The following is a 42,445-nucleotide window of genomic DNA, read 5'->3' on the forward strand; positions in this document are numbered from 1 at the left end:
GATAATGATGCGGGTTTCACGGCCAAGCTCGCGCAGACGCAGGAAACTTGCGATGGTGCTCTTTAGGAACACGTCATACCAGCCGCCAACCAGGTGAGCATCCACCTGCATGGATTCATAGTGCGGGTGGATAGAGATGGAGCGCCAAGCGTCGGTATAGCGGTCTTCGAGCATCTGATCGAAGAACTCTGGCAGCACATCGGCGCGTTTCATGGGTGTGAAGTCTTTCAGCGGAAGTTCAAAGTATCCTTGATGTGACAAGTGGTCTACGTCGTAGACCAGCCGTCCGAACTGCATCGGGAACTCCGGACTTTGACTTCTTGAGCGCAACAGTTCAGGGAGGGCCATTCCACCCGTGTACCACGACGCTGCCATACCCCACTCATAAGCGCCGTTCCTGTACCCGACTCCTTGCCAGCCATCGTCAAACGCGACCATTGGCATCACAGCCTTCAGCGCAGGATGCCCGCCTGCTGCAGCTGCCCACTGCGTATAGGCAAAGTAGGATGCGCCGTACATGCCGATCGATCCGTTAGAACCAGGCATTTTTGAGGCCCAATCCACAGTGTCGTAGCCATCGTCGAACTCCTGTATGAACCCTCGAAACTCTCCGCCGGATGCGAATCTGCCGCGGCAGTCTTGAATGACGAGAATGTAGCCCGCCTCAGCGAGCCGTACTGGATCGAGAATCGCGTACGCAAAACCGGTGTCTTTGCCATAGGGCAGACGCGTTACAATGACAGGGTACTCACCATTTTCCAGAGGACGAAATACATTGGCGCGCAGAATGACACCATCCCGCATCGGTACCGCTACATTCCGCTCAAAGACTACGCGCATTCGACAGTCACCCCTAAATTTACAGTATGATCCATTTTAACATACATGATAGAATAGACAGGTGGATTTTGTCGTCTTATGTTGAAATAATTCGTCGCATTAGGTATTTCGTGTTATTGAATATTTATGATAGATGCTGGCAGATGCAAGACCGGACGATGGTGTGAAATGAAAGAGGGATGACGGGGACATGCGGAAGATAAAAAAAGCACTGGGAACTACAGGGGATTCGGGTTTCAACCGGCCTTGGAAGCAGCAGCGGAGACGATACGCGGCGGTGGCCGCTGTCGGGCTGATGGCGATTGTTGGAGTTGCAGGTTGCGGGGCGGTCACGTCAAACGGGACAGCAGTCAGGAACGGCACAGCGACTTCAAAGGGGCAGAACCCGAACCCGCCGTTTGCCAATCGGTTGAAAGAGGAGCCGGCTACACCGGATCCAAAGTTCGATCCGACGCAAGGTCAAGCCAACGTCTACGATAATGTCACGGTGTACACGGCTGACGGAACGAAGGTGGTCCTGAACGCGAGTCAGATACCGATTTTGTTTGAAGCCTACTGGTGCCCGCATTGCCAACGCACGCTTGTTCTGTTGCATCACAATCGGAGTAAGCTCAAACAGTTTCCCGTGCTGGTCAGCATGGGCTTTGCACAAGGGACAAGCCTTGCCGAAGCTGTGAAGATCACACAGCAGGAGGATCAGTACTTTCACTTGACGAACGTCAAACAGTATTACTACCTCGGCAACAACTCTCAGAACCTCGTTCCCGAAGGGTTCCCGACAATGGCTTTTCCAGGCCAAGGCGCCGTCCTCACGATGGCTGGGGAGCATACACTTGGTGCCTGGACACAGGCGCTTTCTAGTCAGTAACAGATAAGATGAACCTGTTTCGCGGCCCAGGACCTGGTGCTGTTCTCAGACCCCCCGCAATAAGTCCGCAAGAGCCACTTGTGGATCCTGAAACTGAAACTCGTAGCCTGAATGCTGTACGACCTCAGGCAAGACTCGCTGGCCCTCGAGGATAATCTCGGACATGCTGCCAAACAGCAGCCGCATCATCAAGGCAGGAACCGGGAACCAATGAGGGCGATGCAGCACAGCGCCTATCAAGCGCCCGAACTCATCCATTCTCACAGGGTTCGGAGCGGTGACGTTGACAGGACCGGAAATTTGCCTGTTTGCGATGCAAAATTGAATGATACCGACCACGTCAGCGATGTGGATCCAAGATACCCACTGCCGCCCGGATCCGACTCGACCGCCTGCAAACAGACGGTAGGGTGTGACCATCGGCGGCAGGGCGCCACCGTGAAGGCTTAGGACAACCCCCGTTCGAAGCAGCACGACGCGCGTCTGCTTGGCAGCGTTCTCTGCAGCCTGCTCCCAGCCCATGGTTACTTCGGGGAGAAAACCGGTTCCGGGAGCACTATCTTCAACAAATGTTGCAGTTTCCGAAGAACCGTAGTATCCAACCGCCGATCCGCTGACAAACACCTCAGGCATACGGTCGAGAGACGCGATAGCACCAGAGAGCGCACGCGTCAGTTCAATCCGACTTTGACGAATGCTCCTGCGTCGATTTTGAGTCCAGCGTCCACCGGAGATAGATTCACCAGCAAGATTGACAATCGCGTAAGGCCCTGTGACGGGGAGTGCTTCAATATCTTTGCGAAGGGTGCCGAGAGAGTATGTATGCACAGTCCCATACTCGACCGGGCCGGAATTTCTGGACATCACCCACGCGTGGTGACCTGATTTTTCAACAGCCGCCGCAAGGGATTGACCAATCAGACCACTACCGCCAAAAATACACATGTCCATTTGCAGGCCCCCCGCAATTTGCATGATTCGGGCCTAGCATACCACGACGAATATGTTCTCGGTAGTCAATTTCTTTCCGGAACAGCTGGTCAACCTCACGCGAATTCGGCACAATGGAAAAGTAGAACTAACGAGAGGAAGGTGAAACCGATGTTAGTTGTCACTACGGAAGGCGTCCCAGGTTATGAGGTCACGGAGGTGCTCGGACAAGTGTTTGGTGTCGTTGTCCGCAGCCGCGGCATTGGCGGAAATCTTGTTGCGGGGCTGCGCAGCATCGTCGGCGGAGAGATTAAGGAGTACACAGAGTTGCTCGAAGATGCCCGCAAAAGTGCCGTGGACAGATTGGTGAAAAATGCCCATGCAATGGGGGCAAACGGAATTGTTATGATGCGGTTTGACTCCAGCGAAATTGGACAGACGATGTCAGAGATTGTGGCCTATGGCACTGCCGTCGTCTTGAGAAAGGTTTCGGCGTGAAGGTCATAGGTGCCTATTTTCTGTTGGACCTGCTGGTTGGAGTGTTGATAATCGTCATTGCGTTCCAAGCCACGAATCGCTACAGGCATCGCAGAGGCAGAGAGATTGACTCTATCCCGCCTGGGTTTCAGCGTACCGAAGAAGTAACGATAGATCCGACAACAGGCGTCCGTATGGTCGTGTGGTATAACGAGGAAACCGGACAACGCATATACGTCCCGGAGACGAAAAAGAAGCCAAGCTGACACCCTGCAAACAGACAAGCCCAGCAGTTTATCACCGCTGGGCTTTTTGAATTCAGAGCCGTCTGTTTTGGCTGGGTTTGCTGTTCTAGCTGAGTTTTCTCATGTCTTGAGAGACACATGTTGTCACAGTTTTCGAAGATGTACCTCTTGCACGGCATGGTCTTGGCCCTTCGACAGGATGAGGTCGGCCCGGTACTTGGTTGGGGCGATGTTGTGATGTAAATTAACACCATTAATGCTCGTCCAGATGCCCAAGGCTACCTCATAAGCCTCCGTCGGGCTCAGGTCTTTATAACGGTGAAAATATGATGTTGGGTTCTGAAATGCAGTTTTCCGAAGGGCTTCAAACCTGTCGATGTACCATTGACGGATGTGACTCTCAGCAGCGTCAACGTAGATTGAGAAATCAAAGAAGTCAGAGACGAACAATTGGGCACGTGAATCCCCGGACTGCGTTTGTAATACATTCAATCCTTCAACAATCAGGATATCAGGTTGGTGAACAACCTGAACTTCATCTGGGAGTATATCGTACTCAAGGTGCGAGTACACCGGTACGGTGACCTCTGGTACACCTGATTTGACGTCACGTAAAAACTGTAACAGCTTCCGGACGTTGTAGCTCTCCGGGAAGCCCTTGCGTCCGAGTATGCCCCGATCTTCGAGAACCCGGTTTGGATAGAGAAACCCATCCGTCGTGACTAGCTCAACTTTGGGATGATTCGGCCAGCGTGCGAGCAAGGCTCGAACCAACCGTGCGGTCGTGCTTTTTCCAACCGCTACGCTCCCGGCGATCCCGATGATGTACGGCACTTTCGCGCTCTGGTTGCCGAGAAACAGTTTTTTCGCCTGATAGAGGTTTTGGGTAGCTCCTACATAGAGATTGAGCAGTCGGGAGAGAGGCAGGTAAATTACCTCGACTTCCTCAAGCGATATCTCTACGTTGAGACCCTTCAATTCCTCGAGTTCTGCCAGCGTAAGTGGCAGCGGTGTTGCCAAGCGCAACTTGCCCCAGGCAGCCCTGTCAAATGTCTCATATGGCGAAAGTCGCTGGCTGATGCGGGCTGACTGCGGCATCGTTGCCATCCCCCCACTCTTCATTGGAATGACCGATATTCAAACGAGCGTACGAGCGAATTCCGATTCGTCGCAGTCGACATCGTGTCATTCGTCTTCTCACCATTATACAGAACTTGCCCGCTTCGCCAATGGGGATATTTTAATCTCTGAATGATATTCACGTTTAACAAAGCGGTGCAGCAAGACGAGCCGTCCTATGCTTCAACTTAGCGATTGGCGAAGTACGCAGTTCATTTTCAAGCAGTCGCCGGGAGGCAACCAGGTCGTGTTCAAACTGTTGACGAAGATGGTGTGTCACGGCACTCCCGTACTGAACGAGGCAGACCTCATAATTCAGTCGAAAGCTCCTTAGGTCGTAGTTGGCAGCCCCAACAATCGCCACATCGCAGTCCACAGTCATGACCTTTGCGTGCAACACGCCAGGACGGTACAGGTATATCTCAACTCCCGCGTCAAGCAAGGCTGGAAAATAGGTCTGACAAGCCATCCCAATGATCCTGTGATCGACCTGCTCCGGCAGCAACAGGCGTACTTTTACGCCGCGTGAAACCGCCGTTGTGAGGGCCATGATGAGATCGGATTCTGGGAGAAAGTACGGTGTGATAATCTCGACTTGATGTTTCGCTTGTGTCAGGCAAAGGAAGTATAGTTGTCGAAGGTTTTGCTTCGTGTCAGGGCCACTTTGTACAAACTGAACCTCGCCGCGCAAAGTGCGTGCGTTGTTCGTCTTGCCTTTTGTCAGGATTTTGTTGTCTTCTTCTGCCCATGAAGACATGCTCATGTCGGATGGCACTGACGCGCTCCCTGCCGTTTTGAAGTCCTCACCTTTGCGCGTTTTCTCACCGGAAGCCGAGCGATGTTCACATTCTTCCTCAGCAACGCAAAAGTTAGCCTCAAACAGGTCCAATAACGGCAACCGGGTTTCCGATGCAATACGCACAGACGTATCGCGCCACAGACCATATTTGGGATCGCGGCCAGCGTATTCCCGGCCAACGTTCATTCCCCCGGTGTAACCAACCTTTTCGTCGATAATAACGATTTTGCAGTGGTCTCGGTGGTTTAAATGTCGACTCAGGAAGGGCGCACGCAAGGGAGAAAAGACACGGCATTCCACGCCGCTGTCTTGTAACTGTTGCACGACGGATTGTGGAAACTTGCGGCTGCCAAGGCCGTCCCGCAAAAAGCGAACCTTCAGGCCTCGTCTTGCCTGTTCTGAAAGCAACTGCACAATGGCACGTCCAACCTCATCGTCCCGAAAAATATAAAACTCGACATCGATGGAGTAGCTTGCCCGATTGATGTCCTGCAGCATGGCTTGATAAAACTTGTCGCCGGCGTGAAACGTCTGTATCTCAGCCTGAATACAGCGTGACGAAAAGTGGTGAATGGCAAATTGAATCACTCTGCGTGTCTGTGAGCCGCGCTTGGTATGCATATGCAGACTCTCATGCATCTGCTGACTTTCCGCTTGGTAGATATCGAGTTGTCCCATGAGACCGGCTTCCATCTTCCATGCGTTTCTTTGCCGGAGCTCGACCCCGTGATCGTGCTCTGATGAATTCTCGACGCCTGAAAATTGATGAGATGAGTGTTCCCACGGCAGGTGAAGACGCTTTGGTACGCGGGCAGTGAGGATGAAGTAGAGTGGAACGCCGAGAAGCGGAACGACAAGACAAATCATGACCCAAGTCAGGGTCTCTGCTGGTTTTTTCGATCCGGATACAGCCACGACCAGTAACCCAAGCCATTGGGCGAAGGATAGAACCACAATAGCTGCCCAGATTGGGCTCGGCATGCAAACAGCCCCCTGTCTCTTGTGGGTCTCTAATCCGCTTCATAGTCGTTATCATGAGCCCCGCGATCAAGGTCTATCCTGACAGTTTCAGGTAACGATAGCTTGCAGGTAACGACTTTGCCATCCGGCAGCATGTTTGCAGTGAAGGGAACATGGACGTAAGATTGCAGGTGATTTCATCGTACCGAAGCCCAAAATCAGCCGCATCGTCGGCGGGTGTCTTTCTCGTCTTTTGTATGCTACGCTCAACTCGTAGTTATCGCCGAAGCAGGGGAGAACGAAGCATTTGACGCACAGCGCTTGGGTCTTTACCGACTGCTTTGAGTCTTAACAGGCTGCTTTGGTTCTTGCAGGAAGGGAGCGGTGTTCATGAAAAATCAGGAGTACGTCCTGGCGAGTCGCCCGCAAGGGATGCCGATGCCAGAGAACTTTCGCTTAGCAGAGTCAGAGACATCGGCGCTTGAAGATGGTGAGCTGTTAGTACGGACGCTTTACGTTTCTGTCGATCCGTATATGAGAGGCCGTATGAATGATGCGAAGTCGTACGTCCCGCCATTCCAGTTGAATCAACCCATATCCGGCGGAGCAGTTGGACAGGTGGTGGAATCTCGAAACCCGTCCTTTGCAGCAGGCGATCTCGTTTCGGGTACCTTCAACTGGGCACGGTACACGGTTTCCAACGGGAGAGGAGTACATAAAGTCGATCCGAATCTGGCTCCTATCACAACGAGTCTGGGTGTGCTTGGGATGCCAGGGTTAACCGCGTACTTTGGTCTCCTGGACATCGGAAAGCCGCAACCGGGTGAGACTGTCGTTGTATCTGGAGCAGCCGGAGCCGTAGGGATGGCGGTCGGGCAGATTGCCAAGATTCACGGATGTCGTGTTGTCGGCATCGCCGGTTCGGATGAAAAGCTCCGCGTTTTGACGGAGGAGCTCGGCTTTGATGCAGGCATCAACTACAAGACCGCTCCATCATTGCGGCGAGCAGTTCGTGAGGCCTGTCCTGATGGCGTCGACGTCTACTTTGACAACGTTGGCGGTGACGTGACGGATGCCGTGATGGCGAATCTGAATGATAATGCACGGATTCCGCTGTGCGGTCAGATTGCCCTCTACAATATGGATAAACCGGACGTCGGACCTCGCAACTTCTCGTATCTCGTGATTCACCGCGGGCTCGTGAAAGGGTTTATCGTATCGGATTATGCAAAAAGCTTCAGCGAGGCGTTTGCCCAACTAGGCGCGTGGACGAGAGAAGGTAAGCTGCAATACCGCGAAACCATTGTTGAAGGGTTCGAGAATATCCCGGATGCCTTCCTTGGCCTCTTTAGAGGCGACAACATTGGCAAACAACTTGTGAAGGTTGCGGACATCAACTAGATGTTGGACGGCTCCGTGGGCCTGTCTGAATAGTGAAGAATAAGCCGCGGGATTCATCATGCACCCGCGGCTTGTTCGTGTTAAGATCAAACATAGGGGGTGACTCTGTGGGTGCACATATTTCTCTCTGGCTTGCTTTTGGGGCCGGGTTGTTGTCGTTTATTTCGCCTTGTACGCTGCCTCTGTTTCCGTCCTATATCGGTTACATATCTGGTGTATCGCTCACTGGTGGGAACAACGTGCATCAGCAGGGTGCTCGTCGGAGGGCTTTCGTGCATGCCCTTTGGTTTTGCGTGGGCCTCTCATTTTTATTTGTTACCCTGGGGTTTGGCGCCACTGCGCTGGGGACCGTGCTGCGGGAATATCGCGGTGAAGTGCGTCTCGTCGGCGGTGCGCTGGTCATTGTGCTCGGTCTGTTCATGGCAGGCGTACTGAAAAGTGGTTGGCTGATGCAAGAGCGCCGGATGCACCTTCCTGCGGTAAAACCGCTGGGTTACCTCGGTTCAGTCCTGGTCGGCGTCGCCTTCGGTGCAGGTTGGACACCGTGTATCGGACCTATTTTAGCTGCCGTTTTAACGATGGTCATCGCACATCCTGATGTGGGTAAATGGTATATGATTGCCTATGCGATAGGTTTTTCTATTCCGTTTCTGGTCCTCGCTGTGACCCTGTCCTCACTGCGTCCGGTGCTCAAGTATACAGAGGTCATTGCTAAGGTCGGAGGTTGGCTGTTAGTCCTCATGGGGGTGCTGTTGTTCACGAACAAAATGGCCGTGATTACCATCTGGATTCAACAGGTGACTGGTTTCAGTGGATTTTAGCGGGATCACAAAGAGTCGGAAGGGCTTCCCTTCTTTCCATGTGCGATAACGCAGCCAACGCTTCAGAGCCCGCTCAAACTCGTTTGCTGCAGCATCCGAACCACCCCATCGTGCCCCCGGTTCACCAATTATCCGAGCCAAAGAGTGAACAGCTCGGACGTTATCCTCGGGCACCGCATAGACCACAACATCCGCACAAAAGTGGACCGATGCATGCGACAGGGATGCGGCTTTTACCGGCCGGTTCCATCCTTGCCCGCGCACTTCTGGCACCAGGTACGTACCACATTCAACAACGATGTGGTCTGGGGTGGACCACATCGGATCGAGCACATGAAAGGTGACGAACCCGCATATCAGATGATCTCCGGAAGAATGGGTCGTTCCCGTACTGACGGCCAACATCTCCCCGAAGCCCATGACTGCGGCCGCACGCCACTCATTCAGAAAGGCGGCAAAGCCTTCTTCAGATGCGCACGCGTTTGGCCAATCACGGTCTCTCTGCCCGTTTTCCCACAGTTGCCACGCAATCTCCTCTGTCATAGAAATCAGTTTCACCATCCTCATCAACTCACTCCCTTTGCAACCTGTACATGAAGTCAGCCTTCATTAGAAGTCAGCCTTCATTTATTGGATGACTCTGGTCGGTGTCGTGTCTCTGACGCACGTTCATAGTATACTAACATTGACGAGCTGCTGAATCTGCCAAGCCTGTTTGGGGAGGACAACGGTATGGGAATGACAGGAGAAGAAGTTGGCTATCGTGACGCCATCCGGCAATTTGACCGCAGCCTGCAACGGCGCCTGCGTACCTTAGAAGAAATGCTGGAGAATGCTGAAGGAGACAACCAGATTAAGCTTGAAGCAAAGATTGATGAAGTTCGCCATATCCTGCAGGTGTTAGAATCATTGCACCGATAGCAGGTTCCCTTTCTTTTTGTCCCCATTTGCTCGAAGTTTAGGTAGAATAGGTTGAGATGATGTTCTGTAACCGCATTCATTGTGAGGGGAGGAGACGGATGCAGTGGTAAAGATGACTGCGCTCTTTGAACGCCCGACAGACGTAGACGCATTCCTGGAACACTATGAAAATACACATTTACCGATTGTGCGGCGTTTGCCCGGACTGATTCGCGTCGACGTGTGCAAGCTCTACACCATGACCGGTGAGCCGGCCGATCCGTTCCTGATGACAGATATGGTCTTCTCAGACCGGGAGCAACTGCTTTTGGCGCTTCGGTCTAAGGACGGGCGTGACAGCGGAAGGGATGCAGCAGACATGGCCGGTACTCACGTAAAGGTGTTTTTTTCTGAGATAGATTCAGAAGAATTTGTGGAAACGACGGAGGCGAAATCAGAATGACGTTTGAAACCGTACTCTACGAAGTAAACAATGGAGTTGCCTTAATTACATTGAATCGTCCCAATGTTATCAATGCTATCAACCAGACTTTAGGTGAGGAGCTGTATGCCGCGTTTAAACGGGCTGACAGCGATGCGAATGTGAGAGTCGTCGTGTTGACCGGTGCCGGGCGCGGATTTTGTGCGGGTCAGGACCTGTCGGATAGAGTTGCGGTCGACGAGACGTTGAGTCTATCTGATTCCGTTCGTGAGAGATACAACGTTCTGGTTTCGAAAATGCAGAACATGCGTGTTCCTGTCATTGCAGCCGTGAACGGTGCCTGTGCTGGCGCAGGGATGGGGTTTGCACTTGCGTGTGACATTCGGTTTGCCTCGAAGAATGCGAAGTTTACAATGGCGTTCAGCAAGATTGGACTTGCTCCGGATTCTGGAACGAGTTACACCCTGCCTCGTCTCGTTGGACTCGGCAAGGCACTCGAGTTAGCTTGGACAGGTGATGTCTTTTCCGCAGAAGAAGCTCATCAGATGGGGATTGTCAATCGCGTATTTGAAACTGAGGAACTCCTGATAAAGACACTGGAATTTGCAGAGCGGTTGGCAGTCGGTCCTACGCTTGCCTATCGTCTGACCAAAGAGGCGATTGTCCAGAATTTTGATGCGTCTTTGCCGGAAGCCTTGGAACGTGAGGCGCAATTACAGGCCATTGCCGGGCGCAGCAGTGATTTCCGTGAAGGCGTGTTGGCGTTCAGTGAGAAACGGCAGCCGAACTTCCGCGGCGAATAACAGAGGCAAAACGGAGGCTTCTCATGGAACAGAACAACAGTACCCGCGTTGGCGTTGTCGGTGCTGGGACGATGGGGGCAGGGATTGCCCTCGTTGCACTCACGGCTGGTTACAGCGTCAGTCTCTGCGATGTTCAAGAGCAGGTATTGGAGCGGGCGAAGGCGTACATCGAAAAGCATCTTCTGCGTTTCGTCACGAAGGGGCGGATGTCGAAACAGGAGTCCATGGCTTGCATGGAGCGTTTGCACATTGCAACCGCGATGTCGCCGGCCCTTGACGAGGCCAAGCTGGTCATCGAGGCAGTTCCCGAGAACCTGGACTTGAAGCGCAAGGTACTTGGACAAATTGACCAAACGTGCCCTGCTGATGCTATTTTGGCAACCAATACATCGTCGATTTCGATCACGGTGTTAGCCGCCAAACTAGCTCGGCCCGAACGGGTGATTGGACTTCATTTCTTCAACCCGGCTCCTGTCATGAAGCTCGTTGAGATTGTCATTGGCGAGGATACAGCACAAGATGTCCTCGAACAGACTGCTCAGTTTGCCGGGACACTCGGGAAACAGGTGATTGTCTGCAAGGATACACCGGGATTCGTCGTCAACCGGATCGCACGAAACTTTTATGGAGAGTCCCTGAAAATCGTTGGTGAGGGCGCAGCAGATATCCATTTGGTAGATGAATTGGTGGAGCGCGTTGCAGGCTTTAGGATGGGCCCATTCGCTTTGATGGACTTGATTGGCATCGACGTCAACTTTGATGTTACACAGTCTGTTTATCACGCTTATCATCAAGAGGTGCGCTTTCGTCCGCATCTGTTGCAGGAGAAGAAGGTTCTGTCCGGTCATTTGGGGCGGAAAACGGGGAGAGGGTTTTACAGCTACCAGGCGGACGGGACGATGATTAAGTCGAGTTCAAACAGGAAGTTAACGGGCGAACCGGCAGCAGCCGAACTCGAAAGGGATGCACAGGAACGATTGGGGCGTGGATTGTGGAACCAGATTGCGGCCCCTGTTGTGATCGGCGATACCTTACTCGCGATACGTTTGCAGGAGAAAATTCAAACAACGTATCATACGAGTGACAGCGGTATCGTATTCGATCACCCGCCGCGTTCTGCAACACCGGATGAGGCGGTGGAACGCCTGGCCGCAATTCGTAGCTATTTGGTTGAGAAACAACCTGAGGTCGTGCTTGTGAGTACTGCAGGCTCCGAGGAATTTCACCGTGAGCTGCTCGCGGCTATCGAGGATGCTGTAGCAAAAGACACAGTCATTCTGTCATCCCTTGCGGGTCCGTCTGCGAGTCAACAGGCAAGCTGGCTTTTGCATCCGGAACGTTTGCGAGGATACTCTATTGTCTTGCCAAACGAGGGTGCAGCAGAGTGGAGCTGCCCAGTTCAGGCACTGCCGACGAGATGCCTCAAGGCTTCGGGGGATTTGGTCAGACAAAGCGATGTGGCTGTCAGTGAACTCGCAACTGGGGTGCTTGCGGCTCTGGGGTATCATCCGATGGAGGTTCAAGATGGACCTGGCGGTATTTCAATGCGCATTTTGTTGATGATTTTAAACGAGGCGTACGAGGTCATGCATGAAGGAACCGCGGGAGCCGCAGACGTCGATCTCGGGATGAAACTGGGCACGAACTATCCGTTTGGACCGGTAGAATGGACCGAGGCCATCGGTGCAGTGAGCGTTTGGTATACCCTGCAGAGCGTGTTGGCAGAAACCAGTGACCCTCGTTACCGCGTGTCGCGGGGGTTGCAATGTAAAGTCTGGGAAGTGCTGTGACAAACAACAAGGAGGTCTTTGCAATGGGGATTTTCGACGAGATGGCAAAGTACGGACATGAACAGGTGATCTTCTGCCAGAATCGGGCGACAGGACTTAAATCTATTATCGCTATCCACGACACTACAGCCGGTCCTGCACTCGGCGGTTGCCGAATGAGGCCCTATGAAAACGAAGAAGAAATGCTGTTTGATGTACTTCGCCTATCTCGCGGAATGACGTACAAGTGTGCGATTGCCGACGTCGATAACGGGGGCGGCAAATGCGTCATTTGGGGAGACCCGGCAACGGATAAGACACCGGAGCTGTTTCGTGCGCTTGGTCGATTTGTCGACGGTCTTGGTGGACGGTTCTATACGGGGACAGACGTCGGAACGTACCCCAATGATTTTGTGCAAGCGAAGCGTGAAACCCCTTACATTGTGGGTGTCCCGGTTGAATACGGCGGCAGCGGGGATTCTTCCGTTCCTACGGCCCACGGTGTCATGCAGGGCATTCGGGCAAGCGCGATGGAGTTGTGGGGCAACACCAATCTGAAAGGGAAAATTTTCGCCGTTCAGGGACTCGGTAAAGTCGGCTCCAAAGTGGTCAAGTCGCTCGCAGACGAGGGTGCCATTCTGGTTGTCACCGATGTCGTGCCATCCAACATTGAACAGGTGATTGAAATCGCACCGGAGGCGGCAATTGTGCGCCCCGAAACGATTTTTGAAGTTCAGTGTGACATGTTTATTCCGTGCGCACTCGGCGCTGTCTTAAATGACCACACCATACCGAAGTTGAAATCGAAGGCGATTGTCGGTTCGGCAAACAACCAACTGCTCGATGAAGAAAAACACGGAAGAATGCTGAAGGATCTGGGCATCTTGTACGCGCCTGACTATCTGGTCAATGCAGGGGGATTGATTCAGGTCGCGGACGAACTGCTCGGGGCGAATCACGACCGGGTGATTGCAAAGACAACGTCGATTTACGACATTTTGCTGCAGGTTTATCAAATCGCCAAAGAACGGGATATACCGACCAGTCTGGCGGCGAATCAGCTTGTCGAGGACCGCTTGAAGCTGATTGCCGAGGTCAAGCAAATTCGAGGTTCAGTTCGACAGGGAGCGTGAGGAAACGGTGCATGACGAGTCGCCGCACTTTGCAGATGCAGTCATAACGACACAAACAGGCGTAGATACTGCAAAGGAAACTCAATCACTCGGGCCCTTTGATATCCCTGCGACAATCGAAAAGCCAGAAGACGTTCAGGACGAACTGCTGATTGAAATCTATCGACAGATGGCACTGCTGCGCGAGTTTGACAGGCGTTCCGTTCGGCTGCAGCGGGCGGGGCGCATCGGTACCTATCCGCCTCTTGAAGGCCAGGAGGCTTGCCAGGTGGCCAGCACACTGGCTCTGCGCAAAGCTGACTACGTTGTGCCCACATACCGCGATTACGGAGCGATGATGGTGCATGGCATGCCCATGGAGCACATCCTCATGTACTGGAATGGACGGCCTGAAGGTGCAGTGATTCCACAAGACGTCCATGTGTTTCCGCTTGCAGTGCCGATTGCCACACAGCTTCCACATGCAGCCGGTCTTGCTTGGGCGGCAAAGTTACAGGGGAGAGATGAGGTGAGTCTCGCCTTTTTCGGGGACGGGGCCAGTTCAGAAGGCGACTTTCATGAAGCCATGAACTTCGCAGCGGTGTTCAAGCTTCCGGTGGTCTTCTTTTGCCAAAACAACCAGTACGCCATCAGTGTTCCGTTGTCCCGCCAAACTGCAACGGAAACGATTGCGGAAAAGGCTGCAGCTTACGGAGTCACAGGGGTACGGATTCCAGGTTGGGATGCGGTTGCCGTGTACCGTGCAGTTCGTGATGCTGTGGTCCGCGCCTCCAGAGGTGAGGGGCCCACTTTGATTGAGGCCTTGACCTACCGCTACGGGCCGCATACTACTTCGGATGATCCAACAAAATACCGTCCGCTGAGCGAGGCAGAATCGTGGCGCGAACGGGATCCCGTTGAAACACTCCGTCAAGACCTCAATCGCTACAGGTTGTGGGATGATGCTAAAGAGGCTGAGCTGCAGGAATGGATTCATGAAACGATTCAGGCAGCCTTGGCAAAGATGGAGTCTCTCGGCCCCGTCAATCCACTTGAGCTGTTCGACCACGTTTATGCCAAACTGCCGAGCCACCTTGAACGGGCGAAGGCTGAATTTCTGACGGAGCTCTCGCACGAGCAGACTAAGGGGGACGCACAATGACAGAGATGACGCTTGTTCAAGCGGTGAACGATGCGTTGCGGACCGCCTTACAGAGTGATGACCGAGTGATTCTGCTCGGCGAGGACATCGGTAAAAATGGGGGCGTGTTTCGCGCCACGGAAGGACTGCAGGCCCGATTTGGTGAACAGCGCGTGGTCGACACACCACTTGCAGAGGCTGGTATTATTGGTACATCGGTTGGTTTGGCGGCTGGAGGGATGAAACCCATTCCGGAGATTCAATTTATGGGGTTTATCTATCCAGGTTTCGAACAGATTGTCTCACACGTGGCGCGTTTACGGATGCGTTCACGCAGCCGATTCACTGCTCCGATGGTCATCCGAGTTCCATATGGGGGACGCATTCGGGCACCGGAACTGCACTCCGAGTCGACGGAGACATTCTTTGCACATACGCCGGGCTTAACTGTTGTGACCCCGTCAAACCCGTATGATGCGAAGGGGTTGCTCCTCTCTGCCGTCCAGTCTGACGATCCGGTGATCTTCCTCGAGCCGATGCACATTTACAGGTCGTTCCGCCAGAGCGTCCCTGAGGAACCGTATATCGTTCCCATCGGATCGGCACAGATTGTGAAACCGGGACGTGACGTCACAGTCATCACTTGGGGTGCAATGGTGCGTGATGTCTTGGATGCCACAGCGAAGGTCGAAGCGACCCGCGGCATTGAGGTCGAGGTCATTGACCTGAGAACGCTGGCTCCATGGGATGAGGAGACCGTTTTCGCTTCTGTCAACAAGACGGGCCGAGCCGTCATCGTCCACGAGGCTGTGTTAAACTTGGGGCTTGGCGCCGAACTTGCGGCGCGGATCAGTGAAGAGTGTGTGCTTCAATTGGAAGCACCCGTGACGCGGGTGGGCGGCTTAAATGTTCCGGTCCCACTGTTTCAACTGGAAGACCTGCATGCTCCGACTCACGCACGCATACAGCGTGGAATTGATAAAGTTTTGGATTTCTGATTGGGAGGGTACCCGAGTGGCAACGGTGGAGTTTCGCCTGCCTGATGTCGGCGAAGGCATACATGAAGCGGAAATTGTTAGATGGCTGGTTCAGGAAGGGGAACGCGTCTCGGAATTGGAGCCCATCGTGGAGGTCCAGACAGACAAGGCGCTGGTCGAACTTCCTGCTCCATCATCGGGATTTATTGGAGAGATTCGAGCAACCCCCGGAGCGATTGTCCGTGTCGGCGAAGTCGTGGTAACGATTGAGACCACGCGCCAGAGTCGTGGTAACAGTGGAAGCGCACAAGGCATGCAGAGAGATGGCTTCCTCGAAGGCTCAGCTCAGCGAGCTGGTCAAACGAGAGCGGGACACCCAACCTCTGAGATGAGTCCTGACTTATCTCCTGCAGATGAGGCGCAAAAACCGAATCATCGGCCGAAAGCGACTCCTGGCGTGCGTCACTACGCCAGAGAAAAAGGCGTAGACTTGGTACATGTTCAGGGAACCGGCCCCGATGGGCGAATCCTTAAACAAGACATCGACGATGCAACGAAGGTTGTCATCCAACGTGAAGACGGCAGAATTGTCCGGCGGCGAACACTGGATACGGAAGAAGGCACCGGATCACTCTTGTGGACGGCGGTTAGACAGGCAGAAAAGGAGCGCCAGCGACAGCAGCGGATGCAGGAGCCGACAGACCAGGATGACGACTCCGTCAAGAAGCCCATATTGCCGAAGAGTCGTCAGTACGATGAGCCAACACGCACACCGACTCGGATCCCGTTCCGCGGCGTTCGGCGTGCTACGGCTGAGCAAGTGAAGCGGTCTGCGTTTACGGTTCCGCATGTCACCGCCTTTGATGAATGCGACGCGACGGAGCTGGTGCGACTGCGTACGAGGTGGAACCAGGCACTCGAGGCAGAGGGCCAACGGGTCAGCTATATGCCGTTTCTCGTCAAGGCCACTGTATCTGCGCTGAAGGCTTTTCCGTACTTCAATGCCCGTCTGAACGAAGAAGCACAGGAGATAGAACTGTTGCCCGATTACCACATGGGAATTGCCGTCGATACCAAAGATGGGTTGTTTGTTCCCGTACTTCGTCACGCAGACCGATTAACCATCCAGGAGATTGGCGAAGAAATCTATCGATTGTCTTCCGGAGCTCGCAGTCGGACGCTCACAGCGGAGGACCTTCGGGGGAGCACATTCTCTCTGACGAACATGGGACCGCTTGGCAGCCTGTTTGCAACGCCCATCATCAACTTTCCAGAGGTCGCAATTCTGGCAGTCCATCAGATTCAGCGGAAGCCTGTTGCAATTAACGAGGAGGTCGTGATTCGAGACGTCCTCACCTTATCCCTGTCCTTTGACCACCGAGTGATTGACGGTGCAACTGCTGTTCGTTTTCTGAACCACATGAAGCGGTTGATTGAGGACCCCGAACGATTGATGCTGGAATTGAAGTAACTTGGGTGGTAGGATGCAGTGTGGACGTTGTCCTCATTTCAGAGATAAGGACCGGTGAGCTTATGCCGCTCGACAAACTGCGTGATGAGTCAGTAGAACGCCTATTTCAGGCTGTTCTTGCGCTCGAGAGTGTTGACGAAGCTTACTGCTTCTTTGATGACTTGTGCACCATTGGCGAAATCAAATCGCTCGCACAGCGTCTGGAAGTTGCGCGAATGTTACGAAAGGGCTACACTTATCACCAGATTGAGGCAGAAACTGGTGCCAGCACTGCGACCATCAGCAGGGTCAAGCGGTGCCTGCATTACGGATCCGATGGATACACGACAGTCCTCGATAGAATTGATGAGGGTAACAGCGAATCCCGCTAGGCTGCGTCCGGTGTAGTGTGACTTCGACTAGGCTGTGGATCTGTGCAGTGTGACAAACAGGATTGGTGCCACGAGGCACGTCGCGACTGCAACAATGATGATGGCTTCTGACAGGAATTCTGGCAAGGCACCAATTCGAACCCCGATGTCTGCAGCAGCGACAATCAAGCTCAGACGAGCGGACAACAGAAATCCGCCGGCTAAGGCGTTGTTCCTCCCAAAGTACCTTTTGAATAAGAAGGACGGGACGAGTTTAACGACAAACGCAATGACGAGCAATAGCGGCACCCAGATGAGCGAACTGGGTTGTCGCAGGACTGCAGTGTCAAAATTGAGGCCTACGGAGATGAAGAACACCGGGATCAGAAATCCGTAGCCGATACCATGACTGTATTCGCGTAATCGCTCCTTGTATGCAAAGGGGATTGCAGCAACCAGGATTCCAACCAAAAAGCTCCCGAGTATCGGTTCTGAACCACTAAATTCCGCAATGGCGCAGAAGGCGGCTAAGAGTGCCACTACCGCGCGCATGCGGTTTTGCACGTCTCCTGCGAAATTTCGGAGAAATGGAAATCTGCGGATAAGGCGGAGAACCGGGTAAGTAGCCATTGCGATTGGTATCAGGAACAGGGCTGTGATAAAGTCTAGCAGTGTCCCTGAAGTCCTGGCGCTGATGAATAGAGTAATCAGCAGCATCGTGCACAGGTCTGCAAGCAGTGCGTAAAGCAAGAGAACTTGTCCAAACTCTGTATGAAGGACATCCGTTTCCTCAAGGATTGGCAAAATGATGCCTAGAGATGTAGTAGAAAACAGCAGGGTCAGCATCCAAGGGTTGACGTGACCGGGGGCCAAGAAGGCGACGACCAATGAGATGGCATAGGACAAGAGCAGTGTGACGAGAAAAGCCATGCTGGCGACGGTTAGGGGATTGAAAGACGCCCCGCGCCAGGAGTCCGGCCGGAGTACGGACACGTCGACCTCAAGGCCTGACAAGAACATCAGGAACAATAGGCCGAAATCACCGAGTTCCGTCAGCCACCGCATCTCTTCGTCGCCAAGATGGATCACACCCATGTGTAACAGCACGCCAAACAACAGATAACCGACAGCGGTAGGCAACCGGAGAAGCGGGATTCGGCTGAGGAGCGCTGTAAACACGAAGGACGCACTGAGCACGAGAAGGAACATTTCGATTGTATTGTTCATCACACACCTCCTCTGCTCTGTGTCTGTTTGGCGTGGGCCCGGGGAGTGTACAGGCTCTACTGATATATCTATGAGCTCCGGAGGACAGGTATGAGTAGCTCTGGCGGCTTTGAGGGGGCAGAAGTCAATGGTCAACAATGCGGTCGATTTTTTCGATCGGGTCGGGCAGACGGATTGGCAGCAAAGTCTGCAGCGGACGCTTGTCCACTGGATTGGCATCCATCCGAGGCACGACGTGTTGGACGTTGGGTGCGGCGCTGGGCATTTTGTGATTTTGCTGGCACAGCGGGCAGGGTTTGTGACAGGCGTCGACGTATCCGAAGAAATGGTGAACCGGGCAAGCAGAAATGTGTCTGATTACGGTGTGGACAATGCGGCTATTGTCCCGGGGCGAATCCAGCAGCTTCCGTTTCCGGCCGACCGCTTTGACATTGTGACGTGCCTTCACCTGCTCTTTATGTACGACGATCCGTCACCGCTTGTGGGTGAACTCCTTCGGGTTTGCAAGCCGGGTGGACAGGTTGTTCTGCTCGAACCGTCTTCTAAGCTCAATCCTTGGTCCGCGCAAACTTACTGCGCTCAAAACAAGTTGTATGACTTCGAACGCGACAGTCTGTTGTCCTTCGCTACTGCAGCGGCCAGATACCGTCGAAACAACGCTGCAGCGATGGAACAAGCGGTGCATTCTTCTGGTGTGGTGCGCGTCGATACGTCTGAGGCACTGGACGGACTCGCTTCGCTCATCCGACTGGAAAAGCCGATGGTTGACGCGAAAATTGTCGGATGAACGATGTTTTTTGTCATTTTTTCTCGAAATGATGTGTGAAGTTGTTACGAAATGTTTAAAATTAAGGTGTAGTAATCAGAATGTTATGTGGTAGAGTAACTGTTGGAGTTTCGGTCCAGAGACTCTCAAACGGTTAAATCGTGTGTGTTAGGAGAATGCTAACGTGAAACTTCTCGACAAAGTCCAAGAATTGGGACAAATCCTGCGGAGCTCAAATAATCAGGTCGATTTTCATGACGTCGCTGAGTTCCTGAGTCGAGTTATGTCCTGTAATGTCTACATCGTCGGCCGTAAAGGAAAGATTCTCGGTTACGCAGTGCATGAACACGCCCTGACCGAAGAATGGTTGAACATCATGACCAAGGAGCAACGCTTCCCTGGCGACTTCAACAAAAATCTCCTGAGAATTGAACAGACCGTTTCAAATCTCGATGATAAAACACCATTTTATGTGTTTTCACCGGAGGAAAACGAGTCTTTCCGCTCCAAGTACATCAGCGTTGCACCTGTGATTGCATCGCGTGAACGCCAAGGTACGCTCGTTTTTGCACGTTCCTCAAACCCGTTTGAGGATGAAGACCTGGTACTGGCAGAATACAGTGCTACCATCGTCGCACTGGAAGTCGTACATGCCAGACAACAACGCAAAGAAGAAGAATCTCGCCAGCGTGCACTCGCTCATCTCGCAGTGGAGTCGCTCAGCTTCTCGGAGCTTCAGGCAGCGAAGTACCTGATGGATGCTGTCGGAGAGTCCGCAGATGGCATTGTCGTCAGCAGCCAGATTGCAGATGACCACGGCGTGACACGTTCCGTCATTGTCAACAGCATTCGGAAGCTGGAGAGTGCAGGCACCATTGAAAGCCGCTCACTTGGCATGAAGGGCACGCACCTGCGGATTTTGAACCCGTATGTGGAAGAGGAAATTACGCGTCAGTTTGAGCGCTAATGATTTGACGCCGTTATCGAGTCGACCGTCGATAACTTAACGGAGGAACAGCCGAAGGTAAGAAAATCCGATTCGGAAGTACAAAGCCGCCCAGGGACTGATGGTCTCTGGACGGCTTTTCAGTTGCTGTGGACTATTCAGTTGCTGTGGACTGAAGGGTACTTATTCTGATTTGGCGGCCTGCCCGCTTTGCAAGGCTTCTTCCAAGCCGAGCCAATAATAGCATAGTGCGCGCAGCCCTTTGTCAAAGTTATCAAGCGTAAAGTGTTCATTTGGTGCATGGAAGTTTTCGGTGTCGAGGCCAAATCCCATTAAAACAACAGGGATATCCAGCACGCCGGCGAAGGCTTCCACAATTGGGATGGACCCTCCCATGCGCGTGAAAGCGGCAGCAGTTCCGTACGCCTTGGCGTACGCTTTGGACGCGAGCTGAATCGTTGGGTGATCAAACGGTGTGACATACGGTTTCCCGGTATCTTGGAGTGTCACTTCAACACGAATACCCAAAGGTGCATTGTCTTTCAGGTGTTGTTGAATCTTGCGCTGGATATCGACTGGATCTTGATTTGGGACGAGACGGCACGTGATTTTTGCGTGCGCGGAGTTTGGGATGACGGTCTTTGTCCCTTCCCCTTGAAAGCCTCCGTACACCCCGTTCAGTTCCAGTGTCGGGCGAACCCATTGGCGTTCAAGAGTGGTGTACCCGGCTTCTCCGAACAACTCTGGAAGACCTAGACTGTCCGCCAGCTTCGCGTCGTCTGGTGCGAGTTTGGCAAATGCGTCCTGTTCCTCCTGTGAAATGGCTTCCACATCATCGTAAAATCCCTTTACCTGAATGACTCCGGACTTGTCATGCAAAGATGCCAGCAATTCCACCATCGCATGCAGCGGGTTCTGGATCGAACCACCGTATAGCCCCGAGTGCAGGTCACCCTTGGCACCGTACAGGTCAACTTGCAGCGCGGCCAGACCGCGCAGCCCATAGCATACCGAGGGTCGGTTCGGTCCGAGTATAGTGGTGTCAGAGATAACCAGTACGTCGGCTGCAAACAAGTCTTTGTGATCATTGAGCACTGAAGGCAAGTTGGGACTCCCAATCTCCTCTTCGCCTTCAATACATAATTTCACGTTTACAGGCAAGCTGCCTGTGGTTTTCATGAGGGCCTCAAAGGACTTCAGATGCATAAAGACTTGCCCTTTGTCGTCACTGGCCCCGCGCGCATAGATTTTGCCGTCGCGAATGGTTGGTTCGAACGGAGGCGTTTCCCAAAGGTGCAACGGATCGACAGGCTGCACGTCGTAGTGACCATACACCAGCACGGTAGGTTTACCTTCTGCATGCAGCCAATCTGCGTAAAGCACAGGGTGCCTTGCGGTTTGGAGCAGCTGTATGTTCTCGAATCCGATGGTTCGTGCCAATTCGGCCAAGTGCTCTGCGCAGCGAACAACGTCAACGGCGTGTTCAGAGAGTGTGCTGATACTTGGAAAACGAAGCAGAGTGGTTAATTCGTCGAGATGTTCTGCACGATGGTTATGTAGGTACGCGTCAAAATCCTGGTTCATCGATCACCCTTCCTTTCTAACCGCATTATAGCAGAACCTGCCTTCGATTCTTGAACTGTTACACGCCTTGGAATACAGGTACCGCTCCCCCAAAACAGCGATATCTCCCCTGAGAACAGCGTCAATGGATACACACCTCGCGGAAGTTTTCAAATACTGGGGATTCACTTTCGGTGGGATACAGCATATAATATAGACAGAAAGTTTCCTGCGGGAAACATATTGTCACACTGGAAACATTCTTGTGGGTGGGAAACACGTGAAGCACCCAGAGCTTTTATACAAAACGAGGGAGAGGAGGAAAGGTGATGAACGACGTAGCGGTTCCACAATCCGAACTTGGAAAACAGTCTCGTGCGGCTTGGGCAGGACAACAAGCCGTTTTAGGAAAGCGACGCGGTTTGCGTGCGTTGCTTCCGTTTATTGGACCTTCGCTGATTGCAGCTATCGCCTACGTCGATCCGGGAAACTACGCAACGAACATCCAAAGCGGCTCAGAGTTTGGCTACCGCATGCTGTGGGTCGTTGTGCTTGCGAACCTGATGGCAGCGGTCATGCAGACCCTCTCCGCGAAGCTTGGTATCGCCACAGGGCGCAATCTTCCTGAACTTTGCCGGGAATACCTGCCAAAGTGGCTCAGTGTAGTGATGTGGATCATCTCTGAAATTGCAGCGATGGCGACAGATCTGGCTGAGTTTTTAGGTGCCAGTCTCGGGTTAAATCTCCTCTTCCATATCCCGCTTTTGGCAGCCACATTGGTGACAGGTGTCGTGACGTACGTAATCCTGATGCTGGAACGATTTGGATTTCGTCCCCTTGAGATTTTTATCGGGGTTCTTCTTGGCGTGATTGCCGTGTCGTATTTGCTGGAGACGATTTTGTCAAGGCCGTCGTTTGCAGCCGTGGCGAGTCACATGGTGGTTCCCTGGCTGGGCGGAAAAGACAGCGTGATGTTGATGGTGGGAATCATCGGAGCTACCGTTATGCCGCACGCCATTTACCTGCACTCGGGGCTTACTCAGAGGCGGATTGTGCCACAAAATGAGGAACAGGCGAAGCGCATTTATCATTTTGAACGGTTAGATGTCATCATCGCGATGACACTGGCAGGTCTCGTCAATCTTGCGATGATGTACATGGCTGCTGCCGTCTTCAACACATCCGGCCACACCCAGGTTGCCGATATCTCATCTGCTTATCACACACTGGAACCGCTTCTCGGGCCAGCAGCTGCAGCAATCTTTCTCGTTTCACTGCTTGCGTCAGGTGTTTCAAGCTCTGCGGTTGGCACCATGGCCGGACAGGTCATTATGCAAGGGTTTGTCGGTTTTTCCATCCCGATTTGGGTCCGACGGATTGTGACCATGATCCCGACCATCGTTATCGTTTGGCTCGGGGTCGATCCGATGCAGACGCTTGTGCTCAGCCAGGTTGTATTAAGTTTTGCATTACCGGCACCCATCATTGCGTTGGTCTGGTTTACGCGTAACCAAAAGCTGATGGGCAAGCTTGTCAATCGTCCATGGGTCACGTGGCTCGCAGGCGCCATCTCAGCGTTGATCCTGTCTCTCAACATCGTCTACCTCGTGGTCAGCTTCGGGGCGTAAGTGAGGTCCAGGCAGGTAAGAGGAACAGGCAAAGACGGCTCGTGTTATCTTGGACGGCTCAGGCCGGTTTGGTTGTTGCGGTGTTTGTAGGCGCTCGAGAGCAGATTTGGTCATTGTTCAATCAATACCTGTCGTGATAAGCTATATAGCATACCGTGGTAAACATGCGTCGGCCAGCAATTGCATAGGTCGACGCTTCTCTGTTATGGATTCTGATACTGATTGATAAATGCTGGGAGGAAGGTGTAACAGCCGAGTGAAGACGAGATCAGACATTGCCGCAGAACTGGAGCGGCAAAGCGCAGAGTGGTTTCAGGGGAGGACTTGCCACCCCGAGCCAGAGCAGATTGAGAACGTCGTCAAACGGATTCAGCAGGTACTGCTGCCGAATTACTTTCGGCCATCGGAGTCCTCCGAGATCTGCGAATGTGTAAATCAATTATATGAACTCTTGTCAGAGCAAATTCACAGAGCTACATTTCGCCGCTGCCCGCACTTGTACGGAACACCAGAGTCATTGGGTTACTCACAGGCTCAAGCAGATGCGATTTTGCAAAAGCTTCCCGAATTGCAGTTGATGATGCGTGAGGACGTGCTGGAGACATTCCACAGCGATCCTGCAGCGACTGGCTATGACGAGATCATCCTGACCTATCCAGGCTTGCTGGCGCTGTTAGTCTATCGTACGGCTCATGTCATGTACGAAATGGATATTCCATTATTGCCTAGAATGCTGACGGAATACGCTCATCAGAAGACAGGAATCGATATTCACCCAGGCGCACGTCTAGGGCGCGGTGTTATGATTGATCACGGCACTGGCATTGTCATCGGTGAAACGGCGGTGGTCGGCAATCACGTCAAGATTTACCAAGGAGTGACTTTAGGTGCACTCTACTTCCCGCGTGATGAAGACGGTGCAATGGTTCGCAAAACAAAACGACACCCAACAGTTGAAGATGGCGTTGTGCTTTACGCCCACGCAACGGTGCTCGGTGGAGATACCGTCATTGGTCACGATAGCGTCATCGGCAGCAATGCCTGGGTGACCGAAAGCGTTCCACCGTATGCCAAGGTACGCTACCAGACGGAGACAATCGTCCGCGTCGGCAGTGGACAGTCAAACGGCTAAGGGCTAAGGGCTAAGGGCTAAGGGCTAAGGGCTAAGGGCTAAGGGCTAAGGGCTAAGGGCTAAGGGCTAAGGGCTAAGGGCTAAGGGCTAAGGGCTAAGGGCTAAGGGCTAAGGGCTTCGTGCTTGACCAAATCCTGGTTCGAGGCATATCATGGGTTACAAATTGAAAATTTTCCTTCGGGGCAGGGTGAGGCCGAGTGCCAATTCCCGATCGGTGGTGACGCGAACAACTGCGAAGTCCACGAGCCGAAAGGCAGGAACTGGTGAGATTCCAGTACCGACGGTATAGTCCGGATAGAAGAAGGAAGCCATTTGAGCAAGACCATGCTGCAAAGCCACGTGGTGTTTTTCCATTGTGGTTGCGATAGTGTGTGATTGGTTTTGCCGCTGGACATTCTGCCCCTCCCGTATGGAGGGGCTTTTTTGCTACATCATGGCCGGCCGGGAGGCAGCAATGTGACTGAAGATGAACGTTATATGAAACTGGCACTTCAACTGGCGGAGCTCGGTCGGGGCCAGACCTCGCCAAATCCGCTGGTTGGAGCCGTGATTGTGAAAGACGGAGTGATTATTGGCCAAGGAGCCCACTTGAAGGCCGGCGGCCCGCACGCAGAAGTGCATGCTCTGCGCATGGCTGGTGAGGCCGCTCGGGACAGCACGATTTACGTGACGCTCGAACCTTGCAGTCATCACGGTCGAACTCCGCCTTGCGCAGATGCCATCGTCGAAGCGGGTATTCAGCGTGTGGTGTACGCCGCACAAGATCCCAATCCGGCTGTCAGCGGCCAAGGTGCAGCTCGCTTACGAGAAGCGGGGGTCGAGGTGGTACAAGGTGTACTGGCTTCTGAGGCACACAAACAAAACGAGGCGTTTTGGGTGTGGGTAACTGAGGAGCGGCCTTTCGTGGTATGGAAGTGTGCGGCTACGCTCGATGGTTACATCGCAGCGGATAGTGGGCACAGTACCTATGTAACCAGTGACGAAGCCCGCGCATCCGTCCAGAGACTCCGACGTGATGTGGCAGCAATTGCCGTTGGCGTCAAAACTGTCATTGAAGACAACCCAAGGCTCACCGTCCGAGGGCCCTCGCTTGCTGCGGAAGCGATGCTGACTGGGGTTGTAAACAAAGCTTCATTCGCTGACCTCGAAACCACACAAGGGTATCGACAACCTGTCAGAGTCGTGTTCGACTCGAAACTGCGGACTCCCATCACCAGTGCACTTCTTGGGGAAGCTGGAAAAACGCTGATTTATACAACGCATTACGGTTACGACAGTGCCGGGACGGAATACGTTTCAGGACTCACACGGGCGGGTGCAGTCGTTATTCCTGTGATGGCTGACGAAGCCGATCACGTTTACCTGCCAGAGGCGTTACGAGACATGGCGAAACAGGGGATTTCCAGCCTTCTTGTCGAGGGAGGGTCAACACTTGTGGCTTCGTTTCTCGAGGAACGCTTGGTGGACAAGGTTCTCTATTATCTTGCTCCAAAATTCCTGCGCAGTGGAATTCGCGCTACAAAAGGCAGACGGACAGAACGGATGCTTGATGCACTCAATTTAGACAAAGTGAGTTATGAGCAAGTTGGACCGGACATCCTCGTGACCGGATATCCACGGTTTGAGGAGAAACCGCGCTGGTGGCTCGGGGGGGTATAAGGCGACGATGTTTACGGGCCTCGTTGAAGAAATCGGACAGGTGATACGCGTCAGCGCTGCTGCCCATGGTGCCCATTTTGAAGTCCGTGCGAACAAAGTCTTGGACAACGTACAACTGGGCGACAGTATATCCGTCAACGGTGCATGCTTGACGGTTGTCAGCTATACGAACCACTCCTTTACGGTTGATGCAGTTCCCGAAACTCTGCGGAGAACCACGCTCGGGCGCTTGGCAGCCGGAGATGAAGTCAACTTGGAACGGGCGCTGCGCCTTGGAGATAGACTTGGGGGACATATCGTCTCAGGACATATTGACGGCGTTGGTGTCATTTCCCAAACAGCCGGTGAGGGGCTTGCAACGGTGCTCACCGTGCAAGCAGCGGATGAGGTGCTGCGTTATATCGCGGACAAAGGATCCATCTGTATCAACGGTGTCAGTTTAACCGTGATGGAAGTCGATGCAGCATCGTTTTCGGTGTCTGTCATTCCGCACACCGGCACAGTTACGACGTTATTAAAACTACACGTTGGCGACCGGGTCAACCTTGAAATCGATGTCTTGGCTAAATATGTGGAGCGGCTGCTTGGTGCGGGCCTCAGTCCAATTGAAACCGCGGACAGTCGAACAAAGGAACGTGTGACACTCGATATGTTAAGAGACAACGGCTTCGCCTAAAAGCTCGCTCGTGCTCTGGGCGAAAGGCGTTGGCCGTCTGGACAGAAAGAAGGGACAACATGTTGCATCCGATTGCTGATGCACTCGAAGATTTGAAACAAGGCAAGGTCGTTATTGTCGTGGATGATGAAGACCGCGAGAATGAAGGAGACTTCGTGGCTCTCGGAACCATGGCCGATGCAGCCGTCATCAATTTCATGATCACCCATGGCAGAGGTCTGCTCTGCATGCCGATCACACCGGATCGGGCAGAACGCCTAGGCCTGTCTGACATGGTTCAGCGCAACACCGACAACTACGGAACCGCCTTTACGGTGTCTATCGATCACGCTGCAACACACACAGGCATCTCTGCGTTTGAACGTGCACAGACCGTTGCACAAGTGATCCGCGAAGACACGGGACCAAATGATTTTCGAAAGCCTGGTCATATGTTCCCGCTGATTGCGAAAGATGGTGGTGTTTTGCGGCGAGCGGGGCATACGGAGGCCGCAGTCGATTTGGCCAGGTTGTGTAACGCACCTCCCGTTGGCGTGATTTGCGAGATCCTGAATGAAGACGGAACTATGGCGCGCCTTCCGCAGCTGGAACAAATCGCAGAGAAGCATGACTTGAAAATTATCACGATTAAAGACTTGATTGCGTATCGGAAGGAATCGGAGGTCCTAATTGAGCGTCAGGCAGAAGCCAAACTGCCGACTGCATTCGGAGATTTTCGGGCGATTGTGTTCACGAATCGCCTGGATGACAAGGAGCATGTGGCGTTGGTTAAGGGCGAGATCGATGGTGATCCGACTCTGGTGCGTGTACATTCTGAGTGTCTTACGGGAGACGCGTTTGGGTCCCTGCGCTGTGACTGCGGACCGCAGCTCCACGCTGCACTGCGCCAAATCAGCGAGGAGGGTAAAGGCGTACTGCTTTACCTTCGACAGGAAGGACGCGGTATCGGATTGTTAAACAAAATCCGCGCGTATGCGTTACAGGATGAAGGCGCAGACACAGTCGAGGCAAATCAGCGGCTCGGATTTGCACCGGATCTCCGGGACTATGGGATTGGTGCACAAATTCTGTACAACGTCGGAGTACGAAAGATGCGGCTGTTGACGAACAACCCGCGCAAGGTGACAGGCATTGAGGGACATGGTCTGCAGGTGGTAGAACGGGTGCCGCTTGAAGTGGACAGAAACCCCTATAATGAGCAGTACCTGCTGACAAAGAAAGAGAAAATGGGACACATCCTATCTTTCTAAAACAGCGACAAGCACGACATAAAAACAACGTGAAGTTGAAGGGACGGACAACCAGCATGGGAACGCGCAACCTCGAAGGTCATCTGATTGGTCAAGGATTGAAAATGGGTATTGTCGTCGGACGTTTTAACGAGTTTATTACCGGAAAACTGTTGACCGGGGCAATTGATGCGCTGGTCCGCCACGGCGTTGTCGAAGAGGATATCACGGTTGCATGGGTGCCGGGAGCATTTGAAATCCCGTTTGCAGCCAAGAAGATGGCAGCTTCCGGAGCTTATGACGCAGTCATCACACTCGGGGCCGTTATCCGGGGCTCCACCCCGCACTTTGACTACGTGGCCAGTGAAGTAGCGAAGGGCGTCGCGAACATCAGCCTGACCAGCGACACCCCAACCATCTTTGGTGTACTTACAACAGACAGCATCGAACAGGCCATTGAACGTGCAGGTACGAAGGCAGGGAACAAGGGCTGGGATGCTGCCGTTACGGCCATTGAGATGGCAAACCTGGTCCGGGTGCTCGGATAAGGGCTCAGATAACGGATTGTAACGTTTCGTTCCTGCGATACGTCAACTGGTTATGACCTTACGCTGTAAGCTTGTTGCATGCCACGCTGGCGGCATCTGGTTTTGGCCCTTTGGAGATGCGTGGTCGATGGTTGAACGTTTTTTGTCAGGAGGATCTCACAAGTGAAACGAAAAGATGGGTACTCACATAGTCGCCTGAGCCCTGCCAGAAGCCTGTTTATAGCTGGTGCCGTTGTTGCAACGCTGTCCATGGTTGCGGGCTGCGGAGTGAGCCCTGCGTCACATCCGGGCCATCAGGCACACAGCCAGGCGAATCACGGCTCAAACAACGCAAACTCTCTTGGCACAACGAAAAGTTCCGTGAGCAATTCGGGTGCCTCGGGTCAGCAGGTTGCACTGAGCAACCAGGGTGAAGGTGCGAATCAGACTGGATCTGCAAATGCAAGTGCAGAGGGCAGTGGAACCGCTGGCAACGGGGCTTCAAATATATCTACGCTAGGCACGACATCGAATACGACGAGTGGATCAAACCTCGGACAGGCCAGTAACGGCACGGTTCAAGTCCGGCAGACTCCGCTGTCTGCTTTGAGTGCCTACTCGTCGCAGGTTGTGCCGTCGTTCTCGCCAAGCAGTCTGCAGTTCGTCGATACGACACATGGATTTCTCGCTGGTGGGGGCTACGTATATGGGACTGCCGACGGGGGCCGCAGCTTTCAACAACTGTACCACTTCACGGGGCAGGTTCTGAAGGTTGACTTTCTATCTCCGACAACAGGGTTCGCGCTGGTTGCCTCTGGAGCCAACGCAACCGGCGCGCCAACGGGACTGCAATTGTTTAAAACAATGAACGGTGGGACAAAATGGTCACCTTTGACACCTGCCTCAAGCAGCCCGTTTGCAAACCTGGATTTAGGGCAGCGAATTTACTTGCACTTCACTGATGCCCAAAATGGCACAATCTCTTTTTCCAGAACCGCACAGGAGACGGCTCAAGGGACATCAAAGGTCCCCGCAACCATCCTGGTGACAAAGGATGGCGGGGTGAGTTGGACCCAACTTCCCGCTCCGACTCAAGCCGAAGCGGTTGCATACGCGGACCCCTTGCATGGTGTTGCACTTGTGAGCAACAAGACAGGGTTTTCGGTGGAGTGGACCAACGATGGGGGGCAGAGTTGGTCAGTGGTGTACCAGAAGTCGTTTGGCTTTCAGGTCACAGGGCAGGTCTGGATGACGAGTGCATCGACGGCCTATGTACAGATTGACGGCGGATACGGAATGACACAGCAATCATACACTTTAATCCGTACGGGTGATTCCGGACAGACATGGAATACGCTCATTGCGAGTGCAACCGGCGGCGGAGGACCAGCACCGGGGGTTCCGGACGCTGGTGCATCTACGGCGGGACCCGGTTTGATACCTGGTGCGCTTGATGTCTTATCAGGAACAAAAGCCGTGCTGCCAGGTGCAGCAATTCCGGAAGGACCGTCCGGCCTTGTCTATGTGGGGGAAACAGAGGACGGCATTCACTGGCAAAACAGCCCAGAGAAGATGCCTGGCCAAAACGGTATGGTTTCCTTCGTAAACCCGAATACAGGGTGGTTGGTAACCAGCACCGATGGACAGTTTGGTGACGTGTTTCAGACGACCGACGGCGGTGCGTCCTGGCAGTTTTGTTATCAGTTTGTATTCGGGCAGAGTGCAGTGCAAAGCGGTCGTGTTACTCCGCTGACCTATTCTGAGACACAGTTGCAACAGATTTACGCTGTAGCGAAGGCTGATGCTGTCTCCTTATACCTGCCAACCGCAGGGCTGGACAATGAGCAGTTCTCAATTGTGAAGACGAACGGCGACGGTTCTGTAGGCCTGGTGTACAACCATATTTGGGTCATCGAATCGAATCAGCCAATACCGCAGCCAACCGGCGGGTCACCGGTTGCCTCCTTTGACGAACAGTTGGCGAACGGATCCGTCGCGCATTACAGTGAGATGTACAATACAGACGGGCAGTTGAATAAGTTTCTCTATTTTAAAGTCGGCAACACTTATATCTCCATAACATATTTACAACAGAATTCACCGTATAGTGACCGAGAGTTTGTCCAAATCGCCGATTCATTCTCACTCCTGCAGGCGTCCGGGGGAAGCACCTCGTAACAGGACCGCATCATGACGAAGTGTTGAGTTGTGCACCACAGTACCGAACATGACAAACTGCCCCAATGCAGTTCTAGAGAGGACCACTTTGTGCTCCATTTCGTTCATCATGACTACGGACGGCCTTAAAAAGTCATGACGTGCGCGGGTTCTATACTTTGCTCTTGAGATCTGTTGTTGAGATAGGAATGTTGGCATGAGCCTGTGGAACCACAAAGACTTTCTGAAACTGTGGACTGGTCAGACTGTCTCCGAAATCGGATCGCGAATCACTCGGGACGGCATCCCGCTGGCCGCGGTCTTGTTGCTTGGAGCATCACCCATGACGATGAGTCTGATAAGGTTGGCAGCATTTCTGCCAGTATCGCTTGTCGGTTTGTTCGTTGGCGTTTGGGTAGATCGATTACAACGGCGTCCACTGATGATTTTTGCGGATGTCAGCCGGGCAGTCCTCCTCGCAACGATTCCCGTCAGTGCATTCTTTCACAACTTACATATCTGGCTGTTGATCGTAGTATCGGCTGTCACAGGGTTATTGACACTGCTGTTTGATGTGTCCTATCAAGCCTATGTGCCTTGGCTTGTTGATCGCGATCATGTTCAAGAAGGGAATACGAAGCTCGGCATCACGTCGTCTGCAGCTGAAGTGATTGGCCCTGGTCTGACAGGCTTTCTGGTTCAAGGCTTAACAGCCCCGATTGCGATTTTGTTTGACGCGGTCTCATATATCGTCTCGGCTGTTTCCGTCATGACAATCAGAGCCAAGGAGCCTCTTTTTCGTTTGGGTCGGACGACCCGTCAAGAAATGTCTCAGGACCTCCTCGCCGTGGCAGCTTCGAAAGCGTCGGAGGCATTGGCGGATGGAGTGGGCTTGGAAGATTCGGAGGTGCGGGCCGACGGGCGAACCGAGGATTGGCGGAGAGAGGTCCGCGAAGGCATTCAGGTTATCCGGACCAGTCCTCACCTCAGGGCACTGGCAGGTGCAGCTGTGACCGTTGGCTTTGCCAGCAGCCTGATGGGTGTTCTCTATACGCTATACGCCATTAAAACGCTTGGATTGACTCCCTGGTTGTTCGGCGTGACGGTGACGATGGGCGGCATCGGATCGCTCATCGGAGCATCTTTGTCTGGGTCGTTGGTGAAACGGTTTGGATACGGTCGCATCATTGTCCTGATGTTGTTTTTATACGGACTTTGTTCGTTGTTCATCCCGTTCGCTGAGGGACCGCTGTGGCGATCCGTCGTTTTTCTCATGGCTGCGCAACTGTTTGGGGATTGGGCCGGGGTCATCTATGAAATCCTCGATATGACGCTGCGCCAGCATGTAGCATCAGATGACGTGCTTGGTCGTCTCAATGCGACCATTCGTGTGCTGGAGGTTGCGTTAACGGCTGTGGGAGCTCTCCTTGCAGGCTGGCTAGGCGAGTTGGTTGGCCTTCGATTAACGATGGGACTTGCTGCCACTGGAATGATTCTGTCGACATTTTGGTTAGTATTTTCGCCGATCCGACGAATGAAGGAGCTGCCCGATGACGCTGCGCAAAAATCATGACTTTCTTCGCCTCTGGATTGGACAAAGTGTGTCGGAGATTGGTTCTCGCATCTCTCGCGAGGGGATCCCGATGGGGGCCGTGCTAATGATGGGAATTACTCCTCTCACGATGAGCGGGCTCAGCCTTGCAACCCAGCTGCCTGCGTCAATCCTCGGCCTGTTTGTCGGGGTGTGGGTCGACAGACTTGCTAGACGGCCATTGATGATTGCGGCAGACCTCATTCGGGCGGCGCTCTTGATTTTAATTCCCGCGGCCACACTGGCAGGCATCTTGCACTTGTGGATGTTCTTTGTGGTAGCGGCACTTTCCGGGATTCTTACACTCTTGTTCGACGTGTCATATCAGGCGTACCTGCCGTGGCTGATTGATAGAAGCAATCTGGCAGAAGGAAACACCAAACTTGGCATCACGGGATCTGCGGCTGAAGTGATTGGCCCAGGGCTGGCAGGCATTCTCGTACAGGCCCTGACGGTTCCGTTCGCAATTCTGTTTGATGCATTGTCATACCTGTTTTCTGCCATGATGTTATGGCGCATCGGGAAGCGGGAGACAGAAAATGGCCGCTTGGCAGGCGAGGCTCCAGGAAATCGCTGCGGGACGGGCGAGGGTTCACGAAATTGCCGCGGGGCAGGCGAAGGCGAGGGTTCACGAAATGGCTGCGGGACGGGCGAAGGCGAGGGTTCAAACGTGCAACTTGTCAGCGATGACGAAGTGCTCAACGGACCCTCCTGGCACAAAGAGTTGATGGAAGGACTCAGGGCTGTTCGCAACAATCGGATCCTGTTGGCCTTCGCGGGTGTAACGGCCACGATGGGCTTCGCAAGCAGTGCCATGTTTGTCCTTGACACGCTTTACGCACTGAAGAACCTCGGACTGTCTCCACTTTTGTTCGGGTTGACCGTTACAATGGGCGGGGTTGGGTCGCTCATTGGAGCCGCGATTGCGAATCGGATGACTCGTGCGCTTGGTATTGGGCCAACGTTGTTGTTGACTCTGTTTTTAAATGGGTTTGCCGGAGTATTTTGGGTGATGGCAGGCGGTTCTGTCTGGCGATCGACGCTGCTGTTACTTGCGGCGCAGTTGCTTGGAGATACAAGCGGTATGGTCTACAGCATCCTCGAGACGACTGTGCGACAGACGCTGGTACCGGACGCCCTCCTCGGACGCGTGAACGCGACGATTCGCGTGATGGATGTTGGGTTGACGGCCATCGGATCGCTGGTGGCAGGTATTTTTGGAGAATGGTTTGGAATTCGAGACGTGATGATCTTTGCCGTGATTGGCATGGTGCTGACAACCCTGTGGCTCGTCTTGTCTCCGGTCCGAAGACTGCGTTCTGTGCAGGATACCCAATTGAGAAGACCGTGAGTGAAGCCGACGTGCCCCAGGGGACTGTTCTCGTGGCGGGATGATGACAATGACTCTACAGTGGATACGCTGAAACTGTATCTTGTGGAAAATCCTGTGTAATTCTGTTATATTCAATCTGCTTGCAATTTACAGATAAGACAGAACAGAGGGTCATTTTGTCCTCTCGCAACGAGCGGAGTGGTGATCGTGCTAAAATTCATCTGGTACCACGTCAAGAGCTGGTTTTACATGGTTGTCTTGATTCTTGCCATTGCTTCTGTCGGACGACAGGCACAACTCATTTATGTTCAGGGCCAGCCTTACACGAACCTCACCAATAGTTGGTCTTCCGTATTTTTCGCCGCGCTCAATGCGCCGTTTAAACTGTTATCTCCTCCGTATCATCCCATTTTGGCGAAGATGTCCTCTTATATCCCGCTGAGTCTGTTTTTCGTTGTTTATGCGTTCATTGGGAGCTACGTGTTTGGAGTTCTCAAAGGGATTGCCGACGTTTTCTGGAGAAAGCGGATCGGTTATCGAGCGTTCCAAGGACTGTTCTGGCTGTTGGACGCGGTCCCCATGTTCGGCCTCATTGTATTGATTGAAACCGGCTCGATGTTCCTTGCAATGGCTTGGCAGGGTGATCCGATACACGTGATTCCGAATCAACACTTCTGGCTCGGCAACTTCCTGCGGGCGAATATTCTCATGGTGCCGTCGATGATGTATCTGTCCCGAATTACGAATATCGCGATCTCGTTTGAACTCGGTGAGGAGTATCTCCTCACTGCTCGGAGTAAAGGGATCCGGGTCTGGAAGCTGTTTCGTCGACACCTGTTTAGAAATATTGTGCCTAAGTTGCTCAACGAGGCACCCACAGCCTTTATCATGATTCTCTCAAGTCTATTGGCGCTCGAGTATCTGAGTTTCCAAGACAAAGGGTTCATGTTTGCACTTCTCGCTGGCATGGGGCAAGGAGAACTTGGGCAGCCGAGTCTGTATCTTGACCAAGGGGCGTTTTTAATCCAGGCGGTGAGCGGATTTTTGCTGATGATGGCGCTGTTTACAACCGTGTTTCAACTTCTTGCTGCGTGGCTTCGTTGGCGTTGGAAGGTGGTGCACAACTATGAATGAGTCTCGGCATCGGTGGTGGAGCACACGAGCGTTCATCGGAATCTTGGTGATTGCAGGGTTTCTCGTCATGGGTCTTCACCCAAGTCTTGTGACACACTACGGACCCTATCAGATGGACAAAATTCACCTGAGTGACGACACAATTCCGCCTTTCCCTGTTTCACGCATGCACTGGTTTGGCACGGATGAAAACGGGGTAGATATTTTCACCCAGATTGTGTACGGTATCGTCCCAACACTGCGCGACGCCACCATCATGGTCGCTTTCACGTTGGCGGCGGCGGTTATCATCGCTGTCATCCAGACTTTGTACAAGGTGCGGATTATGTTGGTGGACAGGCTCTCGTACCTCACGAGCATCTTTCCGCCTGTCCTCATCATGCTGTTGATCCTTGAGATTCAGCCGGTGTACTTCTCGCACGACAGCGCGTACTGGTATTACGCTGTCATCGGTGTGCTCGAACTGGGGCGTTTCATCCCGATTGTCGACAAGGACATCCGGCTCATCTATCAAAAGCCGTTTATCGAGTCAGCGGTCGTGGTGGGGGGATCGCAATGGTGGATCTTCCGAAAGCACGTCCTGCGCTGGATGTGGCCGTACCTGGCTGAGTACATCCCGTCTCAATACGCACGGATTCTGGCAGTCATGGGTGAACTCGGGTACTTCGGTGTTGTGACCAAGGCTCAGTTTTTACAGAGTCAGAATGGCATTAGTTTCACGAGCACACAACTTGATCTGCCGACCCTTTTGTCCTTGGGTGGCCATCACTGGTTTCAGGTGCCGGATGGGGTGTTCTTTCCGACACTCACTTTGTGTCTGATGATCATCGCCTTCCGACTCATTGCAACCGGTGCAGCACGTGTGAGCATGGTGGAACGCACGGAGCACTGGCCGATGAAGGACATGCCATGGTGGATGAGGCTGTTGGCACCAAGAAACGGCCACGGTCGCGGCGGGACCCATCCTGCCGCCGTCGGGAAGTAACGAAGGCTGTGGGGCTGTGGGGCTGTGGCCGTCGGAGAAGGCTCATCGGGATCGCTAAATCGCCTGGGGGATGTGCACCCACCGGACGGTACCCGTATGGGTATGTGGCGGTGGATTGAAGTATAACGCACAAAAATTCCGCTCAACGCTTGTAAGCCCCTAAAATGCCCTTATTTTATACAGATACCTATATGGGTATGTTGCTTCAACGGTAAAAAGTTCGCTTAAGTACCGGATGTCGCTGCCTCTGATCAAAATAAGACCAAAAATTTCCTCTATACCTCTGATTCACCCCCGAATGACTTCGAATTTGGATGATAGAGGACATTTCGTCCTCTATCCTATTACATTTTTAAATGCCGAGGTGGATTGAGGAAGTATTTTCCCTTAGCAATTCCAGGTTACGCAGCCGTTCCCTATGAGGGTGACAGCTGGCTCAGGAGCAGGCGGTGTCAACACGCAAAATTTGTTCATTTACTTGCATAAACGCTGTGTTCAGCGCGTACCTACGATGATACACTGAGAAGGTGACACAATCCCCTCTGTTTTGACAATTTTTTTACCGTATCGTAACAAAACTGCACATTGCTGCGTCTAACTAGTAAAAGTACACGTACGAACTCGCAAGACACACAACCCAGTACATACACATGCAATCTGTAACTCAACGCAAAATAGCCCGTACCACCCGTACCACATTACGCGGCTTGTAAACACGAACTAAACTAAGTTGCAGGACCAGAACACACCACCGGTTACATAGGCACGTAGGTTATTACTCTACCTTAAACGTCAACGTAAGCATCCGACCTTCATCACCGCCACTATCGCTTTCGGTGTTATGACTGTCACCACTGTCACCACTGTGGTGGTTCTCGCTGGTGTCGCCGTTATCACCGCAATCCTTTATCTTCCGCTGCTCCGGTCTATGGACAAAATTGTCAGCCTGTAAACAAAGCATGGGCCGCCTAAGCTGCCTAAGCTGCCTAAGCTGCCTAAGCTGCCTAAGCTGCCTAAGCTGCCTAAGCTGCCTAAGCTGCCTAAGCCCGCCCTAGGCCACCTGGTCATTTCATCATGCAAGGAGATGCACTGCAATGCGCGTGCCTGCCGTCGCTGCCTTGGCGAGTTGCGCCTGTGTTGTCATCACCCTCGGAGGCTGTGGTGTTCAGCCTGGAAATCGAGTGGGAGTCAGCACCGGATCGTCAGGGAATGCAAGTTCGAACACAACACAAACGTCAAATGCCTCGAATCCAACACAATCCAACCCGTCTGCGAAAGCAGCCGGATTCTCCAATACAACCTCAGAAAGGTCTTCTTCGAGTCAACCGGGCAATGGTTCTAGTCAGTCGGTCCCCAGTCAGAGTGCGGGTGCGAACGGTGCGAGCCAGTCGGGGTCCGAATCTGGTCAGACATCGGGACAAGGGCAGACGACCAGTGGCACGCAGCCTGGGGTGCATGCGGGGAGTCCGTCCCAAACAGCGACTGACCTTGTACCGATTTCCTCAGGGGGTGCTTCGAATCTAGTCCAAGCCCGCTTCGCAGCGAATGCGTGGAATGGGATGGGGGAAGCCGCCTTGCTCGTTACGCCGCCCAATTCGTATGGCCTGTACGGCAGTTTGCTATACATAGTGGTGGACGGGTCACAGTCCTCAACCGGTAAGCCTCAAGCCACGCTTGTGGACGAGCATGCCATCTCTGCGTCCATATCGCCGGATGGTAAATGGCTGATGGTAGAAGCGATGGTGAACGAAGGGACTGTCAGTCTGCCAAACTTCCAAACCCACCTGTTGTTTGAGTCTGTGGATGGAAAAAAACGGATCGACCTTGGTCATGTACCCTACGTGGACGGGGATTGGACGGGGCCAGAAACGTATCTGTACACTGACGGCAGCGGGCACCTATACACAGTCAAGCCCGGAAAGCAACCGAGTGTCTCAGCGCTTCGATTGCCGGCGGGGGTTACCATCAACGCACTTCGCGTGAACCCGCAGAGCGGTCTGGTCGCAATGGACGAGGTTGTTCCGGATTCAAACGGGAATGTTCTCGATCGTCACGACGTCATCGCCCTTTGGGACCCAAGCACGAACAAGCTCAAAAGCCTATTGACAGCGAGTCCGAGCAACGGTTACATCCTGGGTCCGTGGACAAATGATGGTTCGGCTTTATTCTATTGGACCGATCCGATGCACTCTGGCTCGATGGCCGCGGATGGCCTGCAACTGAGCAGCATTAATACGAACGGTGTCACGCAACCAGTCGCCACCACGTTAACAGGCGGCTCGGCGGTGTTGCCGGTGTCATCCCATCAGGCGGTTTTACAAGTCGGATCCAGTCGTTACTTGTTTGTCAAAAAGACCATCGAGGTGTGGAATGGACAAAAGCTCATCTCGCTCCCAGGACAACCGGCTGGCTCCTCCTCCACACAGGTCTGGCCAACCGTGAGTCCGGACGGGCGAGTGGTCGCCTACAGCGTAGGCAACACGCTGCCAATGAGTGCGGGGATAACGCAGACCAGCCAGTGGTGGCAACAGTTGCAGCTCATGACGGTGAACCTGTCGACCGGCCAGAGGAAGGTATTAAAGACTGCCGGCAGTGGGGTTGTGACTCCGGTCTTCAACGGTGATGGCAGCCGCATCGCTTTCTTGGACGGGGACACGCTAGATGTGGTCAACGCGAATGACTCAGGTTCTAAGCAACCTGTGTTCTCGGTGACACCAGTGGATGCGGCATCGTATCCGCAGTGGAATGTGAGCTTGCCTATCCAGATCGCGGACTATCAACCATAGCAGATGTGTTGACCACGGGCCTGGGACAGCGAAGTTGTGGCTGCCGGAGTGGGAGTCCCTGGCTTGAGGCCCGGGAACACGTGATCGGACGGATGCGGCCAACGGAACAGGTGATCGGAAAGATGAGGACAAAAAAGGGCCCCATGCAGACTATGCATGGGGTAAAGGAGGTTTGGGTTTAATGGGTTAGAAGCGGACAAGCTTCTGTATCTAATCTATCCAAGCCCACAGGTTGTCACAAGGGACCTTTGTCCCCTCTTTTCTGGGCCTTATGTCCCCCTTGTGAATCAGCTGGAGTTGGCCGTGGACAAACCTGGATTTGCCGCGTCAAAGAACATCGGGTTCGAGCGAGAACAAAGCTGAGTTTCTCACGTGTACAAACCTGGATTTGCCGTTGTTCAAAGACAAATTGTAGCGTACATTAAAGTATGTTCAGAGAATTCGGGGTTGAAAGGGTTGGAGGGATCGAATGATATCCCAATCATTGATCAATGCGGTACTCGATACAGCACTGTCGACTGGCGGTGATTTTGCAGAAGTCTTTGTAGAAGACAGAACGGTGAACCGTATGGGTATGCGCGGCGGAATCATTGAAAACAGCTTGTCCGGACGAGATTTTGGAGTTGGAATCCGCGTTTTCAAAGGGCTCGGGAGTGCGTATGCCTACACAACCGATGCTACGCCGGAAGGGTTGCATCAAGCTGCAAGAAGGGCTGCGTCTGGCGTTCGGGGACTTCCAGAGATGCCGACGAATGCGACTGTATGGGGTGACACGACAGGCTGTCGGCACAGCCTCTGTGAGGAGCGCGCACCGTCAAAGCATCTGATAGAGCGCAACCCACAATTTGTCCAGCGCGGCGAAAAAGCCCAGGTGATGCGAGAGGCCTACGACATTGCGAAGAACTACCATTCATCTATCACCCAGGTTTCTGTCGGGTACATGGATGAAGAACAGAAAGTCTTGATTGCTAACTCGGATGGGAAGTGGATTCAAGATGTACGGATTAGGAGCCGCTTGTCCATCTCTTCTATCGCCAGTGACGGGAACAAGTTTGAAAGCGGTTTCTATGGGCCTGGTGCCCATAAAGGGTTTGAGTTCATTGCTGGACTTGATTTGGAGCACTATGCCGGGGAGGCATCTCGCATTGCCGTGACGCGTCTCAGTGCTGTGCCTTGTCCGAGTGGAAAGTTCCCAGTCGTCATCGACAACGAGTTCGGCGGCGTGATCTTCCACGAGGCCTGCGGTCATGGGTTGGAGGCAACCTCTGTGGCCAAGGGAAACTCTGTGTTTGCGAATCGGATCGGAGAAAAAGTGGCTTCTGATGTCGTCACCTATATCGATGACGGGACGCTCGAGAACGAGTGGGGATCGCTGGCGGTTGACGACGAAGGAGAGCCGACACGGCGCAATGTGCTGATTCAGAACGGGGTGCTCAAGGGCTACCTGATTGACCGTTTCAACAGTCGGAGGATGAATATGCCGCCCACCGGATCGGGCAGGCGACAATCCTACCGATTCGCGCCCACCTCGCGGATGACCAATACGTATATCGCGAACGGATCGTCTACACCAAAAGAGATTATCGAGAATACCGAGCAGGGGATCTACGCCAAATACTTGGGCGGCGGACAAGTCAATACGGCCACTGGCGACTACAACTTCGCAGTGATGGAGGCCTATTTGATTGAGAACGGGAAAATTACGACACCGCTTAAAGGAGCTACGCTGATTGGCAATGGTCCAAAGACCCTGCAGCTCGTGGATATGGTCGGAAACAACCTGGGGCATGGACAGGGGATGTGCGGATCTCTCAGTGGAAGCATTCCAGTCAACGTCGGACAACCAACCCTTCGGGTCAGTGAAATGACTGTCGGTGGCACAAGGGAGGGCGCGTAAATGGATCTCAAATCATTTCAAGACCAAGTGTTCGTCGCAGGAGCTGAAGCTGGGTTTACGGAGATGGAGGTGTACCACGAGCGTCAGTCTTCATTCACGTGCAGCGTGTATCAAGGCCAGGTTGACGGCTACGAGTCCGCAGACGTGACGGGTGTATCGTTTCGCGGCGTCTATCAGGGGAAGATGGGCTACGCGTTCACTGAGCGCATCGCTCCGGATTCCGTCGGATACCTGATTGCGAGTGCCCGTGACAATGCTTCCATCATCGGTGATGAAGATGAGGACGATATCTTTCCCGGCGGGGGGCAGTATCAAGAGGCTGACTTTTACGCGCGCGATCTCGATTCAGTCTCCATCGAAGCCCAGATTGAGCTGATCAAGGAGATTGAAGCACACGCCAGGTCTCTGGACAGCCGGGTTCGGGATATCAATTACTGCGCCATCAGCAGTCTCAGCATGGAGCGTGGAATCTGCAACAACGCCGGGCTCGATCAATCGGACGCTCGCAACAACATCACCGTCTATCTCTCTGTCGTCGTTGCGGAGGGTGGGGAGACGAGAACCGGATCGGCCATTCGGGTCACCCAGGACTTTGCAACACTCAAACCAACGGAGATTGCGGCCGAGGCGGTAGGAGATGCGCTATCTTACTTGGGTGCAAGGCAGGTCGCGAACAAGGCGTACCCTGTCATCCTGAAAAACGATGCTGCAGCCGCACTGTTGCAGACTTTCGCACCCGTTTTTTCAGCTGAGAACGTTCAAAAGGGAATGTCGCAATTGAAGGGGAAGGTCGGGACCGCGGTTGGAGTTCCCGGGTTGAACATCGTCGATGATCCGTTTCTTCCAGGCGGCATGAACAGCCGCACGTTCGATGCGGAAGGCTACCCTGCTGCACGTCGCGATATCGTGAAGGACGGTGAACTGCAGACCCTCCTCTACAACCGCAAGGCTGCACGCAAAGATGGAGTTAAGTCCACTGGCCACGCCTTCAAGTCGTCGTACAAGGACGCGGTTGGCATCGCCCCGAGTAACCTTTACATCCAGCCCGCTGGCCTGGCGGGGGCGGCGGCCGGGCAGGCAGCAGGAGCCGGGGCAGCAGGAGCCGGGGCAGGGCAGGGTGGCGAGGTGGAAGCAAGGCAGGCAGCAGTGGCAGGGCAGGGTGGCGAGGTGGAAGCTAGGCAGGCAGCAGTGGCAGGGCAGGGTGGCGTGACTGGCGTGGTTGGCCAGGCTGGGCTCAGCAGCCTTGAGAATCGTCCTGAACCGCCCTATGCACCCTTGCTGGCTGGGATCGATGAAGGCATTGTCATCACTGGCCTCTCAGGGTTGCATTCCGGGGCCAACTCCGTGTCAGGGGATTTCTCGCTGGCGGCTACAGGCTTCTACGTGGAAAACGGGGCCGTTCAGTCACCGGTCAATCAAATGACGGTAGCAGGAAACTTCTTTGAAGTTTTAAGTTCGATTGTAGTGATTGGGGACGACCTCGACTTTACCGTTCCATTTCTTGGTGCACCGGGCTACGTCGGTTCGCCGTCGCTGCTCATCAAAGGGCTCAGCATTACAGTTGACTAGTATCGCGAGAATGGTTTTGTCACGCGTAGAATGGGTTTGTAAAACAAAATGACTTGATTGGAAACGACCTGCGTTGCAGGTCGTTTAACATTTGTGCGCCCGGCATGGGCGTTGTCTATACGGTGGAAGTCCGGAGTGGTGAAGGTAGCAGTAGCCATTAGCTCAAGCCAAGGGTGTCCACCGCGAGGTGGAATCTGAAGGAAGGCGGCGGCAAA

At 53.4% G+C, this 42,445-nt stretch carries 38 protein-coding genes and 1 riboswitch (1 of these 39 running past the window's edge); of the genes, 30 read left to right on the forward strand and 8 right to left on the reverse strand.

Going from position 1 to position 42,445, the window contains the following annotated elements; all coding sequences use genetic code 11:
- Positions 1-840: the beginning of a CocE/NonD family hydrolase gene (locus AN477_RS19135; protein ID WP_054970783.1), read on the reverse strand. The gene continues 894 nt to the left of window position 1, outside the view; only the first 840 of its 1,734 coding nucleotides appear in the window; the start codon lies at positions 838-840; the stop codon falls past the left edge of the window.
- Positions 841-1,030: 190 nt separating this feature from the next.
- On the opposite strand from AN477_RS19135, the gene AN477_RS19140 reads away from it, so the two are divergent.
- Entirely contained in the window at positions 1,031-1,708 is a 678-nt protein-coding gene (locus AN477_RS19140) for a hypothetical protein (RefSeq protein WP_054970784.1), read from the forward strand.
- A gap of 45 nt (positions 1,709-1,753) precedes the next feature.
- On the opposite strand, the gene AN477_RS19145 is transcribed toward AN477_RS19140, so the two are convergent.
- The gene (locus AN477_RS19145; RefSeq protein WP_054970785.1) at positions 1,754-2,659 is read right to left on the reverse strand and encodes a TIGR01777 family oxidoreductase; all 906 of its coding nucleotides are present in this window, start codon (positions 2,657-2,659) and stop codon (positions 1,754-1,756) included.
- Between the two features lie 150 nt (positions 2,660-2,809).
- Between AN477_RS19145 and AN477_RS19150 the strand changes: the two genes are divergently transcribed.
- Together AN477_RS19150 and AN477_RS19155 are read left to right on the forward strand one after the other, a co-directional pair.
- A complete protein-coding gene (locus AN477_RS19150; RefSeq protein WP_054970786.1) occupies positions 2,810-3,136 on the forward strand; it encodes a YbjQ family protein in 327 nt (108 codons plus the stop codon).
- Positions 3,133-3,381 carry a hypothetical protein gene (locus tag AN477_RS19155; protein ID WP_054970787.1) on the forward strand — a complete coding sequence of 83 codons (249 nt, stop codon included), beginning with the start codon at positions 3,133-3,135 and terminating at the stop codon, positions 3,379-3,381. Before AN477_RS19150 ends, AN477_RS19155 begins: the two co-directional genes overlap by 4 nt.
- A 123-nt stretch (positions 3,382-3,504) precedes the next feature.
- On the opposite strand, the gene coaA is transcribed toward AN477_RS19155, so the two are convergent.
- Together coaA and AN477_RS19165 are read right to left on the reverse strand one after the other, a co-directional pair.
- Positions 3,505-4,458, reverse strand: coding sequence for a type I pantothenate kinase (gene coaA, locus AN477_RS19160; RefSeq protein WP_054970788.1), 954 nt, complete (start codon positions 4,456-4,458; stop codon positions 3,505-3,507).
- Positions 4,459-4,624: 166 nt separating this feature from the next.
- A complete protein-coding gene (locus AN477_RS19165; protein ID WP_054970789.1) occupies positions 4,625-6,259 on the reverse strand; it encodes a phospholipase D-like domain-containing protein in 1,635 nt (544 codons plus the stop codon).
- 369 nt (positions 6,260-6,628) lie between these two features.
- On the opposite strand from AN477_RS19165, the gene AN477_RS19170 reads away from it, so the two are divergent.
- Positions 6,629-7,639, forward strand: a complete 1,011-nt coding sequence (locus AN477_RS19170) for an NADP-dependent oxidoreductase (RefSeq protein WP_054970823.1) — start codon at positions 6,629-6,631, stop codon at positions 7,637-7,639.
- A gap of 107 nt (positions 7,640-7,746) precedes the next feature.
- On the forward strand, positions 7,747-8,460 hold the full coding sequence (locus tag AN477_RS19175) for a cytochrome c biogenesis CcdA family protein (RefSeq protein WP_054970790.1): 714 nt from the start codon (positions 7,747-7,749) through the stop codon (positions 8,458-8,460).
- Here the strand turns inward: AN477_RS19175 and AN477_RS24750 are convergent.
- On the reverse strand, positions 8,371-9,027 hold the full coding sequence (locus AN477_RS24750; RefSeq protein ID WP_157062069.1) for a GNAT family N-acetyltransferase: 657 nt from the start codon (positions 9,025-9,027) through the stop codon (positions 8,371-8,373). The genes AN477_RS19175 and AN477_RS24750 overlap by 90 nt on opposite strands.
- A gap of 165 nt (positions 9,028-9,192) precedes the next feature.
- Between AN477_RS24750 and AN477_RS19180 the strand changes: the two genes are divergently transcribed.
- The 9 genes from AN477_RS19180 to AN477_RS19220 all read left to right on the forward strand — a co-directional run bounded on the left by AN477_RS19180 (position 9,193) and on the right by AN477_RS19220 (position 17,446).
- Positions 9,193-9,381 (forward strand): hypothetical protein, encoded by a 189-nt coding sequence (locus tag AN477_RS19180; protein ID WP_054970791.1) that lies wholly within the window; start codon positions 9,193-9,195, stop codon positions 9,379-9,381.
- Positions 9,382-9,493: 112 nt separating this feature from the next.
- Entirely contained in the window at positions 9,494-9,823 is a 330-nt protein-coding gene (locus AN477_RS19185) for an EthD family reductase (RefSeq protein ID WP_245631900.1), read from the forward strand.
- Positions 9,820-10,605: an enoyl-CoA hydratase-related protein gene (locus tag AN477_RS19190; protein ID WP_054970793.1), complete on the forward strand. Its 786-nt coding sequence runs from the start codon at positions 9,820-9,822 to the stop codon at positions 10,603-10,605. Before AN477_RS19185 ends, AN477_RS19190 begins: the two co-directional genes overlap by 4 nt.
- Positions 10,606-10,628: 23 nt before the next feature.
- On the forward strand, positions 10,629-12,395 hold the full coding sequence (locus AN477_RS23965; RefSeq protein WP_083486480.1) for a 3-hydroxyacyl-CoA dehydrogenase NAD-binding domain-containing protein: 1,767 nt from the start codon (positions 10,629-10,631) through the stop codon (positions 12,393-12,395).
- 23 nt (positions 12,396-12,418) lie between these two features.
- Positions 12,419-13,507 (forward strand): Glu/Leu/Phe/Val family dehydrogenase, encoded by a 1,089-nt coding sequence (locus AN477_RS19200; protein WP_054970794.1) that lies wholly within the window; start codon positions 12,419-12,421, stop codon positions 13,505-13,507.
- Between the two features lie 7 nt (positions 13,508-13,514).
- Positions 13,515-14,648: a pyruvate dehydrogenase (acetyl-transferring) E1 component subunit alpha gene (gene pdhA / locus AN477_RS19205; RefSeq protein ID WP_245631898.1), complete on the forward strand. Its 1,134-nt coding sequence runs from the start codon at positions 13,515-13,517 to the stop codon at positions 14,646-14,648.
- On the forward strand, positions 14,645-15,625 hold the full coding sequence (locus AN477_RS19210; RefSeq protein WP_054970795.1) for an alpha-ketoacid dehydrogenase subunit beta: 981 nt from the start codon (positions 14,645-14,647) through the stop codon (positions 15,623-15,625). The genes pdhA and AN477_RS19210 overlap by 4 nt, the downstream gene beginning before the upstream one ends.
- A gap of 16 nt (positions 15,626-15,641) precedes the next feature.
- Entirely contained in the window at positions 15,642-17,075 is a 1,434-nt protein-coding gene (locus AN477_RS19215) for a dihydrolipoamide acetyltransferase family protein (protein WP_054970796.1), read from the forward strand.
- A 62-nt stretch (positions 17,076-17,137) separates the two neighbouring features.
- Positions 17,138-17,446: a YerC/YecD family TrpR-related protein gene (locus tag AN477_RS19220; RefSeq protein ID WP_054970825.1), complete on the forward strand. Its 309-nt coding sequence runs from the start codon at positions 17,138-17,140 to the stop codon at positions 17,444-17,446.
- Between the two features lie 27 nt (positions 17,447-17,473).
- Here AN477_RS19220 and AN477_RS19225 read toward each other — a convergent pair whose 3' ends face one another.
- Entirely contained in the window at positions 17,474-18,652 is a 1,179-nt protein-coding gene (locus tag AN477_RS19225; protein ID WP_054970797.1) for a cation:proton antiporter, read from the reverse strand.
- 127 nt (positions 18,653-18,779) lie between these two features.
- On the opposite strand from AN477_RS19225, the gene AN477_RS19230 reads away from it, so the two are divergent.
- Positions 18,780-19,439 (forward strand): class I SAM-dependent methyltransferase, encoded by a 660-nt coding sequence (locus AN477_RS19230; RefSeq protein ID WP_054970798.1) that lies wholly within the window; start codon positions 18,780-18,782, stop codon positions 19,437-19,439.
- Between the two features lie 163 nt (positions 19,440-19,602).
- On the forward strand, positions 19,603-20,385 hold the full coding sequence (gene codY / locus AN477_RS19235) for a GTP-sensing pleiotropic transcriptional regulator CodY (RefSeq protein ID WP_054970799.1): 783 nt from the start codon (positions 19,603-19,605) through the stop codon (positions 20,383-20,385).
- Between the two features lie 162 nt (positions 20,386-20,547).
- On the opposite strand, the gene AN477_RS19240 is transcribed toward codY, so the two are convergent.
- Entirely contained in the window at positions 20,548-21,948 is a 1,401-nt protein-coding gene (locus AN477_RS19240) for a dipeptidase (RefSeq protein WP_054970800.1), read from the reverse strand.
- 308 nt (positions 21,949-22,256) lie between these two features.
- Here AN477_RS19240 and AN477_RS19245 point away from each other — a divergent pair, with 308 nt between their 5' ends.
- From AN477_RS19245 to AN477_RS19315, 14 genes are all read left to right on the forward strand, one after another.
- Positions 22,257-23,555, forward strand: a complete 1,299-nt coding sequence (locus tag AN477_RS19245; RefSeq protein ID WP_054970801.1) for an Nramp family divalent metal transporter — start codon at positions 22,257-22,259, stop codon at positions 23,553-23,555.
- Between the two features lie 256 nt (positions 23,556-23,811).
- Positions 23,812-24,687: a serine O-acetyltransferase EpsC gene (gene epsC / locus AN477_RS19250; protein WP_054970802.1), complete on the forward strand. Its 876-nt coding sequence runs from the start codon at positions 23,812-23,814 to the stop codon at positions 24,685-24,687.
- A gap of 169 nt (positions 24,688-24,856) precedes the next feature.
- A riboswitch (FMN riboswitch) is annotated at positions 24,857-24,997 on the forward strand.
- A gap of 146 nt (positions 24,998-25,143) precedes the next feature.
- Positions 25,144-26,346 carry a bifunctional diaminohydroxyphosphoribosylaminopyrimidine deaminase/5-amino-6-(5-phosphoribosylamino)uracil reductase RibD gene (gene ribD / locus AN477_RS19260; protein ID WP_054970804.1) on the forward strand — a complete coding sequence of 401 codons (1,203 nt, stop codon included), beginning with the start codon at positions 25,144-25,146 and terminating at the stop codon, positions 26,344-26,346.
- 7 nt (positions 26,347-26,353) lie between these two features.
- Entirely contained in the window at positions 26,354-27,022 is a 669-nt protein-coding gene (locus AN477_RS19265) for a riboflavin synthase (protein WP_054970805.1), read from the forward strand.
- 59 nt (positions 27,023-27,081) lie between these two features.
- Positions 27,082-28,272 carry a bifunctional 3,4-dihydroxy-2-butanone-4-phosphate synthase/GTP cyclohydrolase II gene (locus AN477_RS19270; protein ID WP_054970806.1) on the forward strand — a complete coding sequence of 397 codons (1,191 nt, stop codon included), beginning with the start codon at positions 27,082-27,084 and terminating at the stop codon, positions 28,270-28,272.
- A 56-nt stretch (positions 28,273-28,328) separates the two neighbouring features.
- A complete protein-coding gene (gene ribH / locus AN477_RS19275; RefSeq protein WP_054970807.1) occupies positions 28,329-28,799 on the forward strand; it encodes a 6,7-dimethyl-8-ribityllumazine synthase in 471 nt (156 codons plus the stop codon).
- Between the two features lie 162 nt (positions 28,800-28,961).
- Complete coding sequence (locus tag AN477_RS19280) at positions 28,962-30,956, forward strand: WD40/YVTN/BNR-like repeat-containing protein (protein WP_054970808.1); 1,995 nt, start codon at positions 28,962-28,964, stop codon at positions 30,954-30,956.
- A 196-nt stretch (positions 30,957-31,152) separates the two neighbouring features.
- Positions 31,153-32,508 (forward strand): MFS transporter, encoded by a 1,356-nt coding sequence (locus AN477_RS19285; RefSeq protein WP_054970809.1) that lies wholly within the window; start codon positions 31,153-31,155, stop codon positions 32,506-32,508.
- The gene (locus AN477_RS19290; protein WP_054970810.1) at positions 32,486-33,877 is read left to right on the forward strand and encodes an MFS transporter; all 1,392 of its coding nucleotides are present in this window, start codon (positions 32,486-32,488) and stop codon (positions 33,875-33,877) included. Before AN477_RS19285 ends, AN477_RS19290 begins: the two co-directional genes overlap by 23 nt.
- 189 nt (positions 33,878-34,066) lie before the next feature.
- A complete protein-coding gene (locus AN477_RS19295; RefSeq protein ID WP_054970811.1) occupies positions 34,067-34,993 on the forward strand; it encodes an ABC transporter permease subunit in 927 nt (308 codons plus the stop codon).
- Entirely contained in the window at positions 34,986-35,978 is a 993-nt protein-coding gene (locus AN477_RS19300) for a hypothetical protein (protein ID WP_054970812.1), read from the forward strand. Before AN477_RS19295 ends, AN477_RS19300 begins: the two co-directional genes overlap by 8 nt.
- A 1,094-nt stretch (positions 35,979-37,072) precedes the next feature.
- Positions 37,073-38,764: a hypothetical protein gene (locus AN477_RS19305; protein WP_054970813.1), complete on the forward strand. Its 1,692-nt coding sequence runs from the start codon at positions 37,073-37,075 to the stop codon at positions 38,762-38,764.
- A 469-nt stretch (positions 38,765-39,233) separates the two neighbouring features.
- Entirely contained in the window at positions 39,234-40,661 is a 1,428-nt protein-coding gene (locus tag AN477_RS19310) for a TldD/PmbA family protein (protein WP_054970814.1), read from the forward strand.
- Positions 40,662-42,230, forward strand: coding sequence for a TldD/PmbA family protein (locus AN477_RS19315; protein WP_054970815.1), 1,569 nt, complete (start codon positions 40,662-40,664; stop codon positions 42,228-42,230). It begins immediately after the preceding gene.
- On the opposite strand, the gene AN477_RS25300 is transcribed toward AN477_RS19315, so the two are convergent.
- Positions 42,227-42,445, reverse strand: a 219-nt coding sequence (locus tag AN477_RS25300) for a hypothetical protein (protein ID WP_211266036.1), incomplete at its 5' end; no start/stop codon positions are given. The two genes, AN477_RS19315 and AN477_RS25300, sit on opposite strands and share 4 nt — an antisense overlap.

Origin of the sequence: Paenalicyclobacillus ferrooxydans (assembly GCF_001399675.1) — a bacterium.
Taxonomy (GTDB): Bacteria; Bacillota; Bacilli; order Alicyclobacillales; family Alicyclobacillaceae; genus Alicyclobacillus_B; species Alicyclobacillus_B ferrooxydans.

What these genes read in the sequence shown, in the direction of transcription:
- AN477_RS19140 (WP_054970784.1), top strand. Translation starts at nt 1,031, where the DNA reads ATGCGGAAGATAAAAAAAGCACTGGGAACTACAGGGGATTCGGGTTTC.
- AN477_RS19145 (WP_054970785.1), bottom strand. Translation starts at nt 2,659, where the DNA reads ATGGACATGTGTATTTTTGGCGGTAGTGGTCTGATTGGTCAATCCCTT.
- AN477_RS19150 (WP_054970786.1), top strand. Translation starts at nt 2,810, where the DNA reads ATGTTAGTTGTCACTACGGAAGGCGTCCCAGGTTATGAGGTCACGGAG.
- coaA (WP_054970788.1), bottom strand. Translation starts at nt 4,458, where the DNA reads ATGCCGCAGTCAGCCCGCATCAGCCAGCGACTTTCGCCATATGAGACA.
- AN477_RS19165 (WP_054970789.1), bottom strand. Translation starts at nt 6,259, where the DNA reads ATGCCGAGCCCAATCTGGGCAGCTATTGTGGTTCTATCCTTCGCCCAA.
- AN477_RS19170 (WP_054970823.1), top strand. Translation starts at nt 6,629, where the DNA reads ATGAAAAATCAGGAGTACGTCCTGGCGAGTCGCCCGCAAGGGATGCCG.
- AN477_RS24750 (WP_157062069.1), bottom strand. Translation starts at nt 9,027, where the DNA reads ATGAGGATGGTGAAACTGATTTCTATGACAGAGGAGATTGCGTGGCAA.
- AN477_RS19180 (WP_054970791.1), top strand. Translation starts at nt 9,193, where the DNA reads ATGGGAATGACAGGAGAAGAAGTTGGCTATCGTGACGCCATCCGGCAA.
- AN477_RS19185 (WP_245631900.1), top strand. Translation starts at nt 9,494, where the DNA reads ATGACTGCGCTCTTTGAACGCCCGACAGACGTAGACGCATTCCTGGAA.
- AN477_RS19190 (WP_054970793.1), top strand. Translation starts at nt 9,820, where the DNA reads ATGACGTTTGAAACCGTACTCTACGAAGTAAACAATGGAGTTGCCTTA.
- AN477_RS23965 (WP_083486480.1), top strand. Translation starts at nt 10,629, where the DNA reads ATGGAACAGAACAACAGTACCCGCGTTGGCGTTGTCGGTGCTGGGACG.
- AN477_RS19200 (WP_054970794.1), top strand. Translation starts at nt 12,419, where the DNA reads ATGGGGATTTTCGACGAGATGGCAAAGTACGGACATGAACAGGTGATC.
- AN477_RS19210 (WP_054970795.1), top strand. Translation starts at nt 14,645, where the DNA reads ATGACAGAGATGACGCTTGTTCAAGCGGTGAACGATGCGTTGCGGACC.
- AN477_RS19220 (WP_054970825.1), top strand. Translation starts at nt 17,138, where the DNA reads ATGCCGCTCGACAAACTGCGTGATGAGTCAGTAGAACGCCTATTTCAG.
- AN477_RS19225 (WP_054970797.1), bottom strand. Translation starts at nt 18,652, where the DNA reads ATGAACAATACAATCGAAATGTTCCTTCTCGTGCTCAGTGCGTCCTTC.
- AN477_RS19230 (WP_054970798.1), top strand. Translation starts at nt 18,780, where the DNA reads ATGGTCAACAATGCGGTCGATTTTTTCGATCGGGTCGGGCAGACGGAT.
- AN477_RS19240 (WP_054970800.1), bottom strand. Translation starts at nt 21,948, where the DNA reads ATGAACCAGGATTTTGACGCGTACCTACATAACCATCGTGCAGAACAT.
- AN477_RS19245 (WP_054970801.1), top strand. Translation starts at nt 22,257, where the DNA reads ATGAACGACGTAGCGGTTCCACAATCCGAACTTGGAAAACAGTCTCGT.
- AN477_RS19265 (WP_054970805.1), top strand. Translation starts at nt 26,354, where the DNA reads ATGTTTACGGGCCTCGTTGAAGAAATCGGACAGGTGATACGCGTCAGC.
- AN477_RS19270 (WP_054970806.1), top strand. Translation starts at nt 27,082, where the DNA reads ATGTTGCATCCGATTGCTGATGCACTCGAAGATTTGAAACAAGGCAAG.
- ribH (WP_054970807.1), top strand. Translation starts at nt 28,329, where the DNA reads ATGGGAACGCGCAACCTCGAAGGTCATCTGATTGGTCAAGGATTGAAA.
- AN477_RS19285 (WP_054970809.1), top strand. Translation starts at nt 31,153, where the DNA reads ATGAGCCTGTGGAACCACAAAGACTTTCTGAAACTGTGGACTGGTCAG.
- AN477_RS19290 (WP_054970810.1), top strand. Translation starts at nt 32,486, where the DNA reads ATGACGCTGCGCAAAAATCATGACTTTCTTCGCCTCTGGATTGGACAA.
- AN477_RS19300 (WP_054970812.1), top strand. Translation starts at nt 34,986, where the DNA reads ATGAATGAGTCTCGGCATCGGTGGTGGAGCACACGAGCGTTCATCGGA.
- AN477_RS19305 (WP_054970813.1), top strand. Translation starts at nt 37,073, where the DNA reads ATGCGCGTGCCTGCCGTCGCTGCCTTGGCGAGTTGCGCCTGTGTTGTC.
- AN477_RS19310 (WP_054970814.1), top strand. Translation starts at nt 39,234, where the DNA reads ATGATATCCCAATCATTGATCAATGCGGTACTCGATACAGCACTGTCG.
- AN477_RS19315 (WP_054970815.1), top strand. Translation starts at nt 40,662, where the DNA reads ATGGATCTCAAATCATTTCAAGACCAAGTGTTCGTCGCAGGAGCTGAA.